Here is a 43848-nt window from a genome sequence, read left to right on the forward strand (position 1 = left end):
CGCCGAAGTCGACGATCTCGATCTCGATGCCCGCGTCGGCGGCGGCGTCTTCGAAGGCGTCCCACTGCGGGTCGGCCTTGCCCACCACGCCGATCTTGATCACGTCGTTCGCGCCGCCGGCGTCGCTGCCGGCATCGCCGGCGGCCGGCGAGGCGCACGAGGCGAGACCGAAGACGAGCGGCACCGCGGCGAGTGCGGTGATGAGCTTCGCGTTGCGCGTGGACTGGTGCTGACGTGACATGGTGGTTCCCTTTCACTTGGCTGCCGCGATCGGGTGCTGGTGGAGGCATGGCTCCGCACACTGTGGTCGACAGTGTGCGGGTGACGGTGGGGCTTCGATGCCGCGATCGCGGGTGCACCACCAACGCTAGGCGAAGATTCTTTGCCGACCTGACGCACTGGTCACAGTCCGTCACAGCTTCTGCGAAGCTAGGCTTCCAGAGACTCGGAAACTTCGAGCCAACGGGTTTCAAGATCGGCGACGGATGCTTCGAGCTCGCGCAGCTCGTCGCCGAGCGCCCCCAGACCGACGTAGTCGCCCTGGTCGTGCACCGCGAGCTTCTCGTGCTGTGCGGCGATCTGCACCGAGAGCTTCTCGAGCTTGCGATCGATCGAGGCGAGCTCCTTCTCGGCGTTGCGCTTGTCGGCACCTGAGAGCGCTGCAGGCGCCCCCGCTGCCTGCGCTGCGCCCGTGGCGGACGCGGCGGCGGCGGCGTTCGCGGTGGCCGCACCGGCTTGCTGAGCGGCAGACGTGCCCGGTGCCGGGGCGACGGGCGCCGCGGCATCCGCTGCCCTGCGAAGTTCGAGGTACTGCTCGACGCCGCGCGGCAGGTCGCGCAGGTGACCGTCGAAGATCGCGAACTGGCGATCGGTGACGCGCTCGATGAGGTAGCGGTCGTGCGAGACGACGAGCAGCGTGCCGGGCCACGAGTCGAGCAGGTCTTCGATCGCGGCGAGCATGTCGGTGTCGAGGTCGTTGGTCGGCTCGTCGAGGATGAGCACGTTCGGCTCCTGCAACAGGATGAGCAGCAGCTGCAGACGCCGCTTCTGACCGCCCGAGAGGTTCTTCACGGGCGTCGAGAGCTGCGCCGTCGTGAAGCCGAGCCGCTCGAGCAGCTGGCCGGGCGTCATCTCTTTATCGCCGACCTGGTAGCTCGAGCGCTGCTCGGCGACGACCGCCGAGACCCGCGAGTCGGCCCACTCGGTGAGTTCGTTCAGTTCTTGGCTCAGGGTCGCGATGCGCACGGTCTTGCCGCGCTTGACGCGGCCGCTCGTGGGCTCGACGGCGCCCGTCACGAGCCCGAGCAGCGTCGACTTGCCGGCGCCGTTCACGCCGAGGATGCCGGTGCGCTCGCCCGGCGCGATGCGCCATTCGACGTCGTGCAGCACGGTGCGGGTCGCCGGCTCGCCCGTGACCGGGTCGACCATCGGGAACTGCACCGTCACGTCGATGAGGTCGACGACGTCTTTGCCGAGCCGCGAGACCGCGAGCCGATCGAGCTCGACCTTGTTGCGAACGGGAGGCTCGTTCGCGATGAGCTCGTTCGCCGCGTCGATGCGGAACTTCGGCTTCGAGGTGCGCGCGGGCGGGCCGCGGCGCAGCCACGCGAGCTCTTTGCGCATGAGGTTCTGGCGCTTGGCCTCTGATGCCGCGGCCGAGCGGTCGCGCTCGACGCGCTGCAGCACGTAGGCCGCGTAGCCGCCCTCGAAGGGCTCGACGATGCCGTCGTGCACCTCCCACGTCGCGGTGCAGACCTCGTCGAGGAACCAGCGGTCGTGGGTCACGACGACGAGCGCGCCCGAGTCGGCCGGCCAGCGGCGCTTCAGGTGCCCGGCGAGCCAGGCGATGCCCTCGACGTCGAGGTGGTTCGTGGGCTCGTCGAGGAAGACGACGTCCCAGTCGCCGACGAGCAGGGCTGCGAGGCCGACTCGGCGACGCTGGCCGCCCGAGAGGCTCGCGATCTGCGCGTGCCACGGCACGTCGCCGAGCAGGCCGGCGATGACGTCGCGCACCTTCGCGTCGCCCGCCCAGACGTGCTCGTCGATGCCGCCCACGACGAACTCGGCGACGGTCTTGCCGGGGTCGACGACGTCGGCCTGGTCGAGCGTGCCGATGCGGATGCCACGGCGGTGCGTGACCCGGCCGCCGTCGGCGTCGAGCCGGCCGTCGAGGAGCTTGAGAAGCGTGGACTTGCCGTCGCCGTTTCGGCCGACGACGCCGATGCGGTCACCCTCGTCGATGCCCAGGGTGACCTCGTCGAAGACGACGCGCGTCGGGAACTCGAGGTGCAGGCGCTCGGCGCCGAGGAGATGTGCCATGTCCTTCCGAGCCTACTTGCAGTTGCTCGGGGCGGGCGGCCCGCGCGCCTCGCTCAGCCCGCGCTCGCTCAGCCCGCGCTCGCTCAGCCGGAGCTCGCTCAGCCCGCGGTTGCTCAGCCCGAGATGATGCGCGCCCCGTGCACGGCGCCGTGCACGTGCACGGCGTGCAGGCGGGCCGCCGAGAGGGCGACCTGCAGTTGCAGCGCCGTGTCGGTGTCGTCGACGAGGAACGCGACCGTCGGCCCCGACCCCGAGACGAGTGCGGCGAGCGCGCCGTGCGCCGTGCCGAGCTCGAGGATGCCGCCGAGGCCCGGCGCGAGGCTCAGCGCGGCCGCCTGCAGGTCGTTGTGCACCACTTCGGCGAGCCGGTGGGCATCGCCGGCGCGCAGGGCCTGCAGCACCGCCGCGTCGACGATCGGCGGAGTTCCGTCTGAGACGAGCCCGAGCCGGGACTCGCGTTGGCGGTCGAGCTCCTGGTAGACCGCGGGCGTCGACAGCCCGAACTCGGCGAGCGCGAGCACCCAGTGGAACGAACCGGTCGCGAGCGCCGGGCTCAGCTGGTCGCCGCGACCGGTGCCGATCGCCGTGCCACCGCTCAGCGCGAACGGCACGTCGGCGCCGAGCGTGGCGGCGAGGGCGTGCAGGTCTTCTTTCGAGAGCGCCGTGCCCCACAGCGCGTCGCACGCGACGAGGGTGGCCGCGGCATCGGCGGAGCCCCCGCCCATACCGCCCGCGATCGGCACGTTCTTGTCGATCTCGAGATGCACGCCGCCCGGCACCCCGGCCGTGCGGGCGAGCAGCTTCGCCGCCTTGATGGCGAGGTTCGAACGATCGGTCGGCAACCCCGAGGTGTCGACGCTGCCGCTGAACGAGACGCTGAACTCGTCGTCGGGCCAGGCCCGCACGTCTTCGTAGAGCGAGACGGCCTGATAGGCGGTCGCGACGTCGTGGTACCCGTCGGCCTGCACCGCGCCGACCCGCATGAAGAGGTTGATCTTGCCCGGTGCCCGAACGTGCACTGCCTCGTCGGTCGCCGCGATCGTCATGACTCCACGCTAACCGACACCCCGGCTCCCCGTGCCTGCTTCCCCACGGCACCCACGCTAGCGCGCTTCAGACCGCGCGGGCGATGCGCAGGAAGTCGGCGACGGTGAGTTGCTCGCCGCGCTCCTGCGGGTCGACGCCCGCGGCCTCGAGCACGGCCGACGCGTGGGCCGACCCGCCGCCGAGCACGGTCGACAGCGACTGCCGCAGCATCTTGCGTCGTTGCTGGAATGCGGCGTCGACGAGGGCGAACGTCGCGACCCGTTCGGCCTCGGTGCCGGGGGCATCCGCTCGCTCGAAGCCGACGAGCACGGAGTCGACGTTGGGCACCGGCCAGAAGACCATGCGCGAGACCTGGCCGGCGGTGCGCCAGTTGCCGTACCAGGCGGCCTTGACGCTCGGAGCGCCGTAGACCTTCGACCCGGGCTCGGCGGCGAGTCGGTAGCCGACCTCGGCCTGCACCATGACGATGCCCGACTGCAGTGAGTCGAAGTGCTCGAGCAGGTGCAGCAGCACCGGCACCGAGATGTTGTAGGGCAGGTTCGCGACGAGCCGAACGGGCTCGCCGGGCAGCTCGGTGACGCGCAGTGCGTCTTCGGTCACGACGGTCAGCGGCGTGCCTGGCTGCATGATGGTCGCCGTGTGCGGCAGTTGCGCTGCGAGACGCTTGTCGATCTCGACCGCGATGACGGATGCCCCGGCCTCGAGCAGCCCGAGGGTGAGCGAGCCGAGACCTGGGCCGATCTCGAGCACGGTCTCACCCGGCTGCACGCCCGCGGTCTGCACGATACGGCGTACGGTGTTGGCGTCGTGCACGAAGTTCTGTCCGAGCTTCTTCGTGGGCGTGACGTCGAGCAGCTCGGCGAGGTCGCGGATCTCGGCCGGGCCGAGCAGGCGCGGTACGGCCTCGTCGCCCTCGGCCGCGTGCCGATGCGCGTTCACTGCCCGTGCTCCCGCGACCCCGGTGCCCCCGCCACGGGCTCATCATGCCACGAGCCGTACACGTCCACGGTGTTCGACGCGAGCTGCGCGCAGAACTCGTCGAGCGGGGCATCCAGCACCTCGGCCATGAAACGCACCGTGTGCGGCACGAGATAGGGCGCATTGGGGCGGCCACGCAGCGGCATGGGCGCGAGGTACGGGGCATCCGTCTCGACGAGGATGCGGTCACGGGGCGCGACTCGCAGCGCCTCGCGCAGGTTCTCGGCGTTCTTGAACGTGACGGTGCCGGCGAACGACAGGTACCAGCCTTCGCCGGCGGCGAGCCGGGCGAGCTCTTCACCGGCCGAGAAGCAGTGGAAGACCGTGCGATCGGGCGCGCCGACCCGGCGCAGTGTCGCGACGACCTCGTCGTGCGCGTCGCGATCGTGGATCTGCAGGGCGAGCCCGTGCCGCTTCGCGATGTCGATGTGCGCCTCGAACGATCGGAACTGCGCACCCAGCCCCGCTTCGCCGGTGCGGAAGAAGTCGAGCCCGGTTTCACCGATCGCGCGCACGCGCGGGCGGGCGGCGAGCTCGTCGATCACGGCGAGCGCGTCGTCGAGCGTGCCGGCCGCCTCAAGCTCGGGCGCCTCGTTCGGGTGCAGCGCCACCGCGGCGAGGAGCCGCGGCTCGCGGTCGGCGACGTCGGCCGACCAGCGCGAGGTCGCCACATCGGTGCCGACCTGCACCGCCCCGGCGACACCGACCGCTGCCGCGCGCTCGAGGTGCTCGTGCACGTCGAGGAGCGTGTCGGGGCGCCCGGGCGGCGCCTGGTCGGACGGCTCGAGATGCGTGTGGTTGTCGTAGACCGGAACAGGCAGTGCCTCGGGCAACGGCGGGTACTCGGGCGTCACCCGCTACTCCGCGACCTCGACGCGCGGGAAGAGCGCCTCGAGCGGCTCGACGTGCGTGCCGATCGTCCACTCGTGGGCGCGGTCGATGCGCTGCTCCTGCACGGTGCCGGGGGCGCCGAGCGCGGTCCAGAGCTTCGCCGTCGCGACCGGCAGCACCGGCGAGAGCAGCACGGCGAGCGTGCCGAGGCCGTGGTACGCCGTGGCGAGCACGGTCTCGAGGCGGTCGCGCTGCGCCGGGTCCTTCGCGAGGCTCCACGGCTCCTCGATCGTGAGGTAGCCGTTGAGCGCATCGACGAGCTCCCACGCGGCGCCGATGGCGTCGTGGATCGCGAGACGATCGATGGCCTGCCACGAGGCATCCGTCGCCCGTCGTTCGACGCTGCCGATCTCGATGTCGGAGGTCGTCAGCGTGCCGGCAGCCGGCACGACGCCGTCGCAGTAGCGGTTGATCATCGCGATCACGCGCGAGGCGAGGTTGCCGAACCCGTTCGCGAGCTCGGCCTGGTAGCGCGCCGCCAGATCCTCCCACGAGAACGAGCCGTCCTGGCCGAACGCGATCGCGCGCAGGAAGTAGTAGCGGAACGCGTCCGAGCCGAAGGTCTCGGTGATCTGCTCGGGGGCGATGCCCGTGAGCTTCGACTTCGACATCTTCTCGCCGCCGACGAGGAGCCAGCCGTGGCCGAACACGCCCTTGGGCACCTCGAGCCCCGCCGCCATGAGCATGGCCGGCCAGATGACCGCGTGGAAACGCAGGATGTCTTTGCCGACGACGTGATGCGCCGGCCAACGGCGGGCGAACTCCGCCTCGTCCTGCCCGTAGCCGACCGCCGTGATGTAGTTCAGCAGCGCGTCGAACCACACGTAGACGACGTGCGACTCGTCCCACGGCACCTTCACGCCCCAGTCGAACGTCGAGCGCGAGATCGACAGGTCGGTCAGGCCCGACCGCACGAACGACAGCACCTCGTTGCGCGCCGACTCGGGCTGCACGAAATCGGGCTGCTCCTCGTAGAGGGCGAGCAGGCGCTCGGCGAAGGCCGACATGCGGAAGAAGTAGTTCTTCTCGTGCAGCAGTTCGACGGGCTTCGAGTGGATCGCGCAGACCGGCTGACCCGCGTACTCGCCGGCGCCCGGCACGAGGTCGGACTCCTGCTTGTACTCCTCGCAGCCGACGCAGTAGTAGCCCTCGTACTCGCCCGTGTAGATGTGGCCGTCGTCGTAGAGCTTCTGCAGGAACTTCTGCACGTTCGCTTCGTGCCGCTCCTCGGTGGTGCGGATGAAGTCGTCGTTGGCGATGTCGACCGTCTCGAGCAGCGGGATCCACGCCTCGGCGACGAGCTTGTCGGCCCACTGCTTCGGCGTCACGCCGTTGGCGGTCGCGGTGCGCAGGATCTTCTGGCCGTGCTCGTCGGTGCCCGTGAGCATCCAGGTGTCGTCGCCCGCCTGGCGGTGCCAGCGCGCGAGCACGTCGGCAGCGACCTCGGTGTAGGCGTGCCCGATGTGGGGCACGTCATTCACATAGAAAATGGGCGTGGTGATATAGAACGAGGAGCCGTCGGCCATCCCCCAATCCTACGGGCGAGCGGATGCCCCGGGGTTCCGGTTACGCCGGCGGCGGCGAACGCTCCCGTCGAGGATCGCCGGAGGCACCGCCTCCTCGACCTCCATGTGCTCGTGCGGGGTGAGCACGCCGAGCGTGACGTCCTGTTCCTTGATGTCGGGCTCGTGCACCCGCTGACCCGGATACCCGACGACGCGCAGGCCGAGCACGATCTTGCCAGGGGCATCCCGGCGATCGAGGGCTCGATACGCGTCGGCGACGGAATCGATCGGGAACACGTCGGCGATCGGCAGCCGTGCCCGCCGTGCGGCGACGAGGGCGGCGACTCGGCCGAGCGCGACGACATCGCCCGATGAGACCCTCACCGCCTCCTCGTCTTCGACGGCGTCCCAATCGAGCACCGTGAAGATGCGCGAGCGCGGCACACCGAGGGCGATCGCGGCCTCGGTCTCGCCGCCGAGGAAATCGAGGAACGCGGTGATCGGCCCCGATGCCACGGGTCGCACTCGCTCGGCGAGCTCTGGCCCGTAGGCCACCGGCAGCACGCCGAACTGCCGCAGGAAGTCGAAGCGCGTCTCGATGCTCGTGCCGATCACCGTGGCGCCCCGCATGCGGGCGAACTGGGCGGCGAGGCATCCGACCCCGCCGGCGGCCGCGGTGATGACCACCGTGTCGGCCGGCGACAACGCGAGCCCCTCGACGGCCGTCCACGCGGTCGTGCCGGCCACGTAGAGCGAACCGGCCACCTCCCACGTGAGTTCGGGCGGCTTCGGCAGCAACTGATGTTCGGGCACGACGACGTGGCTCGCGTGCGCCCCGCGCTCGACGAACCCCATGACCTCGTCGCCGCGCGAGAACGACGAGGCGCCGGGGCCGGTCGACACGACCACACCGGCGAGGTCGCGGCCCTGCGCCGACGGCAGGGTCACGCGCCAGCGCTCAGGGTGGTCGCCGCGGCGGATCGCGCTCTCGACCGGGTTCAGACCGGTGGCGAACACCTCGACGAGCACCTCGCCCTCGCCCGGCTCGGGCATCGGCTCCTCGACGATCTCGAGCACCTCGGGCCCGCCGTGCCTGGCGAACCTGACGACGCGGGCCAGGTCATGAGTAGGGTCGTGAGCCATCTCGCACCTCCACCGCTCTCGCGGATCCTGTGTTCTGCAGACGCTGCCCTTCCCATTGTCCGCTACCCGGGCGGATTCCGACAGTGGCGGCGGCCGGGAGCGCGGGCCGGGTGCGGGCAGCGCGGGCCGTGCGGGATCGTCAGCCGCGCTTGCGTGCCTGCAGCGCCGCTTCGTAGAGATCGCGCGTGCGGAGGCCGCTCTCGGCGGCCACGAGGGCGGCGGCGTCTTTCAATCGGGTTCCGGATGTCGCGAGCTCGAGCACCCGCTCGAGTGCTGCTTCCGGGCTCGCCTCCATCGCGCCGGCGCCGCCCACCACGATCACGATCTCGCCGCGCACCCCGCCCTCGGCCCACGCGGCGAGCTCGCCGAGCGGGCCGCGGCGCACCTCTTCGTACAGCTTGGTCAGCTCACGGCAGACGGCGGCGGGCCGATCCGGCCCGAACGCCTCGGCGAGCGCGGTCAGACTCGCGGCGAGCCGCGACGGGGCCTCGAAGAACAGCAGCGTGCGGCGATCGCCGGCGAGCTCGGCGAGACGCCGGCCGCGCTCCCCCGCCTTGCGCGGCAGAAACCCCTCGAAGGCGAAGCGGTCGGTCGGCAGCCCTGACACGGCGAGCGCGGTGATCACGGCCGACGGGCCCGGAATCGCGGTGACCTGCACTCCGGCCTCGGCGGCTGCGGCGACGAGCGGGAACCCGGGGTCGGAAACGGTCGGCATGCCGGCGTCGCTCAGCACGAGCAGGTCGGCGTCGCGCGCGAGCTCGACCAGCTCGGCCGCCTTCTGCCGCTCGTTGTGCTCGTGCAGGGCGATGAGCTTGGGACGGTTCTCGATGCCGAGGCCGGCGAGCAGTCGCTGGGTCACCCGGGTGTCTTCCGAGGCGATGACGGTCGCCGTCCCGAGGGCGTCGCGCAGACGGGCGGAAGCGTCGCCGAGATTACCGATGGGCGTCGCCGCGAGGATGATCATGGCCTCAAGCATGACACCTGGCGCACGGCCCGACTCGTTTAGGGTTGGCGCATGGGAGTGGAGCCGGACACCGTCGTGTCACGCGAGGAACGCGACGACGAGGCATCCGCTCATCACGAACCGGTTGCGGAGCCGCGCGGAAGCCGACTCGACGACTGGTGGGCCCGCGTGCTCGCGACTCCGCGGCGGCGGGCGCTCTGGTACTGGGGCGGCCCGATCCTCGTCACCCTCATCGCGGCGGCGCTGCGGTTCTGGAACCTCGGGCACCCGCAGGCGATCGTCTTCGACGAGACGTACTACGTGAAAGACGCGTGGACGCTGCTGCAGAACGGCTACGAGTCGAGCTGGCCCGAAGGCGCCGACGCCGACTTCGCCGCGGGCGACACCGGCATCTTCCACGAGGCCGCCGCCTACGTCGTGCACCCGCCGCTCGGCAAGTGGATGATCTCGCTCGGCATGGCCGCCTTCGGCGCCGGCGACGCGTTCTGGTGGCGCGCCTCGACGGCGCTCGCCGGCACGATCGCGGTGTTCCTCGTCACGCTCGTGGCCCGGCGGCTCTTCGCATCGACGGTCCTCGCGGTCATCGCGGGTCTGCTGTTCGCCGTCGACGGCAACGCGATCGTGATGTCGCGCGTCGCCCTGCTCGACAACTGGGTGATGCTGTTCGCCCTCATCGGATTCTGGTTCGTACTGCTCGACCGCGGCCGCTCGAGCCGCCTGCTCGACGAGCGGCTCGGCGCCGCCCGGGCCGCCGGACGCGACCCGCACTACGGGCCTGCGTTGTGGGCCCGCCCGTGGGTCGTCGCAGCGGGAATGGCATTCGGCGCCGCCACCGCGGTGAAGTGGTCGGGCCTCTGGTTCCTCGCGGCGTTCGGCCTCTACCTCGTCGTCGTCGACGCCGTCGCCCGCCGCCGCGCCGGAGTGCCGTTCTGGCTCACCGCGTCGATCTTGAAGCAGGGGCCCGTCACCTTCGTGCTGCTCGTGCCGGTCGCGGCCGTCGTGTACTTCGCGTCGTGGACGGGCTGGCTCGTGACCGACGGCGGCTACTACCGGCACTGGGCCGAAGAGGCCGGCAACGCGGCGACCGGCCTCTTCTCGTGGGTGCCCCTGGCACTGCAGAGTCTCTGGCACTACCACGAGGCCGCCTACGGCTACCACGTCGGCGTGCACAGCCCCCACCCGTGGCAGGCGAACCCGCTCACGTGGCTCGTGATGATCCGGCCGACGAACATGTACTTCGCCTCGACCGAAGACGGCTCCGGCGGGTGCGGCGCCGACACATGCTGGTCGTCGATCATCGAGCTCGGCAATCCGCTCATCTGGTGGGCGGCGGCCGCGGCCTGTTTCTACCTGATCTACCGGCTCGCGCGATATCGCGAGTGGCAGGTCGGCGCGATCCTCGTGGGGCTCGCGGCGGGTTACCTGCCGTGGCTCGCATACCTGAACCGCACGGTGTTCCAGTTCTACTCCATCGCGTTCGAACCGTTCATGGTGCTCGCGCTCGTGTTCGTGATCGGGCTCGTGCTCGGCCGGCGCGACGACCCGCACTGGCGCCGACAGCGCGGCATCGCCGTCGTGGTGATCTTCCTCGGGTTCGTGCTGGCCGTCTCGGCGTTCTTCTTCCCGCTCTGGTCGGGCATGCCGGTCACGCCGACGTTCCGGCAGCTGCACTTCTGGCTGCCGAGCTGGGGATGACGCGGGCGGCCGACGGGCGTCAGTCCCGGAGCGGCCGGAAGAACTCCCGCATCGCGGTGGCGACCGCCCTGGGCGACTGCTTGACGGTGAAGTGCCCGCCGCTCGGCAGTTGCCGCCAGTCGCGAATGTCGCGGTAGGTGCGTGCGGCGTAGCTCTGCGGGAACCCGCGTTCGCCGTACTGCACGGCCACGCCCACCGGCACCTCGACCGTCGGCATCGGCGCGGTGTCGAATCGATCGTCGAAGTACGCGCGGAACGAGGTGCCGATGCTCTGCGTCGCCCAATAGAGGGTGATCGTCGTGAGCACGTCGTCGTCGCTCCATGCGGCCCGGTACGCGTCGTCACCGCCGCTCCAGGTGCGGAACTTCTCGACGAGCCACGCGGCGAGCCCCGTGGGCGAGTCGTTCAACGCCGCGGCGAGCGTGTCGGGCTTCGTCGACTGCAGTTCGCTGTAGGCCGACTCGCCGAGCCATTTCGCATCGAGCCATTCCCGGAACCCGACCTCCTCCTCGGTGGGATCGGCGCGACGATCGGCCGAGGGGAACGCGGCGTGGGTCGCGAAGAGGCCGAGCACCGACTCCGGATGCAGCGCCGCCGTCCAATCGCTGATCCACGTGCCGACGTCTTCGCCGTAGCTCGCGTAGCGCTCGTAGCCGAGCACGTCGTGCATGAGCGCATGCCATCGTTCGGCGATCTCGTTCGCGACGAACTGCGCTTCGCCCGGAGCATCCGAGAACCCGAAACCGGGCAGCGACGGCACGACCACGTCGAAGGCGTCGCCCGGCGTGCCGCCGTGACGCACGGGGTCGACGAGGTACGGCACGATCGGCAGCATCTCGGCGAAGGTGTACGGCCAGCCGTGGCTGAGGATGATCGGCACCGGCGCCGGGTCGCGCCGCTCCGCGCGGATCCAGGCGAAGTGCACGCGGCCACCGCCGACATCGGCGGTGAACTGCGGCACCGAGTTCAGCCGGCGCTCGACCGCACGCCAGTCGAAGGCACCGCCCCAGTAGGCGAGCAGGCGTTCGAGCTCGGCGGGATCGGTGCCGGCCGACCACGGCGCCCCCGGCGTCGGCGGCGGGAGCCGGCGCCCGGCGATGCGTCGGCGCAGGTCGACGAGTACGTCGTCGGCGATGTCGACCTTGAACGGCTCCATGCGGCGACGTTACCGCCGACCGCCCCGGGAGCCCGCCGATCGAGATCGGCGCCGGCGTCGGCTACCGTTGTGCGGTGCGTCGTTTGCTGCCGGGACTCGTCGTCGCGGCTTCCGCGGCGTTCATCGCGTGGCTCGCGCACCTGGCCTTCCCCGCGGTGCCGCTCCTGACGGCCGCCGTCGCCCTCGGCATCGTCGTCGGCCAGATCCCGGCGCTCCGGCCGGCTCTCGGCGGCACCCTCGCGCCGGGCCTGCGGGTCGCCGCCCGCCGGCTGCTCCGCATCGGCATCGTGCTGCTGGGGCTGAAGCTCAGCCTCGTCGACATCGCATCGCTCGGCTGGGTCACGATCGCGACGACGGTCACCGTGGTGGTGCTCACCTTCATCGGCACGATCGGCCTCGGCCGCGCGCTCGGCCTGCCGGGCCACCAGCCGCTCCTCGTCGCGAGCGGCTTCTCGATCTGCGGGGCGTCGGCGATCGGCGCGATGGGCGCCGCGGTGCGCGCCCGCGATGAGGAGCAGGCCGTGCCGGTCGCCCTCGTCACCCTGTGCGGCACCCTCGCGATCGCGGTGCTGCCGGCCCTGTGGCATCCGCTCGGCCTCTCGAACGTGCAGTTCGGGCACTGGGTCGGTGCGAGCGTGCACGACGTCGGCCAGGTGGTCGCGACCGCGCAGATCGCCGGCACGGCGGCGCTCGCCGTCGCCGTCGTCGTCAAGCTCACCCGAGTGCTCATGCTCGCCCCGATGGTCGCGATCACCGTCGCGGTCGAGCGGCGACGGGCGGTCGAGGTCGAGGGCCCCCGTCCCGCGATCGTGCCGCTCTTCGTGGCGGGGTTCCTCGCCGCCGTGCTGCTGAACACCTTCGTGCCGCTGCCCGAGTGGGTGCTGACGGGCGCCGACACGCTGCAGACGGCGGTGCTCGCGATGGCCCTCTTCGCACTCGGCGCCTCGATCCGCCTCGGCGAGCTCGCGAGCACCGGGTGGCGGGCCCTCGTCGTCGGCCTCACCTCGTGGGTGCTCGTCGCGGGGCTCGCCTACGGCGCCGTGCTGCTCGGCTGAGCGGCGCCGCGCGCACCGTCGCCCATCACACCGCGATGACGATCTTGCCGCGCACCTCTCCCGACTCCAGCATGGCGACCGCGGAAGCCGCCTCCTCGAGCGGGAACACCCGGTCGACGACCGGACGAACCTCGCCGACGTCGATGCGTCGCGCGAGTTCGGCGAGGTCGTCGCCGCTGCGCACCGCCGCGAGCGGCCGGAGCCGCTGCGACACGAACGGCGAGATGACGGATGCCGCGGCCAGTCGCCTCATCGGCCCGAGCACCGTGCCGCCCCGGCCCGACGACAGCACGAGCGTGCCGCGCGGGGTGAGGGAGCGGCGCACGCGACCGAGCGAGTGGTCGGCGACCAGATCGAACACGACGTCGTAGCGGCCGGCGTTCGCGGTGAAGTCCTCGGCGGTGTAGTCGATCACGTGGTCGGCGCCGATCGCCCCTACATGGTCGGCCTTCGCACCGCGGCACACCCCGGTCACCTCGGCGCCGGCCGCCTTCGCGAGCTGCACGGCGAATCCGCCGACCCCGCCCGAGGCTCCGTTGACGAGCACGTGCTGCCCGCCCGCGACGCCCGCGAGGCGCAGGCCCTGCAGGGCCGTCGTGCCCGAGACCACGACGGCGGCGGCATGCACGGCGTCGACCGAAGCCGGCCGAGCTGCGACGAAACGCTCGGGCACCGCGACGAACTCGGCGAAGCCGCCCTGGTCGGACTCCGCGAAGACGGCGTCGCCGACCGCGAACCGCGTGACGGCGGAACCGACCGCGACGACCTCGCCCGCGACATCCCGGCCGATGATCGGCCGCTTCGGCCGCCGGAGGCCGTAGACGAGTCGCACCGCACGGGGTTCGCCGTGCATGAGCAGCACGTCGCCCATGCTGACGGCGACCGCCGCGACGCGGATGAGAACCTCGTCGGCCGCGGGCGTGGGCTCATCGACCTCGGCGAGCGCGAGCTCGTCGGGGCCGCCGTAGCGGTGCTGCACGACCGCCCTCATGCTGCGGCCCGCTTCGGGGACGGTGACGGCGACCATGACGACGAGGATGCCGCCGGCGACACCGCGACCACGACGCTGCCGACCTTGTGCCCGGTGTCGACGCGGCGGTGCGCCTCCGCGATGTCGTCGATGGCGACGATGCGATCGATGACCGGCACGAACTCCCCCGCTTCGATGAGTTCGACGAGCAGGGCGAGGTCCGCCGCCTTGAGCCGGATGTCGCGGAGTCCGGTGAAGGCGATCGCCGCTCTCCGCCCGCGGCTGAACCAGCGCGTGACCGGCCACTGCACCATGATCGCGGCCGACGGCACCGTGGTGAGGTAGATGCCGTGGGGCGTGAGCGCGCGTCGGACCGCGCCGAACGAGCGCTTGCCGACCGCGTCGAAGATCGCGTCGTAGGCGCCGCGCGCGTCGGCGAAGTCCTCGCTCGCGTAGTCGATCACGCGGTCGGCACCGAGCGACGCGACGAGCGGCGCGTTCGCGGTGCTGCACACGCCGACGACCGTCGCGCCGAAGTGCCTCGCGAGCTGCACCGCCGCAGAGCCCACCGTGCCGGATGCCCCGTTGACGAGCACGACTTGCCCGGGGCCCACCTCGGCGAGATCGCGGAGGAAGGGCAGCGCCGTGAGGAACCCGTCGACCGTTGCGACGGCCCCGGCCGCGTCGAGCCCGTCGGGGATGTGCGCGATCGGCGCCTCCTCGGTGATCGTCACCAGCTCGGCGTGCGCACCCATCGCCGGCGCGAGCGTGCCGAACACCCGGTCGCCCGGCGCGAATCGGGTCACGTCGTCGCCCACGCGCTCGACGACGCCAGCGAAGTCGGATCCCAGCACGGGATGCTTCGGTCTCGTGAGTCCGAAGAAGAGGCGCGCGAAGCGCGGGGTGCCGCTGCGCCCGGCGCTGTCGGACGGGCCGACCGTGCTCGATTCGACCCGCACGAGCACCTCGTTCGCGTCGATCACGGGATCGGCGGCCTGCTGCACGTGCACCACCTCGGGCGGGCCGTATCGTTCGTACACTGCGATTCTCATGATGCCGACTCCTCCGCGTCCGTTGCCGCGTCGTGTTCGGGGTACTGGAAGACATCGTCGAGCGGCACCCCGAAGATCCGCGCGAGCTGGAAGGCCATCTCGAGCGAGGGCGAGTACCGCCCCTGCTCGATGGCGATGACGGTCTGCCGGGTCACCCCGAGACGCTTCGCGAGCTCCGCCTGGGTCATTTCGCCGGCCCTGAACCGCAGCGAGCGGATCTCGTTCGTGACCCTCGTGGGCTTCACCATGCCGGCACTCCCCTGCGATAGGCGACGAGCTTCGTGATGCTCGAGACGACGGCCGAGAGCACGAAGCACACGTAGACGGTGTTCGCGATCCAGAAGCCGTCGGCGTCGAGCATCGCGAGCACGAGCGCGCCGAGAGCGCCGATCACGACGAACGAGCTGCCCACTCGCTCGCCCAGGCGGTCGATGTCCTTATCCCGGATGTCGCCACGCGTGCTCTCGCTCGGCGAGACGATCTCGACGAGGATGCGCAGGGCGATCGACGCGACGATCGCGCCGCCGATCACCCAGAGCATGGCCGGCACGTAGTCGATCTGCGCGACGGCGGTGCCGCCGAGCAGCTGGGGCAGCACGAGCGACAGGTAGACCGTGCTCCCGACGACGGCCACCACGAAGTAGACCCACGTGCCCTTCTCCTCGTACGACATGCGCGCCCTCCTAAGTAAACAATTCTTGACATTGCAAGTGTCAAGCAAAGTGGACGTGATGTCAACTATTTTTTACTTCGATGTCCGCCACTGTCACGACGCCTGCTGCAACGCAGGAACAACTGACGGCAGCTCGGCGTGTCGCAGCCGTTGAGCACGCACGATCGGCGTGTCTTCCTGCGTTCGCGTGCGCCTAGTGGCTGCCGCCGTCGACGAACTTGAGGCCGACGACGCAGCCGACGAGCCCGAACAGCAGGGCGATCTTCAGCCACGAGACATCCGTGTCGCCGGTGATCATCGCCCAGATGACGGTGAGCGCCGCGCCGATGCCGACCCACACGGCGTAGGCGGTGCCGGTGGAGATGTCGCGCATCGCCCAGGCGAGGCCGGCCATCGAGAGCGCGAGTGCGCCGAAGAAGACGACCGACGGCCAAAGCTTCGTGAAGCCCTCGGACTTGCCGAGCGCAGTTGCCCAGACGGCTTCGAGCACGCCGGACGCGATGAGGATGACCCAGGCCATGTCGTTCACTCCTATGGCCAGTCTTGTCGCGTTCCGGGTACTGGGTGCCCTCGTCCGGAGGCCGCCGATGGTCGACCTTCCAACAGGATAGCGAGCGGGACTGATCAAGCCCTGTGCACTCAAGCCCCGTGCACTCAGGCCCGGTGCACGAGCGTGAAGTGCTCGACGACGGGGAACGGCTCGTAGAACCCGTGCAGCAGCGCCCGCCAGCGCTCGTACTCGGGCGAGCCGCGGAACCCGGTCTCGTGCGCCTCGACGCTCTGCCACTGCACGAGCAGCAGGTACTCGTTCGGCGTCTCGAGCGAGCGCGAGAGCTGCAGCTCGATGAAGCCCGGCATGCCGGCGATGATCGCCTTCGCCTCGGCGAACGCCGCCTCGAAGCCGGCCTCGCGGCCGGGGATGACGGGCAGCACTGCGTGTTCGAGGATCACCAGCACACCGTAGCGGGTCGGCACCGTGCCGGGCACTCGCCGCCATGCGACATCCGTTGCCTCGCGTTACACGGCCGAGCGGCGCCGGCGGCGGCCCGCAGTAGCGTTGCCGCATGGCAGACCGCGAATACGGCTTCAAGACCCGCGCCATCCACGCGGGCAACATCCCCGATCAGGTGACGGGCGCCCGCGCGCTGCCGATCTACCAGACGAGCGCGTACGTCTTCGACGACACCGCCGACGCCGCGGCCCGCTTCGCCCTGCAGAAGTACGGCAACGTCTACTCGCGCCTTGCCAACCCGACCGTCGCAAGCTTCGAAGAGCGCGTCGCGAGCCTCGAGGGCGGCCTCGGCGCGGTCGCGACCGCGAGCGGCCTGTCGGCGCAGTACATCACCTTCGCGAGCCTCGCTGGCACAGGCGATCACATCGTCGCCTCCGCGAACCTCTACGGCGGTTCGATCACCCAATTGGATGTCACGCTCCGCCGTTTCGGCATCGAGACGACGTTCGTGCAGTCCGCCGACGCCGACGACTACGCCGCCGCGATCACCGATCGCACGAAGGCGCTCTTCGTCGAGACCGTCGCGAACCCCTCGGGCGAGATCGCCGACCTCGAGGCCCTCGCCGACGTCGCGCACGCGCACGGCATCCCCTTCATCGTCGACTCGACCATTCCCACGCCGTACCTGAACCGGCCCATCGAGTGGGGCGCCGACATCGTCACGCACTCGGCCACGAAGTTCCTCGGCGGGCACGGCACGACGCTCGGCGGCGTCGTCGTCGAGTCGGGCCGATTCGACTGGCACTCCGAGAAGTTCCCGCTCTTCGGTCAGCCCGTGCCGAGCTACGGCGGCCTGCAGTGGTCGGGCAACTTCGGCGAGTACGCCTTCCTCACCCGGCTGCGCGCCGAGCAGCTGCGCGACATCGGCCCGGCGCTCGCGCCGCACTCGGCGTTCCTGCTCGCGCAGGGCGTCGAGACGCTGCCCTACCGCATCCAGGCGCATATCGACAACGCCCGTGCCGTCGCCGAGTGGCTCGACGGCGACCCGCGCATCGAGCGCGTGCTCTGGGCGGGCCTGCCCGATCACCCGCACCACGACCGCGCCCTGAAGTACCTGCCGAAGGGCCCCGGCTCGGTGTTCAGCTTCGAGGTGAAGGGCGGTCGCACCGTCGGCCAGGCGCTCATCGAGAACGTCGACCTCGCCTCGCACCTCGCGAACATCGGCGACGCGAAGACGCTCATCATCCACCCCGCCTCGACGACGCACGCGCAGCTGAGCGAACAGCAGCTCGTCGACGCGGGCGTCCTGCCCGGGGTTGTGCGTCTGTCGGTCGGCATCGAGGATGTGGAGGACATCATCGACGACCTCGACCAGGCCCTCACGATCGCGACGGGAGCAGCACGATGAGCACCACGACCGACACGACGAGCACCACTGACACGACGGATGCCGCGGCATCCACTGCCCTCGAAACCGGCGACCTCGAGACCGTGCGCCTCGTCAACGGCCTCTCGTGCGAGCTGCCGGCGAGCTCACCGCTCGCGAAGCTGCTGAAGTCGCAGCGCACCTGGACCGGGCCCGATGCGAAGCAGCGCCTCAAGATCCTGAACGCGGCGAAGTCGGTCGCGATCGTCGGTGCCTCGCCGAAGCCGCAGCGCTCGAGCTTCTTCGTCGGCACCTACCTGCAGCAGTCGAGCGACTACCGGCTCTACTTCGTGAACCCGATGGAGACCGAGATCCTCGGCCAGCCCGCCTACGCGAGCCTCACCGACCTGCCCGAGGTGCCCGACATCGTCGTGGTGTTCCGCCGCGGCTCCGACATCCCGCAGGTGATCGACGAGGTCGTCGCCGCGGGCGCGAAGACGATCTGGGTGCAGCTGGGCATCTGGAACGAGGAGGCCGCCTACTCCGGCGAGGAGCAGGGGCTCACCGTCGTCATGGACCGCTGCATCAAGGTCGAGCACGCCCGCTTCCACGGCGGGCTGCACCTGCTCGGCTTCGACACCGGCCAGATCACGGCGCGCAAGACCGTTCGCTGAGCGACGGGCGCAGCGGCGGGGAACGACCGCTGCGCCCACGTGCTCCGTTCGCCTCAGCGCCGGGCCTTCTGCGCGTAGTTCTCGAGCTTCGTGCCGCTGACGGCGAACTTCACGAGCCGAGCCGGGCCGCCGCTGAACCACGCGCGCATCATCGCGCGGAACATGACGTCCTTCTGCGCCGTGTAGGGGTACCAATTGGGTTCGAGCTTGGTGCCGTCGGAGTCGATCACGACCGACTGCTGGTTCGTGAAGGCGCGGAGCCCGTGCACTCCCTTGTACCGGCCGATGCCCGATTCGCCGACGCCGCCGAACGGCAGGCCGGGCGCGGCCTCGGTGATCATCACGTTGTTGATCGAGACCCCGCCGCAGCGCAGCTGTCGCGCGACCCGTTCGGCGCGAGCGGCGTCGCCGCTCCAGACGCTCGCGGTCAATCCGTAGATCGACGCGTTCGCGCGCGCGACCACCTCTCGCTCGTCGGTGAACCGCAGCACCGGGATCACCGGGCCGAACGTCTCCTCGCTCGCCATGAGCGCGTCGTCGGGCAGGCCGGTGATGACCATCGGCGGAACCAGCCGGAACGGGCGCCCGGCCAATCCGGGCCGGCCCTCGATCACCGCCTTCGGATCCCAGTCGCCTCCGGTCAGCACGCTCGCGCCGCGGTCGATCGCGTCGAGCACGTGCTCGGCGACCGTGCGCACCTGGAAGTCGGTCGTCATGCAGCCGAGGTCGCCGTCGCCGTCGGCGTCGGCCCCCGGAGCGTCGACGAGTCGCAGCGACGACACGTGATCGACGAGTGCCGCGACGAATTCGTCGTGAATCCCCTCCTGCACGAAGAGCCGTTCGACCGAGGTGCACGACTGGCCGCTCGCGGCCAGCGCGCCGAAGCCCGCCCCGGCTGCCGTGCGGGCGATGTTGACGTCGTCGAAGACGATCATCGGGTCCTTCCCGCCGAGCTCGAGCTCGACCGGGATGAGCAGCTCCGACGCCTGGCGCATGATGGCACGCCCCGTTCGGGCTGACCCGGTGAACATGATCTGGTCGGGGCGCTGCGCGATCGCCTCCGCACCGGCCATGCCGTCGCCGTACACGATCTGCACCCAGTTGGGAGCGATGGCCGCCCGCTCGAACAGCGACTCCAGCAGGCCCTCGAGCGGCGTGTGCTCGCTGGGCTTGTAGACCACCGCGTTGCCGGCCGCGAGCGCATACGCGATCGGCACGATCGCCTGGAAGAAGGGGTAGTTCCACGGGGAGATGACGAGCACGACGCCGCGCGGCTGGAACCACACCCGCGACTTCTTGCCCATGAGGGTCATCGGGGTCGGCACCTTCTCGTCGGCGAGCGCCGTCGCGGCGTTCGCCTCGAGCCAGGCGATCGCATCCATCGCGCCGAAGATCTCGGACATGAGGATGTCGGAGCGCGCCTTGCCCGTCTCGGCCTGCACGCGATCGATGATCTCGTCGACGCGCACGTCGATCGCCTTCCGAAGCGCGCGCAGGTGCACCAGCCGCTCGGCGACCGACAACGCTCGGAGCGAGCGCTGTGCGTGGCGTGCCCGCTCGACGACTCCGTCGACGCCGACACCGACACCGACACCGACCTTCTCGTGCGCGGCGCTCATGATCGCTGCTCCGCTGCGCCGATGGTCGTACCGGCGAGGCTCGCCTCGTACGATGCCTCGTCGACGCGTGCGTCGTATCCGATCGCCTCGTGGATCCCCTGCCGCCGGATGTCCGACCAGTACAGCGAATGCACGACGCCCTTGATGCCGATGTTCGCCATGCGCAGCGCCCCGGCGACGGGCTCCGGGGCCCGGCGCCATCCCGTGCTCATGGCGACGACGACGCGGATCGCGAACTTCGGCAGGATCGCGCACATCGTCAGGAGCGCGAGCAGGCCCGATCGATCCCCGTCGTTCATGTACGGGAGCATCCGCGAGATCTCGGGCGCCACGCCCGACCGGGAGAACGACGGCAGCTCGGCGTCTCCCGGGATCACGACGTCGCCGAGTCGGCGCAGCCCGCGGCTCTGGGCGCGGTTCAGCGTGGTCGACACGGGGCGGGTGGTCGACACGAGGCGGGTGGTCTGAACGGTCATCGTCGTACTCATTTCTTCGCTGCCGCGAGGATCGACTCGCCGGCGCGAATCGACAGGGCGGCGATGGTCAAGGCCGGGTTGATGCCCGGCGCGGAGGGGAAGATGCTCGAGTCGGCGGCGTGGATGCGCCGGCTGCCGCGCACCGTGAAGTCGGGGTCGACTACCGATTCGGCCGGGTCGGTTCCGATCGCGAGGCCGCCCATCAGGTGCAGCCCGATGCCGGCATCACCCTCGACCAGGTCGCGAGCACCCATCGAGAGGAAGATGTTCCGGATCGCGGTCGCCCCCGCCTCCCGCCGTCGCAGGTCCTCGGCGCCCAGCCGCTTCTCGACCACGAGCCCGCCCTTGCGGTTCAGGCTGATCCGGCCCGGATTCGTGTCGCGAACGCACACCTCGATGCATCCCAGGTGGTCGTATTCGCGCATGAGCGCCAGGTGCGCGCTGCCGTACCCGGGCATCAGCAGCGCGATCGACGAGGGCCCGGCGAACACGTTCTCGAGCTTGAAGCCCTGCCGGCGGAACCCGGCGTCGGCGGATTTGTAGTTCTGCAACGGACCGGAGTGCGCGCCGACGGGTTCGTCGAAGATGCCGAAGTTCATGTACTGCGGATGCGTGAAGAAGCCGTGGCCGAGCGCGGGCAGCCGGGAGCCGAATCCCGACGCGAGCAGCAGCCGGGAGTTGCCGATCGCCCCCGCTGCGAGCACCAGCCGTTCCGCCGTCCACGTGCGTTCGCGGCGCGCGGTGCCGGGCTTGCCGACGAGGCCGTTCACCAGCACGCGGTCGGGTCGCTCGTCGACCACGCTGACCTCGACGTCGGCCATGAGCGTCGCGCCGTTCGCCTCGGCCTTGGGCAGCGCGGTGACCGCGGTCGACTGCTTGGAGTCGATGCGGCAGCCGAAGAGGCACTCGATGCACGAGTTGCCGTCGTCGAAGCGGCAGTCGGCCTGTGCGCGCTGCAGCGGCGCGTACTCGTAGCCGTTGCGGGTGAAGCCGTCGGCGAAGATCTCGGCGTTGCGGTTGCGACGCTCCTCCTCGACGGTCTGCAGGCTCACGTTGCCCTCGGCGCGGTCGTAGTACGGCGCCATCGCCTCCGCGGTGAAGAACTCGACGCCGCTGCGTGCGCGGAAGTCGTCGAGCGCGATGTCGTCGAATCGGTCCATGAGCGCCTGGTTGACGATCGACCCGCCGCCGACGACCTTCGGGCGCAGGATCGCGAGCGAGGCGTCGGCGTTCAGTTCGACGCCCCCGCCCCAGAACAGCTGCGCCGAACCGTCGACCTCGGTGCGGGGGTAGCTCGTGCGGTCGTAGCGTCCGCCCGCTTCGAGGATGAGGCAGCGCTGTCCGCCGGCGGCGAGGTCGCGGGCGAGGTTCAGGCCCGAGGTGCCGGCTCCGACGATGATCACGTCGTAGCGCTCGGCGACGCCGTCGTGTGCGGGTGCGTCCAAGCCTGCGGTCGCCTTCGGCTGCCGCCCGAGGTCGAGTGCGGATGCGGCGTGCGGTGACATGTGGGCTCCTTCGCTCCGACCCCCGACCCGAAGTGGGTCAATTGACCCACTTCGTTGTGGGACGACTGTCCCACATGGCGCCGCCGAAGGCAAGGGGCAGCGGCGAGTCGCGTGACGCCGGTCGATTCACGGCGCGAGAGCCGGGCGCTCGCAGCAGGCGCGAACCGGCCCAGCGCCGAACGGACACTGTCCGTCGTCACTGGGCCGACTCGATCGCCGGGCGTCCGGCGGGGCTCCTCTCAGCGGGTCAGCGGCCGGGCCACACCGTCTCGTCGAGGTCGGCCAGGGTTCCGGGGCTCAGGTGCTCGGTGTCCTTCTCGGTCAGGTGACCCGGGCCGAACCCGGCCATCGGGCCCGAGACCGGAAGGTTCAACCGCGAACCGGCCAGCGCGACCGTGTACGGGGTCTCCGCGGTGTCGACGGCGACGACACCGTTCCGGCTGCCGCTGATCACGATGCCGAGCTGGTGACCTGCCGGCACGACGACGTCGTTGGCAGCCAGTTCGACGGTGACCGTGTGGTTGCCCGCCCCGTCGAGGCGAGCCCAGCCGCGGGCCAGCACCTGCAGTTCGGTGCTCGCGACGCGCTTGGCGACGTCGAAGTAGCAGGCGTCGTCAGTCGCCGTCGCCGGACCCCAGCAGGTCTCCGTACCGAGCGTCTGCGCACCGTCACCGGAGGCACTGACGCGATCCATCACGCCGTAGTCGACCAGCATGACCGACACCTGCCCGACCGGGGCCGTGTGCGTGACATCGAGGTCGAGGGTGGGCGTGCCCGAGATCCTGAGGTCGTGCTTGATGGTTCCGGTGAGGAACTGCAGGCGGTTGGGATCGTCGCCGATCTTGACCGCGTTGGACTCGCTCAGCGACGTGCGGTTGATGTAACCGGCCGTGGAGCGGTCCTTCTTGCCGAGCATCATCGTGCCGTCGGCGTGCAGGTTCAGCGTCTGGGTGCGGGCAGACGAGATCGGCCAGGTGTCCGACTGCTCCCACTGGTCGGGTCCCGTCTCGACGCTCACGGCGGGCTCCCGGTCGATGCCGTTGTCGATGTCCATGAGCTCGTGGTCGAACCACCGGTGCAGGGTCTCGACCCACAGCGCGCGCTCGGAGTCGAAGGGGTCGACGTGCCCGAGACGGGTGAGCCACATCTTGCGGTCGACGCCCTGCTCGCCGAGGTCCTCCCACCACTTCGAGGCGTTCATCGTCTTGACGTTGGTGTCCTGCAGCCCGTGCACGACGAACACGCTGGCCGTGACCTTCGACACGTCGTACGAGGAGCCCTCGCGGTAGTCGCGCTCAGCCCAGAAGTCGGTGTACGCCCCCGTCTCGTCGCCGTCGTTGGCATTCATCCAGTTCAGCCGCGCCGAGCAGTCCGTCGCGATGGTCCGGTTGGAGGCGATCGACCGCGACAGGCTGCTCGGGTAGTTGAAGGACTTCACCGCGCCCTGCCAGCGGTTGTAGTCGTACCACGAGCTGATGGCGCTGATCGGCACGATCGTCTCCAGGCCCTCGACCCCGGTGGCCGCGACCCCGTTGGCCAGGGTCCCGTCGTAGGACTTGCCGATCATGCCGGTCTTGCCGTTGCTCCAGTCGGCGTCGACGACCGCGCCGTCGGCGTCGCGTGCGACTCCCGTGCCGTTCAGCCATTCGACGACGGCCTTGACCGACTCGATGTCGGAACGGCCGCCCTCATCCGTGCACCCGGTCGAACGGGCGGTGCCCGCCATGTCGACGGCGACGAACGCATAGCCGCGGGGAACGAAGTAGTTGTCGTAGTAGAGCGGGAACTTGACGAGGTCGCCGTCGGCGTCGTAGACCTTGCGCTCGGCCTCATTGCCCCGTCCGGAGCTCAGGTAGTACGGGCTCGCGTCCATGATGATCGGAACGCGGGCGTTGCCGTCGAGTTCGCGGGGGCGGATGATGTCGGTGGCGATCCGCTCGCCGACACCGTCGTCGTCGAGGTCGGGGGCGGTGACCCACACCGTCTCCCGGATCGCGTCGGCGTAGTCGTAGATCGGGGCGGTGACGTCGCCCACGAGTGTGACCGGCGGATTGTCGGTCGTCACCGCGCCGGCCGGCGCCGCCGCCGCACCGAGTGCCAGCGGCGCCGCGATGGCCACCGAGCCCGCGATCGCGAGAATTCTGGATTTCACAATGAGGTCCTTCCGTCGTGGGACGAGACTGTCCCATTTGGCGTTCTGGGCACTTCCATCGGGAGCGGCGGGAACGTCTGACGTCGACGTTCTTCGAGATCGGTGCTGACGTGCATACCGAGACCCCGACCACTCCGGTGATTTCCGGGATGTCATGTGGCAACCTACGGGGCTCGAACAGGATTGGTCAACAATCTCGATCGATCGGCCGGGTCCTATCCCGCCCGTCGCACGGCCCGCTCGCGGTCTCACAGCCGCTCGAGCGCGCGGATGAGCGCGGCCCGATCGACGCCTGCATACGCGAGGGCGCGGGGTACGGTGCCGAGGTCCGCGCGAAGGATTCCCACGAGCGCGTCGGCGACGGCGAGGCGCTCGCGCTCGGCCTCGACGCTCGACGCGCCGCGGTCGATCGCCTCGTCGATCGAGTCGATGACGACCACAGGGCCACCGACCTCGAATTGGCCGTTGCCCGGCGCCCGACCCCGCGATTCGATCGAACGATGCACGATGACTTCGAGTTCTCCGCCGACCCCGCCCGCCTCGACCTCGATCGGGTGCACGTCTGGCTCGCCGACGAGTCGTATTGGGCCATGGGCCGCTCGCGAGCCGCGCTCGAGGCAGCGGTCGCCGCTTCGCGCAACTACGGCATCTACGACGCCGAGAGCGGTGCGCAGCTCGCCTACGCCCGGGTCATCACCGACGGCGTCACCTTCGCCTGGCTGTGCGACGTGTTCGTGGATGCCGCGGCGAGAGGCCGCGGCATCGGCGTGGCGCTCATCGAGCAGATCATGGCCTCGCTCGAGCCGTTGGGGCTCCGGCGCATCGGCCTCACGACCGCCGACGCGCACGGACTCTATGAACGGTTCGGATTCCGCCCGCTCGATCGACCGGAGCAGTGGATGGCCCGGATGAGCACGATCACCGTCGAGTGACAGCTGCAACGCGACGGCTCAGGCCGCACCCGACTCGCGCTCGGCATCGCCCTCGCGGCCGACGACCGACCCTGCGTCACGCCCGTAGGCGATCATGAGGAAGGTCGTGCCGTCGGGGCGTTCGAACGTGAATTCGCGCTCGTGCAGGCGCTCGAAGCCGAGGCGGTCGTAGAGCCGCTGCGCCGCGAGCATGTCGGGCCCGGTGTTCAGCACGACGCGGTCGAGGCCGCGAATGCGCGCGAGCCGGAGCACGTGCGCGACGAGCACCTCGCCGACGCCGCGGCGTCGGGCGTGCGCCGCGACCCCGAGGAACCGGAAGTCGAGCTCACCGTCTCGCGCGAGCGGCGAGATCGTCGCGCCCGCCACGGGGGTCGAGACCGTGCCGAGCAGCTCGCCGGTCGCGGCATCCGTCGCCACCCAGACCTGGTGATCACGTGCGCGCTCGGCGACCGCGACGATGTCGGCGCGATACGCGTCGCTCAACTCGACGTCGTTCGCGTAGGCGGCTTCGGCGAGCGCGGCGACCGACCCGGCCTCGTCGGGGCGCATGAGTCGCACCCGGATGTCCGCCCGCTCCTGCAACCCGAATCGATACGCGAACACCCGCACCTCGCCGAACTCCTCATCGCGCTCGGGCAGCCGTTCGAACCCGAGACGCGCGTAGAGCCATTGCGCGCGCAGATTGCGCGCACCGGTGTCGAGCAGCAGCGCGCCGGCACCCCAGCCGAGCGCGGTCTCCAGGCTCGCCCGCATCAGGGCCTCGCCCATGCCCGCGCCTTGGGCCGCCGGGTCGACGGCGACGAGCCGCACCTCGGCCTCGTCGCCGATCGCCACGCGCGAGTACGGCGTGCCGGCCCGCAGCACGCTCGACGTGCCGAGCAGCCGGTCGCCGGCGCCGAGGCCGTCGGCGTCGTCGAGGGCGGCCGCGTCAGGGCGACGGGCGACGGCGACGAGCACGGCACCGGATGCCGCGCGCCCCGACACATCCCGTTGGAACTCGAGCCGCTCGGCGCTCACGGGCAGATGCCCGTACGGGCCGGCGGCGAACGCGGCGACGATGAGGGCGGGTTCGGCGGCGACGTCGGCGTCGCGGATCGGGCGAATGGTGAACGGGGCGCTGTCGGTCTGCATCGCCTTCCAGCCTATGGGCGGACGACGAGGCGGGCCCCGCCGTTGCGGCGGAGCCCGTCTCGTCCGGTGAGGCCGAGCGCGCGGCTCGGCCTCACGTTCTCGGCGTCAGGAGGCGAGTCCCTCCTGCCACTCGATGAGGTCGCCGATCTTCGCGATGAGCACGTCGTCCTGGACCCCGTTCGCCTTGGCTTCGGCCTGCCGCAGCGCCTTGAGCGCCGCGGCGTGGTCGCCGGCGTCGGCGCTGAGCTCTGCGCTGTCGAGCAACGCGGCCAGATCGCCGGTGAGGTGCATGTTCTTCTGCGAGACGGTCGCGAGGCCGTCGAGGATCCCATCGACCTCGCCGAAGGTCACGCAGTCTCCGCCGCCCGTCGTGAGGCCGGCCGTCCACTCGATGCCGCCGAGCACGTGGCTCAGGAACAGCGGGTCGGACCACGAGACATCCGTGTGGCCGGCCCCCTCGTACCAGGAGCGACCGCCCTCGAAGTTCTGGCACCAGGCGATCGGGTGATCCTCGCCCATCGAGCCGCCCTTGTAGGTCGACTCGTCGAGCGTGATCAAGACGTGCACGTCGTCACGAGGGTTCGTCGTGAAGTTGTACCACTCGTCGAATCGGATCCACTCGGTCGGCAGCATCGCGGTCGAAGGATGCGTCGGGCTCTCGACCCGCATCGTCGCGGTCTGCTGCGCGGGGTGGTTGCGGAAGCGGGCGCTGCCACCGGTGAGCTCGCTGTACCAGGGCACCGCGTGCATCGTGTCCGTGGCGGCGTGCAACCCGACGTAGCCGCCGCCACCGCGGATGTACTGCTGGAACGCGGCCAGTTCGGTGTCGTTCAGCAGGCGCGGCCGGGCGGGATCCATGTTGTTGGTTCCGTCGACGGGCGAGGCGAAGATGATCGTCGCGTACTTCGACAGATCGGCCGCCGTGGTGAACGGGCTGCTCTCGAGCGTGAGGGTCGGCTGCGCCGGATCCCACACGTCGACCTCGAAGCCGTTCTCCTCCCCGAGCTGGATGACCGCACGGGTGGTGTCATCGATGTGCGAGTGGCGGAAGCCGAGGGTCTTCCCGACGACGAGCACGTCGTAGTCGGCGTCGTCGGCCTGCGCCGGGGCGGCGGTGAGCCCGACAGTGAGCATGAGGCCGATGGCAGAGGCCCCGGTGATCACGCGTTGCATGCGTTGGTTCATTGGTCGTTTCTCCTCTTCGAGCTGGACCGATCCTGAGCACCTGATTGAGGTGAGTGAATATGTTGTTACTCTCCACATATCCACCGCGGTCTAGGCTACGCAAGACGCCGCCGGTTGTCAACGCATGGCGGCATCAGCTGAACGCGGGGCGTGCGCTCTCGAGCCGTCATGGGGTGCTTTTTGCTTTTCATACGCGAAATCCACGCGAGGTTCTCCGTCGCCGACCGAGCATGCCGACGCGGTTAGGCTCGACTGCGTGCCGCCGACCACGACCGATGCGCCCCGGGTCGCCCTGCTCGGGCCGGTGCTCGTGGCGGGCCGGGACGGCACGCTCGTCGAACCGCCCGGCACCCTCGCGAAGACGCTGATCGCGCTGCTCGCCGAGGCCGCCGACCAGCCCGGACGGCACGGAGTGAGCACGAACGCGATCGTGGCCGAGTTGTGGGGCGAGGCTCCGCCGCGCAACCCGCGCGCCGCTCTGCAGACCCTCGTCTCGCGTGCCCGCGGCGCCACCGCCGAGGGCCTCATCGTCTCGACGACGAGCGGGTACGCACTCGCCGACGACGATCGGCCGAGCGACCTCGCCCTGGCACGGTCGCTCGCCGCCGACGCCCGGTCGCTCCTCGAGCACGACCCGACCGGGGCCGCGAACGCGGTCGAGCTCGCCCTCGCGCTGTGGCGCGGCGAGCCCGGTGCCGACCTCGGCGACGCGTCGATCGCGACGGAGCTCGCGGAGGCCGCTGCAGCCCTCAGCGACGAACTGCACGAGGTGCGGGCCCGTGCGCGCCTCGCGACCGGCGACCCCGGGGGCGCCGTCGACGATGCGGGCCGTCTCGCCACGATTCATCCGCTGAACGAACGAGTGCAGCTCCTCCTGCTGCAGGCCCTGGCCGATGACGGGCGCCGTCAGGAGGCGCTCGAGGCCTTCGCACGATTCCGCACGCGCCTCCGCGACGAGCTCGGCGCCTCGCCCGGCGCCGAACTCGTCGCCCTCAACACCCGGCTGCTCGACGATGAGCCGAGACCCGCGAGCCGCGTGCGTCTCGGCCTCCGCGCCGAACCCAACCAACTGCTCGGCCGCGAGCACGACGTGGCGGCGATCTCGGCGCTGCTCGAGTCGGCGCGCCTGGTGACCGTGCTCGGCGCCGGCGGGCTCGGCAAGACCCGGCTCGCCCAGACGGTCGCCGCCCGCGCCGACGACCCCGTGGTGGTGGTGGTCGAGCTCGCGAGCATCCGCAGCGATGACGACGTCACGCTCGCGCTCGCCTCGACGCTCGGCATCGGCGAGCCCTCGGTGAGCACCCGCCTCGCGGATGCGGCGCCCCGACTCGACCTCGCGACCCGCGTCGTCCAGCAGCTCGCCGAGGTGCCGACCCTGCTGGTGCTCGACAACTGCGAGCACGTCATCGACGGAGCGGCCCGCTGGACCGCGACGCTCCTCGCCTCCGCTCCGCAGCTCCGCGTGCTCGCCACCAGCCGCAGCCCGCTCGCGATCACCGCAGAGCGCGTCTATCCGCTCGGCGCCCTCCAGACGGTGAATCCCGACGGGGCGCCGGGTGCCGCGGTGCAGTTGTTCCTCGACCGGGCGACCTCGGCGCGACCGGGGGTTTCACTCCCCCGCGATGCCGTCGAGCGGCTCTGCAGGCACCTCGACGGCCTCCCGCTCGCCATCGAGCTCGCGGCGGCGCGGGTGCGGTCGATGTCGGTCGAGCAGATCGAGGCACGCCTCGAACATCGCTTCGCCTTGCTCGTCTCAGGTGACCGTGCTGCGCCCGAACGGCACCGCACGCTGCAAGCGGTCATCGAATGGAGCTGGCGTCTGCTCGAACCGGCCGAACAGCGCGCACTCGCGCGGCTCTCGCTCTTCGTCGACGGGTTCGGCCTCGACGCCGCGACCCGAATGATCGGCGATGACGCCGCCGTCGCCGCGCCCGACCCCGCCGACCGCGTCGTCGATGCGCTCGTCGCGCAGTCGCTGCTCGCCGTGACCGAGCCGCCCGGTTCGACCGCCCCGCGCTATCGCATGCTCGAGACCGTGCGGGAGTTCGGCCAGCTCGAGCTCGATGCCGCCGGCGACGCCGACGACGCGCGCCGCGCGATGTTCGAGTGGGCCGTGGAGTTCGCACTCGACGGGATCGACCGCACCGCCGACCACCGCCAGATCGAGATGCTGCACGGCGTCGCGCTCGAGCAGGACAATCTGGTGTCGATCCTCCGGGCCGCGATCGCCGAGCGCGACGCGCGCGTGGCGCTCGGCGTCTTCGCTGTGCTCGCCTACTCGTGGTCGGTGCGCGGCAATCACGACGAAGTGCTGTCGTTCATCGGCGACGTGCTGGCGGCGAGCACCGGCTACACGCCCCGACCCCGATTCATCCAACTCATCGCGACCGCCTATTTCACGATGGCGGCGACCGCGCTCGTCGCCGAACACCGACAGGGGCTGGTGGCGCTCTCGCGCCTGCGCCGAATCATCCGTTCGGGGGCGACGCTCGCGCCGTGGCAGCACGGCGCCGCGGAGTTCCTCCTTGCGCTCTCGAATCTCGACGACGCCCGCTCGGCGCTCGAACGCATGACCGCATCCGGCGACGTCACCGAGGCGCTGCTCGGCGGCATCCTCTCGGCCCAGGTCGCCGAGAACGAGGGCGAGCTCGATCGCGCCGCGTCGGCCGCCCGTCGCGCCTTCGAACTCTCGGAGCGCACCGGCGAGGGCTGGGTCGGCGCCATGGCGGCGATGACGCTCGCTCAACTCGCCAGCCAGACTGCGCAGCCCTCGGAGGCGCTGCGCTGGAGCGAGGAGGCGGCGCGCCGCCTGCGGTGGTTCGGCGCGGCCCCCGACCTGCTGCAGCTCGAGTGGATCGAGGCGGTGGCGTTGCTCTCCCTCGGTCGGCTCGATGAGGCGGGGCAGCGTTTCGAGCTGATGGGCCACGGCGATCGCACCGGCGACGACCGATTCGACCTCGTCGCGATCGGCGAGCTCGGGCTCTCCGAGGTGGCGCGCGCCCGCGGCGACGTTGCGGGAGCCGTCGAGCACACCGCCGGCGCGCTCGACCGGTACACCCTGCCCGGCCGCCGGGCGTCGCCCTGGTACATCCTGTCGCTCGCGGCGTTCGTCGCCTCCGGAGTCGACGACGGCCGTGACGAGCACGAGGTCTCCGGCCTGGCACGGCAGCTGCGTGCACGCACGCTCGCCACCCACCGGGCCAGGCCGGGCTACATCGACAAGCCCGTGCTCGGCACCGCACTCGTCGGCTGGTCGAGCTGGGCGGCGACGATGCCCGAGCTCGAAGACCGGGCGCTCGAACTGCTCGCCCTCGCCGAACGCCTCTCGCCCCGGCAAGACCTGCCGTTGCTCGTACTGACGGCGCGCATCGATGCCGCCGCGCGCCGGCTCGGTGCCGCACGTGTGCGCGAGGCCCGGTCGGCTGCGGCATCCGTCACTCCGAATGCTGCGGCCGACCGGGCCTTCGAGCTCCTCTCGGAGCGGCTCCCGTAGCCGACACGGCCGCGCGTTGCACCCGCGAACCGGCTATGCCTTGCGCATGTACGCCCGCACCGTGAGCGGCGCGAAGACCGCGACGATCACGACGGCGCCGAGCAGTGAGACCGCCGCATCGGGCCCCCACGTGCCGCTGTTCACGAGGTCGCGCACGGCGGTCACGAGGTGCGAGACGGGGTTGATGTCGACGAACCACTGCAGCCAGTCGGGCATGGTGTCGGCCGGCACGAACGCGTTCGAGAGGAATGTCAGGGGAAACAGCACGATCATCGAGATCCCCTGCACGCTCGACGCCGTGCGCGCGATCACGCCGAAGAAGGCGAAGATCCAGCTGATGGCCCACGAGCAGGCGATCACGAGCAGCCCGGCCGCCACGACCGACCATGGGCCGCCCTCGGGCCGGAACCCCATGACATAGCCCATGGCGAAGGTCAGGGTGGTCGCGATGCCGTAGCGCACGGTGTCGGCGAGCAGGGCGCCCGACAGCGGGGCGATCCGCGCGATCGGCAGCGAGCGGAAGCGGTCGAACACGCCCTTGTCCATGTCCTCGCGCAATTGCACGCCGGTGACGACCGACGTCGTGATGACGGTCTGCACGAGGATGCCCGGGATGATGATCGGCAGGTAGTTCGCGACGTCGCCCGCGATCGCCCCGCCGAAGATGTACGTGAACATCAGTGTGAAGAGGATCGGCTGCACCGTCACGTCGACGAGCTGCTCGGGGGTGCGCTTGATCTTCAGCAGTCCGCGGTACGCCATGGTGAGCGTGTGCGAGACGATCTCGGCGAAGGTCACGCGGTTCTTCAGTTCTCGGGCATTGCCCGGAACGATGGCGGCGCGCGCGGGGGGCGCGGCGGGCGCATCGGTCATGGTGGTCATGCGCGAATTCCCTTCTCGCTGTCGGCTGATTCGGTGCCGGCCGACTCGGTGCCGGCCGACTCGGTGCCGGCCGATTCACTGTCGATCGATTCGATATCGGATGCCTCGTCGCCGCCGTCGGCACGCTCGGTGCCGTGACCCGTGATGGCCAGGAACACCTCGTCGAGCGTCGGCTTGGCGACGCTGAGCTCGGCGAGGTGCACGCCCTCGTCGCGAAGGGTCACGAGCAGTTCGGCGACGCGATCGGGATCGTGCATGGGCGCGGTGAGACGGCCGGCCTCGGGTGAGCTCGTCGAAACGACGCCGAGCACGCGTTCGATCGCGAGGCGTGCGTCGGCGAGGTCGCCCGGGTCGGCGAGGCGCAGTTCGAGGCTCGACTCCCCGACCGAGGCCTTGAGCTCGTCCGCGGTGCCCTCGGCGACGACACGCCCCCGGTCGATGACGGCGATGCGGTCGGCGAGCTGGTCGGCCTCGTCGAGGTACTGGGTCGTGAGCAGCACCGTCGAACCGGTCGCGACGAGGCGACGGATCGTCACCCACATCTGCGCCCTGGTGCGCGGATCGAGTCCGGTCGTCGGCTCGTCGAGGAAGATCAGGGGCGGCTGGGCGATGAGGCTCGCGGCGAGGTCGAGTCGGCGTCGCATGCCGCCGGAGAAGTTCTTGAGCGGCCGTCGTGCGGCTTCCGTCAGGCCGAACTCCTCGAGCAGCTCCGTCGCCTTGCGGCGGGCGGCCGCGCCCCTGAAACCCTGCAGGCGAGCGAAGAGGTAGAGGTTCTCGGTGGCCGAGAGCGTCTCGTCGACCGAGGCGTACTGACCGGTCACGCCGATGAGCTGACGCACGACCTGCGCTTTGCGCACGACATCGTGGCCGAACACCTGCGCCCGACCGGCGTCGGGTCGCAGCAGGGTGGCGAGCATCGAGATGGTGGTGGTCTTGCCCGCACCGTTCGGGCCCAGCACGCCGTAGACCGAGCCGGTCGCGACCCGCAGGTCGACGCCGTCGACGGCGCGGTTCGTGCCGAACGCCTTCACGAGACCCTCGGCCTCGACGGCCCAGTCCGTTCCGCTTCCGAGCGCGGTCTGCGTCTGTGCCCTGGTATGTGTCTGTGCGACGGGATATGTGATCATGAGCCCATCGTGCGAGGCGGCGCTTGCACGACGCTCACGCGGCGCTCACGCGGCGCTCTCAGCGCGGAGCGGGCAGACGCTCTGTTCCGGCGGCGCTGCGTCGGCACCACCGGAAGCGCGCTGAACGGGCGTGCCGAACGCGGGATGCGCACGATTCTGCGAATTCCCGCCAGAACACTGCGCGACACCCGGCGTAGCCTTGAAGGGTGACAGCGTTCGTCTCAGCCCTCGATCTCTTCTCGATCGGGATCGGCCCCTCGAGTTCCCACACCGTCGGCCCGATGCGGGCCGCACGGGCCTTCGCCGAACGACTCGCCGACGACGGCGTGCTCGATCGGGTCACCCGCATCACGTGCTCGCTCTACGGCTCGCTCGGCGCCACCGGCCTCGGCCACGGCACCCCCGACGCGGTCGTCGCGGGGCTCGCGGGCCTCGAGCCGCACGACTGCGACCCCGGCGAGGTGCGCGGCGCGTGGTCGGGTCTCGGTGACGACGGCGCCGAGGTGCGCATCGCCGGCACCCATGCGATCAGGATGTCTCGTGGCGACGTCGCCCTCGAACCCCGCACGCGCCTGCCCGGCCACCCCAACGCGCTCACACTGCAGGCCTGGGGCGACGACCCGCTGCCCCTCGCCGAGGACACGTACTACTCGGTGGGCGGTGGGTTCATCCGCCGCGATGGCGAGACGGCGTCCGAGGCCGAGGCGCTGCGACATCCACTGCCGTATTCGAACGCCGACGAACTGCTCGCGCTCTGCGAAGAGCACGGCGTCTCGTTCTGCGACGTCGCGCGCTACAACGAGGTCGCGATCCACGGCGAGCAGGGCATCGACGACGGCCTCGACGCGATCTGGGCGGCGATGGCCGAGTGCGTCGCGAACGGTCTGGCGGCCGACGGCACCCTGCCCGGCGGGCTGCGCGTGAAACGGCGCGCCGCGCTCGTGCGGCAGCGCCTCGAAGCGTACGACCGCGACGAACATGCCGGCGCCGCTCACCACCGTGACACCTCGACCGAGTGGCTGCACGCCTTCGCGCTCGCGGTCAACGAAGAGAACGCGTCGGGCGGCCGCGTCGTCACCGCGCCGACCAACGGCGCGGCCGGCATCCTCCCCGCAGTCGGTCACTACTACTTGAAGTTCGTGCCCGGTGCGGATGCCGCCGGCATCCGCCGATACCTGCTGACCGCCGCGGCGATCGCCTCGCTCGTCAAGAAGAACGCCTCGATCTCGGGCGCCGAGGGCGGTTGCCAGGCCGAGGTCGGCTCGGCGTGCGCGATGGCGGCCGGCGCGCTCTGCGCCGTGCTCGGCGGCACCCCTCGGCAGATCGAGAACGCGGCCGAGATCGCGATGGAGCACCACCTCGGCCTCACGTGCGACCCCGTCGGCGGACTCGTGCAGGTGCCCTGCATCGAACGCAATGCGATCGCCTCGTCGACCGCGGTCTCGGCCGCACGACTCGCACTGCACGGCGACGGCACGCACGTCGTCTCGCTCGACACCGTCATCGAGACCATGCGGCAGACCGGCATCGACATGATGACGAAGTACAAGGAGACGAGCGAGGGCGGCCTCGCCGTCAACGTCATCGAGTGCTGACGGCGAGGCGACCGTCACGTCGTGTCCCCCGATCGGGACTCTCGCGCGACGCGCCGCCGTCTGTCACGCTGGGCGGATGGACACCCCCGACCCGAACTCCCTCGACCTGCTCTGGGGCGCCGGCCTCATCGGCCTCATCATCGGCCTCGCGATCTACCTCGCGGTGCTCGGCCTCATGCTCTGGATCGGGTACCTGATCATCAAGGCCGCGGTGCGCAACGGCCTGCGCGAACACACCATGTGGCTCGAGAGCCGGCGCGGCCCGCTGCGCTGACCCCGGCGATCCCGGGCGTCCGAGTGACAGCCGAGTATGCGCCGGTGTCCCGGCCGGCGCATACTCGTGCTCGGTGCGCTCGGGTCAGCAGGCGCAGCTGACGCCATCGGCGACGGTAACGCCGCCGAGCCCCGCCTCCGCCACGTTCGTGAGCGGGTCGGCCGCGAGCTGCGCCGGCCCGTCGGCGGTGTCGTAGGCGAATCCCTCGCGCACCCAGTACTCGAAGCCGCCGAGCATCTCTTTCACGGGGTGACCGAGCAGTGCGAACTCGAGCGCGGCGTGCGTCGCCCCGTTGCATCCCGGCCCCCAGCAGTACACGACGACGGGTGTTCCCCGGGGGATCATCGTGGCCGCGTCGGTCGCGATGCGCCGCCAGGGCAAGTGCACCGCGCCCGGCACGTGACCCTGCGCCCACGAGGCCTCGCTGCGGGTGTCGACGAGCACGAAGCCCGCGCCCGGCTCAGCGCCATGCGCGGCGGCGGCGAGCGCAGCGGCGACATCCGAGACGTCCGCCTCGAAGCCGAGGCGACCGCGGAAGTGCGCGACCGCCGCGTCGCGGCCTGCGACGTGGGCGAAGAGGGCGGCTGCCGGTGCCGGCGCGGCTGCTGCAGCCGGGGGCCCGGCCGTGATCGTCTCGGTCATGTTCTTCACCCTGCCAGTCGACGGCGATCGACGGCAGGGCGGATCACGCCGTCGTGGCGCGATATCCCGCCAGTCGAGGTCGAAGTGCCCGACGGGCAGGATTCAGCCCGCGAAGAACGCGGTGACCGCGGCGCCGAGCGCCGCGAGGTCGTCGACGTGCGCGAGCTCGCGCGCCGAGTGCATCGAGAGCAGCGGCACGCCGACGTCGACCGTGCGGATGCCGAGCCGGGTCGCCGAGAGCGGCCCGATGGTCGAGCCGCATGGAATCGAGTTGTTCGACACGAACGCCTGCACCGCGACATCCGCTCGCCGACAGACCGCCGACCAGAGGGCCGCGCCCTCCGCATCGCTCGCGTAGCGCTGGTTGGCGTTGAGCTTCAGCAGCGGCCCGCCGCCGAGCGACGGCCGGTTCGCCGGGTCGTGCCGTTCGGGATAGTTCGGATGCACGGCATGGCCGGCATCCGACGAGACGATCCAGGATGCCGCGTACGCACGCCGACGCTCGACGTCGCCTGCCCCGAGCCCGGCGCCGATGCGCACGAGCACGTCGTCTAGGAACGGCCCGCTCGCGCCCGAACGCGACTCGGAGCCGAGTTCTTCGTGATCGAATGCGGCGAGCACGCTGACGTGACCGGCATCGACGGGCGCCGCGAGCAGGGCGACGAGCCCGGCGTAGACCGAGCTCAGGTTGTCCATGCGCCCAGAGGCGAACAGCGCATCGCCCAGTCCGAAGCGCTGCGGCGCCTGCGTGTCGGCGACGAGCACGTCGTGGCCGGCGATCCGTTCGGCCGAGATTCCGGCAGCCGCAGCCAGCACCTCGAGCACGTCGCCGGAGCCGCCCGCACCCCAGATCGGCTGCATGTGGCGCTGCTTGTCGAGGGTGAGCCCCTTGTTGACCTCGCGATCGAGGTGGATCGCGAGCTGCGGAATGCGCAGCATCGGGCCCGTGCGCACGAGGTGCGCGGCTCCGTCGTCGGTGACGATGCGACCGGCGAGTTCGAGCTCGCGGTCGAGCCAGGAGTTCAGGAGCGGCCCGCCGTACACCTCGACGCCCGCTTGCAACAGGCCCTCGGCACTCGAGCTCGGCTGGGGCTTCAGCTTGAACGACGGCGAATCGGTGTGCGCGCCGAGCACGCGGAACGGCGTCGTGGCGCCTGCCGACGCGGGCGCGACCCACGCGATGACGGCGCCGTCGCGCACCACCACGTGTCGGCCGCCGGCCGCCGGCCACTCGTCTCGCTCGTCGAGCCGATCGAAGCCTGCGGCCTCGAGTCGGCGCGCGACCTCGGCCGCCGCGTGATACGACGACGGCGAGGCGCCGACGAACTCCGCGAAGTCGGCGATGTAGGCGTCGGTGCGGTCGGTCTCGGTGCGTGATGCGGGCATCCCCCCATCCAACACCGACCGGCCCCGCGACGCGAACCCGCCGGCGCGCGCTATGCGAACCGCACGACCGCCTGCAGGCGCGAACGCACCTCCATGACCTCGGTGCCGCCGAGGTGCGCCGACCCCGGCAGCCCCTCGCGCACGGCACTCGCCAGCCGCGAGCGGCGCACGAGCGCGACCACGGCACCTCGGTTGGTGCCGCCGAGCTCGAGCGACTCCTCGGCGTGCTCGTCGGGCACGACGATGACGAGGGCGGTCGGCTTGACTTTGGCTGCACGTCCGATCGCCTTCGCGCGTGCGGCGAGCGCTCGCACCGGGCGTTCACCCGTGAGGGCGGCGCCGACGAGTTCGCCGCGCTTCATCGCGACGGGGCCGCCCCAGTCCTCCGACTGGATCGCGAAGAGCCCGGTCGGACCGAGCACGAGATGGTCGAGTTTCGGCGGCAGACCGTGGCCCGCGGCATCCGTCGCGACGTCGTGCCAGACCGTGTAGGCGATGCCGAGCGTCGACAGCGATCGCGCACTCGCCTCCTCGGCGAGCGCGTCGGCGAGCACATGACGGATGTCGCGGGGTGCACTTCGCACGAGGGCGGGGTCGTAGGGGTCGGCGAGGGTGACGCCTCGACCGGCCCATTCGCGGATCAGATCGAGATAGCGCTCTCGCGACAGCCCGCCGGGGTGGCCGTAGGTGCGCGCGAGCGGGCGCGAGTCCCGGCGCGGCGTCGGTGCTGCCGGCGCCCAGGCCTCACGGCTCGCCGCGGGGGTGCCGGTGGAGCCGCCGCGGGCGCCGCGGTCGAAGAGGGCACGCGCATCGGGAGTGCCGACGAGCTCCCACGCGAGCTGCACCGCGTGGAAGCGGATGACGTCGCCGCCCGTATCGGGGTGCGCGCTTCGAAGGGCGCGACGGTACGCGAGTCGCAGCGTCGCGTCGTCCGCGTCGGACGCGACGCCGAGCACCTCGTACGGTGAAGCGGAGAGCGGACTGTCGGGCATGGGCTCGCTTTCGATCTGCGACCACGAGAATACCGCGGTGCGGCTGTGCGCAGGTCTAGACTGCCGACCACAGGGGCTGCCCGCGCAGGCCCGCCGGGTCGTGAGAGAGGCAGAGAAATGCTGATCGACGTCAATTACTGGGCGGTCATCGTCGCCACGCTGTCGACGATGCTCGTGGGTTCGATCTGGTACACGCCGAAGGTGTTCGGCAACTACTGGATGCGGGTCGCGAAGGTCGACGACAGCGGCGACCGCGGCGCCGTCGGCCCGATCCTCACGACGTTCGTCGTGAGCTTCATCTCGGCGTGGGTGCTCGCGATCGCGACCCAGGTCGCGTGGCAGGCGCTCGGCGGCAACCACCTGCTGATGGCGATCACGACGGGCCTCATGCTGTGGGCCGGGTTCACCGCCGCGCGCTTCATCACGCACGACGTGTTCGAGGGTCGACCGCCGGGACTCACGATCCTGAACATCGGGCACGAGTTCGTGACCGTGATCGTGATGGCGCTCATCATCGGCGTGTGGCCGCCCGCAGGCACCGTCTGACGCTCAGTCGGCGAACCGCAGCATGCCGTCGTCGACGAGCGTGCGCACCGCCGGCAACAGCTCGGCCGCGAGCGCCGACTCGTCGACCTCGAGCAATTGTGCGAGCGCCGCAACGATCGCACCGACCGACAGCTCGCCGTCGCTCGCGCCCACGAGTGCGGCGAGCCCCGTGTCGAGGCTGATCGCGCGCCCGAAACCGCCGCCCTGACGCAGCAGCATCGCCGTCGGGTCGTCGTCGCCGGGCCAGTAGTGGCGCTCTTCCGTGACGTCGCCGGCGGCGGTGAACCGGGTCGCGGCGAGCGCCGCGGCGTCGAGGGCCGCCTGCCGGTCGTGGCCGGCGAGGCACTCGGCGAGGTGCGCGCCGAGTCCGGCCTCGTTCGCGCCGAGCGGGCCGTGCAGGCGCTCGAGCCGGGCGAGTCGGCCGACGGCGGCCGTCGGCTGAGCGGATGCCGCGGCATCCGCTCGTCGCAGCAGCACGTAACCGAAACCGACCTGCTCGACGCCGCGCGCGGCGAAGTCGTCGAGCCACGCGTCGTAGAGCCGGTCGAACTCCGCGGTGCCGGGCCGGGTGCCGCCGTCGCGGATCCACGTCTCGGCGTACTCGGTGACGTGCTGCACCTCGCGCTCGATCACCCAGTGCTCGAGCTCGCTCGCCCAGCCTCCGACGCGCTCGAGGCCGTCGGCCGTGCCGCTGCCGCTGCCGCTACCGCTGCCGCTGCCGCTGCCGGCACCGCGATACTCCCAGTTTCCGAGTAGTTGCGCGACACCGCCGGGCTCGAGGTGGTCGCTGGCGTCGCGCACGACGGCCTCGACGAGCGCGTCGCCCACCATGCCGCCGTCGCGGTAGTCGTACTCGGGCACGCCCTCGATACGCGGCGTGATGACGAACGGCGGATTCGAGACGATGCGGTCGAACCGCTCCCCCGCGACGGGCTCGAAGAGGCTGCCGAGGCGCAGCTCGACGCCCTCGATGCCGTTCAGCACGAGGTTCAGACGTGCGATCCAGAGCGCCCGCGCCGAGATGTCGGTCGCCACGATCTGCTCGGCGAACCGCGAGGCGTGCATCGCCTGAATCCCGCAGCCCGTGCCGGGGTCGAGCACGCGGCCGGCCGGAGTCGGCAGCATGAGCCCCGAGAGCGTCTTCGACGCTCCGCCGACGCCGAGCACGTGGTGCTCGCCGAGCGCGTGTCCGAGGGCGAGTTCGCCGAGATCCGAGACGATCCACCACTCGGCGCTGCCGTACGCGTCGGTGAACGCGTACGGGCGCAGGTCGAGCAGCGCGCGAACGGATGCCTCGTGGCCCGGTCGGCCCGCATCGCCCGCATCGCCTGCATCGCCCGAGTCGCCGACGAGACCGAGCTCGATCGCCCCGTCGACCCCGAGCGATGCGAGCGCCTCGGCGAGCTCGCCGCGCGGCACGGCGAGGCCGAGCACGAAGAGTTCGGCGAGCGTCGCGAGCCCGGCGGATGCCTCGTGCTCGCGCCTGCGGGCGTCGAGCACCCGCCGTGCAGGCACGCGTTCGCCCCGATGCAGGGCCGCTGCGGCGTCCTCGCCCCAGAGTTCATCGAGTGCTTCGACCGTGAAGTCCGCGGCGACGAGGTCGGCGCGGAGGCGACCGAGCAACTCGTCGGTGCGCGCCTCGTCGACAGCGGTGCGGGGCGACGATTCCGGCTCGGTGCTCATTCGTCCATTCAAGCGCACCCGATGCTTCGCAGGCTCAGCGCGTCGCGAGTTCACGCGGCGCGCACCATTCGATCAGGCGTTCGGGTCGATCGCGACGCGGCCGTCATCGACTCGTCATCTGGCGTACACGTCGGGTTGCGCTCTGTAACCCGCTCGTCACACGGTGGGTTTAGCGTTGATTACGATCGAAGAGAAGCGAGGGGAGGTGCGCATGGCGGAGTCGGCGACGCTCGAGCGGCTGCGTCAAGACGCACGCGACGAGCTCTCGGCGCTCATCGAGCTGCGCTGTCGCCTCGGCGAAGACCCGTGGGTGTTCCTGCCCGATCTGCCGTCGGTCGACGAACAGGTCGTGGCGACACTGCGTGAAGAGCGGCTGCACGCCGAGCGCTGGCGCACCGTGAGGGCACGCGCGTATCACCCCGCCGCACGCGACGGCGATGCCGCGAAGTTCGAATACGAGCTGCTGCGCGAGATCGCCCTCGAGCACCCCGAGCTCAGCTCGGCGGTGTGGTCGGTGCTCGACCGGGTGCCGTCGCGCTGGTGACCCGCTGCACGCGCATCCAGGTGATGAAGCCGAAGATCGTGAACAACCCGTAGAACACGTAGAGCAGCGCCGAGGCGTAGTAGCCCGCGCTGATGAGCAGCGGCACGCCGACGATGTCGACGGCGACCCAGATCAGCCAGAACTCCGTCCATCCCTTGGCCATGCCCCAGGTCGCGAGCAGCGACCCCATGAAGATCCACGCGTCGGCCCAGACCGGCTCGAACGAGCCGAGTGCGCGGAAGATCGGCGTCAGCACGAGCGTGCCGCCGACGAGCGCCACTCCGAGCAGCACGCGCGCCTTCGCACTCGCCCATCTCGGCTCGACCGCGGTCGCGCTCACCTGACGGTGCTGCGACCAGCGCACCCAGCCGTAGATCGACACGGCGATGAACATGAGCTGTCGCCCCGCCTGGCCGAGCAGGTTCACGGGGTTCGGCGTCTCGAAGAGGGCGCCCATGAAGACCGTGAAGAGCAGCGCGTTGCCGACGATGCCGACGGGCCACGCCCAGACCTTGCGACGCAGGCCGCCGAGCGCGCTCGCGAGCCCGAACAGGTTGCCGACGATCTCGCGCCAGAGGATCACCTGGTCGCCGATCACGAGCTGGGCGTCGAAGAGCCACTCGATGGGATTCATGCGCGTGCACGCGAACGGCGCGTGACGAGCAGGGCGATGAGCCGCCACCCGAGCAGCAGCAGTGCGAGCGTCAGCGTCGCGACCACGATGAAGGCGAATTGCGTGCCCTGCCCGCTGGTGACGCGCAGCAGCATGCCCCCGGCGACGGTCACGACCCAGATGATGACGCCGGTCGGCCAGACGGCGAGCGGATGCCGCCATGCCCGCGCCGCGAGCCAGCCCACCGCGAGCGCGACGAGAAACGGCCAGGCTGTGCCCGCGATGCCCGCGAGGTCGAGCCCCTCGGCATGGCTGCGCCGACCGATCGAGACGAACGCGACGACGAGCACCGCATCGAGCGTCGCCGCGATCGCGATCGTGCCGGTTCGGGGCTGCCCAGGCTGCGTCATGCTCTCATCGTAGGAGCATCGCCGCGTCGGCGACGGGCAGTGCGCAGACGAACGCCTCGCAGCGGTAGGCGACCGCCGCACCCGATGGCGCGGTGCGGCCCTCGAACAGCGAGAATCCTGCCGCGGCGAATTCGCGCGCCTGCCGCTCGTCGACGATCACGGCGACGGATGCCTCGTGCGCCCGTGTCGCCGCGACGAGCGCCTGCTCTTCGGGCATGACCCCTGAATCACCCTCACCGCCGCGAACCGGCACGACCGTGACGAGCTGCACGACGGGCGCCACGAGCCGAGCCATGAGCGCGAGTGCACCGCCGAACGCGAGCGGCCGCTCGACCGCGAGCCCCGCCACAGCGCTCATCGCCTGCTCGGCGGCCGCACGGTACTCGTCCCCGGCGCCCAGCAGATACAGGCGCCACGCGGCATCCGCGCAGGCGGTGAGCCCCGACGGCGCCGAGCCCTCGGCCGGGTCGTCGGGCAGCGCGAGGCCGCGGGCTCGCAGCACGGGGTCGGTGCCGCCCGGTGCCGCGAACGGCAGTCGGGCGCCCTCGTCACCGGCCCCGGCCGCTGCCGATGCCGCCGCCGCCGCCATCGCCGCATCCACGAGGGTGCGCGCCGTGACGGCGTAACCGGCCTCGCCGGTCACTGCTGCGAGCTCGAGCAGGCCGCCGGCGAGCATGCCCGTGTCTTCGAGGGCTGCGACGGCCGTCGAGACCTGCCCATCGAGCGAGGCGCGCACGAGCAGAGTCTCATCCGTGCCTGCGGCGGCGGGGCGCAGGTGCGTCGTGAGCAGCAGTTCCGCGGCTCGCCGCGCCGCCGTGACCGAGACCGGGGCATCCCGCACGAAGCCGTGCCGCGCGAGCGCACCGATCGCAAGCCCGTTCCAACCGGTCAGCACCTTCTCGTCGAGCGCCGGCGGTTCGAGGCGAGAGCGCCCGTCGGCATCCTGACGGTAGTACCCGCCCTCACTCCGCCGCCCGCCGATCACGCTCTCCGAATCCTGAGCGCTCGCGAACCCGCCGTTCGGCAGTTGCATCGTTTCGATGAGGAACCGGGCGGCGCCGTCGGCCACCGACGCCGTGTGCTCGTCCTCCGGACGCAACCGCACGAGCTCGGTCGCCACCCGAACGAGCAGCGCGTTGTCGGTGAGCATGCGCTCGTAGTGCGGCTCGCTCCAATCGGCGCGCGTCGCGTACCGGAAGAATCCGCCGTCGACCGGGTCATGCAGCGGCGAGGCCCCCATGAGCCGCACGGTGCGGGCGGCGAGCGATCGACCCGGCTCCCCTGCCGCGATCAGGAATTCGAGTACCGGCGCGACCGGGAACTTCGGTGCGCTTCCGAAGCCGCCGTACACGCGATCCTCTTGCTCGGCGAGGGCGGCGACGGCAGCCTGCAGCGTCGCGTCACCGGGCAGCGCACCTTCCGTGCGCACAGTGGATGCCGCGGCCAACGCCTCGGCGACTGCAGACGCCGTCTCATCGAGCTGCGGCCGGCGGTCACGCCAGGCGCCGGCGACCGCCGCGAGCACCTGACTGAACGAGGGGATCCCCGGCATCTCACTCGGGGGAAAGTAGGTGCCGGCATAGAAGGCACGCCCGTCGGGCGTCGCGAAGAGGGTGAGCGGCCAGCCCAGTTGGCGGGTGAAGGCCGAGGCGGCCGCGAGATAGCTCGCGTCGACATCGGGGTGCTCCTCGCGATCGACTTTGATCGCGACGAAGCCGTCGTTCAGCAGCGCCGCGATCGCCGGGTCGCTGAAGCTCTCCCGCGCCATCACGTGGCACCAGTGACAGGTCGCGTACCCGATCGAGATGAACAGCGGAACGTCCCGCTCCTGCGCCGCGACGAACGCCTCCTCACCCCACGGGTACCAGTCGACCGGGTTCGACGCATGCGCGCGCAAGTACGGGCTCATGGCTTCGGCGAGACGACTGCCCATGCACCCCACACTAGTGATCCGCGACGACCGCGCCCTGAAACGCGAAAAGGCCGCCCCGTGGGGCGGCCTTCTGCGACTCGATCGTGAATCTGCCGTCGGTGGCAGGGCCTCGCCGATCAACAGACGCATGAACCAAGACAGGCGCATCAACCAAAGAGAGCCGCCCAACCTTGGGCGGCTCTCTTCGAAATAATGTCCGGCGGTGTCCTACTCTCCCACAGGGTCCCCCCTGCAGTACCATCGGCGCTGCGAGTCTTAGCTTCCGGGTTCGGAATGTGTCCGGGCGTT

40 protein-coding genes, 1 rRNA gene, 1 pseudogene and 1 riboswitch are annotated in these 43848 nt (G+C 70.9%); of the genes and pseudogenes, 10 read left to right on the forward strand and 32 right to left on the reverse strand.

All coding sequences use genetic code 11. The features are described 5' to 3' along the window. From ACWGST_RS11625 to rsmI, 8 genes and pseudogenes are all read right to left on the reverse strand, one after another. A pseudogene (locus ACWGST_RS11625) lies at positions 1 to 241 on the reverse strand (MetQ/NlpA family ABC transporter substrate-binding protein); the annotation flags it as partial. Positions 242 to 429: 188 nt separating this feature from the next. Beyond that, on the reverse strand, positions 430 to 2319 hold the full coding sequence (locus ACWGST_RS11630; RefSeq protein ID WP_452046825.1) for an ABC-F family ATP-binding cassette domain-containing protein: 1890 nt from the start codon (positions 2317 to 2319) through the stop codon (positions 430 to 432). Between the two features lie 113 nt (positions 2320 to 2432). Beyond that, the gene (locus ACWGST_RS11635; protein WP_452046826.1) at positions 2433 to 3365 is read right to left on the reverse strand and encodes a 4-(cytidine 5'-diphospho)-2-C-methyl-D-erythritol kinase; all 933 of its coding nucleotides are present in this window, start codon (positions 3363 to 3365) and stop codon (positions 2433 to 2435) included. A 67-nt stretch (positions 3366 to 3432) separates the two neighbouring features. Continuing rightward, positions 3433 to 4305 carry a 16S rRNA (adenine(1518)-N(6)/adenine(1519)-N(6))-dimethyltransferase RsmA gene (gene rsmA / locus ACWGST_RS11640; protein ID WP_452046827.1) on the reverse strand — a complete coding sequence of 291 codons (873 nt, stop codon included), beginning with the start codon at positions 4303 to 4305 and terminating at the stop codon, positions 3433 to 3435. Next, positions 4302 to 5198, reverse strand: a complete 897-nt coding sequence (locus ACWGST_RS11645) for a TatD family hydrolase (protein ID WP_452046828.1) — start codon at positions 5196 to 5198, stop codon at positions 4302 to 4304. The genes rsmA and ACWGST_RS11645 overlap by 4 nt, the downstream gene beginning before the upstream one ends. A gap of 3 nt (positions 5199 to 5201) precedes the next feature. Continuing rightward, complete coding sequence (gene metG / locus ACWGST_RS11650; RefSeq protein WP_452046829.1) at positions 5202 to 6761, reverse strand: methionine--tRNA ligase; 1560 nt, start codon at positions 6759 to 6761, stop codon at positions 5202 to 5204. A 9-nt stretch (positions 6762 to 6770) separates the two neighbouring features. Beyond that, on the reverse strand, positions 6771 to 7883 hold the full coding sequence (locus tag ACWGST_RS11655; RefSeq protein WP_452046830.1) for an NADP-dependent oxidoreductase: 1113 nt from the start codon (positions 7881 to 7883) through the stop codon (positions 6771 to 6773). 139 nt (positions 7884 to 8022) lie between these two features. Further along, on the reverse strand, positions 8023 to 8847 hold the full coding sequence (gene rsmI, locus ACWGST_RS11660; RefSeq protein WP_452046831.1) for a 16S rRNA (cytidine(1402)-2'-O)-methyltransferase: 825 nt from the start codon (positions 8845 to 8847) through the stop codon (positions 8023 to 8025). Between the two features lie 51 nt (positions 8848 to 8898). Here rsmI and ACWGST_RS11665 point away from each other — a divergent pair, with 51 nt between their 5' ends. After that, positions 8899 to 10542: a dolichyl-phosphate-mannose--protein mannosyltransferase gene (locus ACWGST_RS11665; RefSeq protein ID WP_452046832.1), complete on the forward strand. Its 1644-nt coding sequence runs from the start codon at positions 8899 to 8901 to the stop codon at positions 10540 to 10542. A gap of 19 nt (positions 10543 to 10561) precedes the next feature. Here ACWGST_RS11665 and ACWGST_RS11670 read toward each other — a convergent pair whose 3' ends face one another. Continuing rightward, entirely contained in the window at positions 10562 to 11698 is a 1137-nt protein-coding gene (locus ACWGST_RS11670; RefSeq protein ID WP_452046833.1) for an epoxide hydrolase family protein, read from the reverse strand. A gap of 74 nt (positions 11699 to 11772) precedes the next feature. Here ACWGST_RS11670 and ACWGST_RS11675 point away from each other — a divergent pair, with 74 nt between their 5' ends. After that, on the forward strand, positions 11773 to 12753 hold the full coding sequence (locus tag ACWGST_RS11675; RefSeq protein ID WP_452046834.1) for a YeiH family protein: 981 nt from the start codon (positions 11773 to 11775) through the stop codon (positions 12751 to 12753). Between the two features lie 25 nt (positions 12754 to 12778). On the opposite strand, the gene ACWGST_RS11680 is transcribed toward ACWGST_RS11675, so the two are convergent. The 6 genes from ACWGST_RS11680 to ACWGST_RS11705 form a co-directional block, all read right to left on the reverse strand. Next, entirely contained in the window at positions 12779 to 13780 is a 1002-nt protein-coding gene (locus tag ACWGST_RS11680) for an NAD(P)-dependent alcohol dehydrogenase (RefSeq protein WP_452046835.1), read from the reverse strand. Continuing rightward, positions 13741 to 14775 (reverse strand): NAD(P)-dependent alcohol dehydrogenase, encoded by a 1035-nt coding sequence (locus ACWGST_RS11685; RefSeq protein ID WP_452046836.1) that lies wholly within the window; start codon positions 14773 to 14775, stop codon positions 13741 to 13743. The genes ACWGST_RS11680 and ACWGST_RS11685 overlap by 40 nt, the downstream gene beginning before the upstream one ends. Beyond that, a complete protein-coding gene (locus ACWGST_RS11690) occupies positions 14772 to 15023 on the reverse strand; it encodes a helix-turn-helix transcriptional regulator (protein ID WP_376924809.1) in 252 nt (83 codons plus the stop codon). The genes ACWGST_RS11685 and ACWGST_RS11690 overlap by 4 nt, the downstream gene beginning before the upstream one ends. Then, positions 15017 to 15448, reverse strand: coding sequence for a hypothetical protein (locus ACWGST_RS11695; RefSeq protein ID WP_452046837.1), 432 nt, complete (start codon positions 15446 to 15448; stop codon positions 15017 to 15019). Before ACWGST_RS11695 ends, ACWGST_RS11690 begins: the two co-directional genes overlap by 7 nt. A 193-nt stretch (positions 15449 to 15641) precedes the next feature. Further along, a complete protein-coding gene (locus ACWGST_RS11700) occupies positions 15642 to 15968 on the reverse strand; it encodes a DMT family transporter (protein WP_452046838.1) in 327 nt (108 codons plus the stop codon). A 13-nt stretch (positions 15969 to 15981) separates the two neighbouring features. Next, a riboswitch (guanidine-III (ykkC-III) riboswitch) is annotated at positions 15982 to 16049 on the reverse strand. A 53-nt stretch (positions 16050 to 16102) separates the two neighbouring features. Then, positions 16103 to 16399: an antibiotic biosynthesis monooxygenase family protein gene (locus tag ACWGST_RS11705; RefSeq protein ID WP_452046839.1), complete on the reverse strand. Its 297-nt coding sequence runs from the start codon at positions 16397 to 16399 to the stop codon at positions 16103 to 16105. Between the two features lie 113 nt (positions 16400 to 16512). Here ACWGST_RS11705 and ACWGST_RS11710 point away from each other — a divergent pair, with 113 nt between their 5' ends. Further along, on the forward strand, positions 16513 to 17808 hold the full coding sequence (locus ACWGST_RS11710) for an O-acetylhomoserine aminocarboxypropyltransferase/cysteine synthase family protein (RefSeq protein ID WP_452046840.1): 1296 nt from the start codon (positions 16513 to 16515) through the stop codon (positions 17806 to 17808). Between the two features lie 140 nt (positions 17809 to 17948). After that, on the forward strand, positions 17949 to 18440 hold the full coding sequence (locus tag ACWGST_RS11715; protein WP_452046862.1) for a CoA-binding protein: 492 nt from the start codon (positions 17949 to 17951) through the stop codon (positions 18438 to 18440). A gap of 53 nt (positions 18441 to 18493) precedes the next feature. Here the strand turns inward: ACWGST_RS11715 and ACWGST_RS11720 are convergent, their stop codons facing one another. From ACWGST_RS11720 to ACWGST_RS11740, 5 genes are all read right to left on the reverse strand, one after another. Further along, entirely contained in the window at positions 18494 to 20059 is a 1566-nt protein-coding gene (locus ACWGST_RS11720; protein ID WP_452046841.1) for an aldehyde dehydrogenase family protein, read from the reverse strand. Then, positions 20056 to 20535 carry a hypothetical protein gene (locus ACWGST_RS11725; protein ID WP_452046842.1) on the reverse strand — a complete coding sequence of 160 codons (480 nt, stop codon included), beginning with the start codon at positions 20533 to 20535 and terminating at the stop codon, positions 20056 to 20058. Before ACWGST_RS11725 ends, ACWGST_RS11720 begins: the two co-directional genes overlap by 4 nt. A gap of 8 nt (positions 20536 to 20543) precedes the next feature. Beyond that, positions 20544 to 22040: an FAD-dependent oxidoreductase gene (locus ACWGST_RS11730; RefSeq protein WP_452046843.1), complete on the reverse strand. Its 1497-nt coding sequence runs from the start codon at positions 22038 to 22040 to the stop codon at positions 20544 to 20546. 247 nt (positions 22041 to 22287) lie between these two features. After that, positions 22288 to 24192, reverse strand: coding sequence for a CocE/NonD family hydrolase (locus ACWGST_RS11735; RefSeq protein ID WP_452046844.1), 1905 nt, complete (start codon positions 24190 to 24192; stop codon positions 22288 to 22290). A gap of 248 nt (positions 24193 to 24440) precedes the next feature. Then, positions 24441 to 24632 carry a hypothetical protein gene (locus ACWGST_RS11740; RefSeq protein ID WP_452046845.1) on the reverse strand — a complete coding sequence of 64 codons (192 nt, stop codon included), beginning with the start codon at positions 24630 to 24632 and terminating at the stop codon, positions 24441 to 24443. A gap of 60 nt (positions 24633 to 24692) precedes the next feature. Here ACWGST_RS11740 and ACWGST_RS11745 point away from each other — a divergent pair, with 60 nt between their 5' ends. Further along, a complete protein-coding gene (locus tag ACWGST_RS11745) occupies positions 24693 to 25124 on the forward strand; it encodes a GNAT family N-acetyltransferase (RefSeq protein ID WP_452046846.1) in 432 nt (143 codons plus the stop codon). Positions 25125 to 25142: 18 nt separating this feature from the next. On the opposite strand, the gene ACWGST_RS11750 is transcribed toward ACWGST_RS11745, so the two are convergent. Then, entirely contained in the window at positions 25143 to 26255 is a 1113-nt protein-coding gene (locus ACWGST_RS11750; protein WP_452046847.1) for a GNAT family N-acetyltransferase, read from the reverse strand. A gap of 105 nt (positions 26256 to 26360) precedes the next feature. Next, positions 26361 to 27440 (reverse strand): ThuA domain-containing protein, encoded by a 1080-nt coding sequence (locus ACWGST_RS11755; protein WP_452046848.1) that lies wholly within the window; start codon positions 27438 to 27440, stop codon positions 26361 to 26363. 256 nt (positions 27441 to 27696) lie between these two features. Here ACWGST_RS11755 and ACWGST_RS11760 point away from each other — a divergent pair, with 256 nt between their 5' ends. Beyond that, complete coding sequence (locus tag ACWGST_RS11760) at positions 27697 to 30933, forward strand: ATP-binding protein (protein WP_452046849.1); 3237 nt, start codon at positions 27697 to 27699, stop codon at positions 30931 to 30933. A gap of 33 nt (positions 30934 to 30966) precedes the next feature. Here the strand turns inward: ACWGST_RS11760 and ACWGST_RS11765 are convergent, their stop codons facing one another. Further along, positions 30967 to 31815, reverse strand: coding sequence for an ABC transporter permease (locus tag ACWGST_RS11765; RefSeq protein WP_452046850.1), 849 nt, complete (start codon positions 31813 to 31815; stop codon positions 30967 to 30969). Continuing rightward, a complete protein-coding gene (locus ACWGST_RS11770; protein WP_452046863.1) occupies positions 31812 to 32846 on the reverse strand; it encodes an ATP-binding cassette domain-containing protein in 1035 nt (344 codons plus the stop codon). The genes ACWGST_RS11765 and ACWGST_RS11770 overlap by 4 nt, the downstream gene beginning before the upstream one ends. Before the next feature lie 302 nt (positions 32847 to 33148). On the opposite strand from ACWGST_RS11770, the gene ACWGST_RS11775 reads away from it, so the two are divergent. Both ACWGST_RS11775 and ACWGST_RS11780 read left to right on the forward strand, forming a co-directional pair. Next, positions 33149 to 34537 carry an L-serine ammonia-lyase gene (locus tag ACWGST_RS11775; RefSeq protein WP_452046851.1) on the forward strand — a complete coding sequence of 463 codons (1389 nt, stop codon included), beginning with the start codon at positions 33149 to 33151 and terminating at the stop codon, positions 34535 to 34537. Between the two features lie 76 nt (positions 34538 to 34613). Further along, on the forward strand, positions 34614 to 34811 hold the full coding sequence (locus tag ACWGST_RS11780; RefSeq protein WP_452046852.1) for a hypothetical protein: 198 nt from the start codon (positions 34614 to 34616) through the stop codon (positions 34809 to 34811). Between the two features lie 84 nt (positions 34812 to 34895). On the opposite strand, the gene ACWGST_RS11785 is transcribed toward ACWGST_RS11780, so the two are convergent. The 3 genes from ACWGST_RS11785 to ACWGST_RS11795 form a co-directional block, all read right to left on the reverse strand. Beyond that, complete coding sequence (locus ACWGST_RS11785; RefSeq protein WP_452046853.1) at positions 34896 to 35453, reverse strand: rhodanese-like domain-containing protein; 558 nt, start codon at positions 35451 to 35453, stop codon at positions 34896 to 34898. A gap of 102 nt (positions 35454 to 35555) precedes the next feature. After that, positions 35556 to 36839, reverse strand: a complete 1284-nt coding sequence (locus tag ACWGST_RS11790) for a M18 family aminopeptidase (RefSeq protein WP_452046854.1) — start codon at positions 36837 to 36839, stop codon at positions 35556 to 35558. 50 nt (positions 36840 to 36889) lie between these two features. Further along, the gene (locus ACWGST_RS11795; protein ID WP_452046855.1) at positions 36890 to 37831 is read right to left on the reverse strand and encodes a J domain-containing protein; all 942 of its coding nucleotides are present in this window, start codon (positions 37829 to 37831) and stop codon (positions 36890 to 36892) included. A gap of 117 nt (positions 37832 to 37948) precedes the next feature. On the opposite strand from ACWGST_RS11795, the gene ACWGST_RS11800 reads away from it, so the two are divergent. After that, positions 37949 to 38377 (forward strand): DUF1761 domain-containing protein, encoded by a 429-nt coding sequence (locus tag ACWGST_RS11800; RefSeq protein WP_452046856.1) that lies wholly within the window; start codon positions 37949 to 37951, stop codon positions 38375 to 38377. Positions 38378 to 38380: 3 nt separating this feature from the next. Here the strand turns inward: ACWGST_RS11800 and ACWGST_RS11805 are convergent, their stop codons facing one another. Next, positions 38381 to 40060 (reverse strand): DUF7059 domain-containing protein, encoded by a 1680-nt coding sequence (locus ACWGST_RS11805; RefSeq protein WP_452046857.1) that lies wholly within the window; start codon positions 40058 to 40060, stop codon positions 38381 to 38383. Between the two features lie 175 nt (positions 40061 to 40235). Between ACWGST_RS11805 and ACWGST_RS11810 the strand changes: the two genes are divergently transcribed. Then, positions 40236 to 40604 carry a hypothetical protein gene (locus tag ACWGST_RS11810; protein WP_452046858.1) on the forward strand — a complete coding sequence of 123 codons (369 nt, stop codon included), beginning with the start codon at positions 40236 to 40238 and terminating at the stop codon, positions 40602 to 40604. Here ACWGST_RS11810 and pnuC read toward each other — a convergent pair. The 4 genes from pnuC to rrf all read right to left on the reverse strand — a co-directional run. Beyond that, positions 40555 to 41238, reverse strand: coding sequence for a nicotinamide riboside transporter PnuC (pnuC, locus tag ACWGST_RS11815; RefSeq protein ID WP_452046859.1), 684 nt, complete (start codon positions 41236 to 41238; stop codon positions 40555 to 40557). The two genes, ACWGST_RS11810 and pnuC, sit on opposite strands and share 50 nt — an antisense overlap. Further along, the gene (locus ACWGST_RS11820) at positions 41235 to 41627 is read right to left on the reverse strand and encodes a DUF3054 domain-containing protein (protein WP_452046860.1); all 393 of its coding nucleotides are present in this window, start codon (positions 41625 to 41627) and stop codon (positions 41235 to 41237) included. The genes pnuC and ACWGST_RS11820 overlap by 4 nt, the downstream gene beginning before the upstream one ends. Before the next feature lie 4 nt (positions 41628 to 41631). Continuing rightward, positions 41632 to 43560 (reverse strand): thioredoxin domain-containing protein, encoded by a 1929-nt coding sequence (locus ACWGST_RS11825; protein WP_452046861.1) that lies wholly within the window; start codon positions 43558 to 43560, stop codon positions 41632 to 41634. A gap of 194 nt (positions 43561 to 43754) precedes the next feature. Next, positions 43755 to 43848, reverse strand: a 5S ribosomal RNA gene (rrf, locus tag ACWGST_RS11830); the annotation flags it as partial.

The organism is Agromyces sp. NPDC055520 (assembly GCF_053619715.1).

Coding starts and splice junctions, on each gene's coding strand:
- ACWGST_RS11765 (WP_452046850.1), bottom strand. CDS start 31,815: ATGACCACCATGACCGATGCGCCCGCCGCGCCCCCCGCGCGCGCCGCC.
- ACWGST_RS11820 (WP_452046860.1), bottom strand. CDS start 41,627: ATGACGCAGCCTGGGCAGCCCCGAACCGGCACGATCGCGATCGCGGCG.
- ACWGST_RS11635 (WP_452046826.1), bottom strand. CDS start 3,365: ATGACGATCGCGGCGACCGACGAGGCAGTGCACGTTCGGGCACCGGGC.
- ACWGST_RS11805 (WP_452046857.1), bottom strand. CDS start 40,060: ATGAGCACCGAGCCGGAATCGTCGCCCCGCACCGCTGTCGACGAGGCG.
- ACWGST_RS11630 (WP_452046825.1), bottom strand. CDS start 2,319: ATGGCACATCTCCTCGGCGCCGAGCGCCTGCACCTCGAGTTCCCGACG.
- ACWGST_RS11790 (WP_452046854.1), bottom strand. CDS start 36,839: ATGCCCGCATCACGCACCGAGACCGACCGCACCGACGCCTACATCGCC.
- ACWGST_RS11685 (WP_452046836.1), bottom strand. CDS start 14,775: ATGAGAATCGCAGTGTACGAACGATACGGCCCGCCCGAGGTGGTGCAC.
- pnuC (WP_452046859.1), bottom strand. CDS start 41,238: ATGAATCCCATCGAGTGGCTCTTCGACGCCCAGCTCGTGATCGGCGAC.
- ACWGST_RS11780 (WP_452046852.1), top strand. CDS start 34,614: ATGGACACCCCCGACCCGAACTCCCTCGACCTGCTCTGGGGCGCCGGC.
- ACWGST_RS11720 (WP_452046841.1), bottom strand. CDS start 20,059: ATGAGCGCCGCGCACGAGAAGGTCGGTGTCGGTGTCGGTGTCGGCGTC.
- ACWGST_RS11665 (WP_452046832.1), top strand. CDS start 8,899: ATGGGAGTGGAGCCGGACACCGTCGTGTCACGCGAGGAACGCGACGAC.
- ACWGST_RS11690 (WP_376924809.1), bottom strand. CDS start 15,023: ATGGTGAAGCCCACGAGGGTCACGAACGAGATCCGCTCGCTGCGGTTC.
- metG (WP_452046829.1), bottom strand. CDS start 6,761: ATGGCCGACGGCTCCTCGTTCTATATCACCACGCCCATTTTCTATGTG.
- ACWGST_RS11695 (WP_452046837.1), bottom strand. CDS start 15,448: ATGTCGTACGAGGAGAAGGGCACGTGGGTCTACTTCGTGGTGGCCGTC.
- ACWGST_RS11710 (WP_452046840.1), top strand. CDS start 16,513: ATGGCAGACCGCGAATACGGCTTCAAGACCCGCGCCATCCACGCGGGC.
- ACWGST_RS11680 (WP_452046835.1), bottom strand. CDS start 13,780: ATGGTCGCCGTCACCGTCCCCGAAGCGGGCCGCAGCATGAGGGCGGTC.
- ACWGST_RS11785 (WP_452046853.1), bottom strand. CDS start 35,453: ATGACCGAGACGATCACGGCCGGGCCCCCGGCTGCAGCAGCCGCGCCG.
- ACWGST_RS11700 (WP_452046838.1), bottom strand. CDS start 15,968: ATGGCCTGGGTCATCCTCATCGCGTCCGGCGTGCTCGAAGCCGTCTGG.
- ACWGST_RS11670 (WP_452046833.1), bottom strand. CDS start 11,698: ATGGAGCCGTTCAAGGTCGACATCGCCGACGACGTACTCGTCGACCTG.
- ACWGST_RS11745 (WP_452046846.1), top strand. CDS start 24,693: ATGCACGATGACTTCGAGTTCTCCGCCGACCCCGCCCGCCTCGACCTC.
- ACWGST_RS11800 (WP_452046856.1), top strand. CDS start 37,949: ATGCTGATCGACGTCAATTACTGGGCGGTCATCGTCGCCACGCTGTCG.
- ACWGST_RS11750 (WP_452046847.1), bottom strand. CDS start 26,255: ATGCAGACCGACAGCGCCCCGTTCACCATTCGCCCGATCCGCGACGCC.
- rsmI (WP_452046831.1), bottom strand. CDS start 8,847: ATGATCATCCTCGCGGCGACGCCCATCGGTAATCTCGGCGACGCTTCC.
- ACWGST_RS11655 (WP_452046830.1), bottom strand. CDS start 7,883: ATGGCTCACGACCCTACTCATGACCTGGCCCGCGTCGTCAGGTTCGCC.
- ACWGST_RS11825 (WP_452046861.1), bottom strand. CDS start 43,560: ATGGGCAGTCGTCTCGCCGAAGCCATGAGCCCGTACTTGCGCGCGCAT.
- ACWGST_RS11755 (WP_452046848.1), bottom strand. CDS start 27,440: ATGAACCAACGCATGCAACGCGTGATCACCGGGGCCTCTGCCATCGGC.
- ACWGST_RS11725 (WP_452046842.1), bottom strand. CDS start 20,535: ATGACCGTTCAGACCACCCGCCTCGTGTCGACCACCCGCCCCGTGTCG.
- ACWGST_RS11795 (WP_452046855.1), bottom strand. CDS start 37,831: ATGCCCGACAGTCCGCTCTCCGCTTCACCGTACGAGGTGCTCGGCGTC.
- ACWGST_RS11730 (WP_452046843.1), bottom strand. CDS start 22,040: ATGTCACCGCACGCCGCATCCGCACTCGACCTCGGGCGGCAGCCGAAG.